The following is a 54,591-nucleotide window of genomic DNA, read 5'->3' on the forward strand; positions in this document are numbered from 1 at the left end:
CTATGAATCACGCATCAGACCGCGCGTGAATCCCCTGAATGTCGATTGGACCTAGGCCTGACGCGGACCATCCGTCGGGTCAGGCCACCATGACGGTGCCGATGAGCAGATGGGCTCCGGATCGGCCGAGTGTGGAGTCGGTGACGGCCTGAAGCCGTGTGACCAGGCGTTCGACGTCGGGCGGCGCACCGGGCAGCATGACGCTGGCGATCTGCTGGACCACCGTATTGTAGGCGGCGCGCAGCCGGGGCGCAGACTGTTCCGCCCGCGCGCGCAGTCCGGCGTCGGGAACGTCGACACCGGTCTCGACCGTCAGGACACCGCGCTGACCGTTCGATCGCAGGATGGTGGCGGTCACGATGGGAAAGCGAATGAAGCTCGACGTCGAGCCGCCACCGCCACCGCCACCGCCGGCACCGCCACCGGCGATGGCCGGGGCGGCTGCCGTTGAGGCAGCGGTTACGGTCAGGGCTGCGAGGCCGAGAAGTGCGCGACGATCCATCCCGCAAGGGTAGGGCCGGCCACTTAAGGTCCGGTTACGCTCGCTCAGGCCGTCGCCGTGACGCCACCCGCGTCCATGGCCCGCAGGTCCAGCACCGCGAACAGGGCCGCGTCCTCGTCCTGTTCCGGGTTCGGCGTGGTCAGAAGTTTGCCGCCGACGAAGATGGAATTGGCCCCGGCCAGGAAGCACAGGGCCTGCATTTCCACGCTCATGGTTTCGCGACCGGCCGACAGTCGCACCATGGCCCGGGGACAGACCAGGCGGGCGACGGCGACGGTGCGGACGAATTCGATCGGGTCGATCTGCCCCTCCTCCAGCATCCGCTCGCCCAGCGGCGTGCCGGTGACCGGCACCAGCGCATTGACCGGCAGGCTGTCGGGGTGTTCGGGCAGGGTGGCGAGGGCGTGCAGCAGGCTGGCCCGGTCGCGCCGGGCCTCGCCCATGCCGACGATGCCGCCGCAGCAGGTGCTCATGCCGGCGTCACGAACGTGACGCAGTGTGTCGAGTCGGTCCTGATAGGTCCGGGTGGTGACCACCTGGGCGTAGTATTCCGGCCCGGTGTCGAGGTTGTGATTGTAGTAGTCGAGCCCGGCGGCCTTCAGCTGGTGCGCCTGATCCGCGTTCAGCATGCCCAGGGTGGCGCAGGTCTCGAGACCCAGCGCCTTCACACCGGCGATCATGGTGGCGAGTTTCGGCGTGTCGCGATCCTTCAGTTCGCGCCAGGCCGCCCCCATGCAGAATCGACTGGCCCCACCCGCCTTGGCGGCCATGGCCTCGGCGATCACCGCGGTGGCGTCCATGAGCTTGTCGGCCTTGAGCCCGGTGTCGAAGCTGGCCGACTGGCTGCAGTAGCCGCAGTTCTCGGCGCAGCCGCCGGTCTTGATCGACAGCAGCTGGCTCTTCTGGACTTCCGATGGGTCGAAGGCGCGCCGGTGCACGGCGGCGGCTTCGAACACCAGCTCCATGAAGGGCTTGGCAAACAGGGCCTCGACCTCATCGAGGGTCCAGTCGTGGCGGGGAATCGAGAGGTCAGGAGTCATGGACGCCTGCTTAGCTCGGCCACCGCCGCCCGCCAAGCCGCCTCACCTGTCGTCGCGATAGACCCGGCCGTCACGCATCACGAAACCCATCGTTGTCAGCACGCCGACATGGGTCAGCGGGTCCCCGTCGACGGCGATGATGTCCGCCCGCTTGCCCGGCTCCAGCGTGCCGATCTCGTTCGATAATCCCAGCAATTCCGCCGCATTGACCGTCGCGGCATGGATAGCGGACATCGGCGTCATGCCGTTCTGGACCATCAGGGCAAACTCATCCGCGTTGCGGCCGTGCTTGGAGACGCCCGCGTCGGTGCCGAAGGCGATGCGGACTCCCGCAGGCACGGCCCGGCGCAAGGATTCGCCGGTGGTCGCGATGCGCCAGCGAATCTTGGGCAGGACCTCGGGCGGATAGGCGTTCGGGTCGGCGGCCAGCCGCTCGATATAGCCGTTCACCGTCGACAGGGTCGGGACATAGAAGGCCCCCGACTGGCGGAACAGACGCAGTGTCTCAGCGTCAAAAACAGTGCCGTGCTCGATGGAATCGGCACCCAGCCGGAGGGCCATGTTGATCCCGTCGGTGCCATGGGCGTGGACCGCGACCTTGAGGCCGTACAGATGGGCCGTCTCGATCAGGGCGCGCGCCTCGTCCTCGAACATCTGGGCCCCGATGCCCGCGCCGATGCGGCTGTTGACCCCGCCGGTGGTGGCGATCTTGATGACATCGACGCCGCGACCGACCTGGAGGCGCACGGCCTCGCGACAGCTTTCCGGGCCGTTGCAGACGTTGTCGTGCGGGACGGCCTCGCGGAAGTCGTCGTTGAAGCCCAGTCGGCCGTCCATGTGACCGGAGGTGGTCGAGATGCTGGTACCGGCGTCGATGATGCGCGGTCCCGGCAGCCGGTGTGCTGCGGTGGCGTCCGACAGGGCCAGGGTTACCCCGCCCCGGTCGCCGAGGTTCCGCACCGTGGTGAAGCCGGCCATCAGCGTCTTCTCGGCGTTGCCGGCCGCGCGATAGGCTTGCACCGGAAGCGTGTCTGTAATGCCTGACAAGAAGCTGGCCTGACCGCCGAGGTCCGAGACCAGATGCACATGGCTGTCGATCAGGCCCGGCAGGACGAATCTCCGGCGCTGGTCGATGACGGTCGCGCCGGGAAAGGCCGAGGCGTCGGTGAAGCCGTCGCGGATTTCGACGATCAGGCCCTCACGCACCACGACGGTCGAGGGGCCGCGCGGGGCCTGGCCCGGCCGGTCCAGCAGACGCCCGGCCTGGATCAGGGTGACCGGACCGGCCGCAGCCGGGGCTGCCGTCTGCGCCCTTGCCGGAGCGACGACGGCCACTGCCGCCGCCATCGCCATACCCGCCATCAGTCTGTGCATTGTCACCCTCCCGGACCGTTGGCCCATGTTGAGCGCACCTGTTGGCGTGACGCCAGTGCCCGGGCCGCCAAATCACATAAAGACATCCTTATGGGATTCTTGCCCCGGAGCCGGGAGCAGTCTATAGCCCGCCCGAACACCATTCCCCGGAAAGCCTGACTCATGACTGACTATATCGTCCGCGACATTTCCCTGGCTGGCTACGGCAACAAGGAAATCTCCATCGCCGAAACCGAAATGCCCGGGCTGATGGCCCTGCGTGACGAGTTCGGTGCCAGCAAGCCGCTCAAGGGTGCCCGCATCGCCGGCAGCCTGCACATGACGATCCAGACCGCGGTGCTGATCCAGACGCTGGAAGCCCTCGGGGCGGAAGTGCGCTGGGCCTCGTGCAACATCTATTCGACCCAGGACCACGCCGCGGCCGCGATCGCCGCCGCCGGCACGCCGGTGTTCGCCACCAAGGGCGAGACCCTGGTCGAGTACTGGGACTATGCCCACAAGATCTTCGAATGGGCCGACGGCGGCTATCCCAACCTGATCCTCGACGACGGCGGCGACGCCACCCTGCTGTGCGTGCTCGGTCCCAAGGCCGAGAAGGACATCTCGGTGCTCGATAATCCGGAGAACGAGGAGGAAGAAGCCCTCTATGCCGTGATGAAGCGCTACATCAAGGAGAAGCCGGGCTTCTATTCGGCCATCCGCGACGCCATCGGCGGCGTGTCGGAAGAGACCACCACCGGCGTCCACCGCCTCTACCAGATGGCCGAAAAGGGCGAGCTGCCCTTCCCCGCCATCAACGTCAACGACAGCGTCACCAAGTCCAAGTTCGACAATCTCTACGGCTGCCGTGAGAGCCTGGTCGACGCCATCCGTCGTGGCACCGACGTGATGCTGTCCGGCAAGGTCGCCGTGGTCTGCGGCTATGGCGATGTCGGCAAGGGTTCGGCCGCCTCGCTGCGCAACGGCGGGGCCCGGGTCATCGTCACCGAGATCGATCCGATCTGCGCCCTGCAGGCGGCGATGGAAGGCTATGACGTCCAGACCCTCGACGATGTCTGCGACAAGGCCGACATCTTCGTCACCGCCACCGGCAACAAGGATGTGATCACCGTCGATCACATGCGCCGGATGCGCAACAACGCCATCGTCTGCAACATCGGTCACTTCGACAGCGAAATTCAGGTCGCCGGCCTGAAGAATTTCAAATGGGACGAGATCAAGCCCCAGGTCGACCACATCGAATTCCCGGGCGGCAACAAGATCATCCTGCTGTCGCAGGGGCGTCTGGTGAACCTGGGCAATGCGACCGGCCACCCGTCGTTCGTGATGTCGGCCTCCTTCACCAACCAGACCCTGGCGCAGATCGAGCTGTGGACCAACAAGGCCAAGTACGAGAACCAGGTCTATGTTCTGCCCAAACATCTCGACGAGAAGGTCGCCATGCTGCACCTGGCCAAGCTGGGCGCGAAGCTGACGACCCTGTCCAAGGAACAGGCGGCCTATATCTCGGTCCCGACCGAAGGCCCGTTCAAGCCGGACCACTACCGCTACTAGAACCTGGCCCGCCCGGTCGGGGTGGGCGGCGATATGGCAGGGGCCGTCGGGAAACCGCCGGCCCTTTTCCATGCCGGGCTGTGTCTGACCGGCCGGTGCGGCAGGGAGTCAGGCGGCGACGTAGCCGCCGTCGATGTCCTCGCCATAGCCCACCAGGCTCGACTCGAAATCCATCAGGATGTCGATCAGTTCGCCGGCCCCGACCGGTGCCCGTCCCGGCGCGAACCGGTAGCGCCAGAAGCTGACGATGTGCTGGAGGGCCCCCAGTTGTTCGCCGAGCCGGCTGAACATGGACGGGGCCACGAGCAGGAAGTCCCGGAAGGCCCCTGAATGGCCCTCCTGGGACAGGCCGGCGAAGGCCTTGTCATAGACCTGGAGGGTGGTCCTGACGTCCTCGCGCGTGCGCAGGATACGGTGGCGCAGCAGCAGGCGGGTGCGTCGCAGATACTCCATCAGGCCCGGTTCGATACAACCGGGCGGCAGCAGGTTGGCGACCTCGTCCGATACGGCGTTTATCTCTGTCGCCAGGGTTGTCAGCACCCACTTGTAATAGAGAAACCCCTTCCAGCAGAAGATCCCCTCCTGGTAGTCGTCCGCGGCCAGGCGGAGGGTGACGCGCAGGGCCTCCATGTGCTCGCCGGGCTCCCCGGACAGGATCTTGCCGGCCAGGGTCTGGACAGACCCCGGCATGAATTCAATATCGCCGACGCTGAGGGCGACGAGGGGCTGGATCTCGTGTTCGACGAAGCTGGACATCTGTTCCAGATCGGACTCACTGATCGCGAAATAGCAGGGGGCCGGCTCGATGCCGTTGCGGTGCAACCGTTCCCGCAACAGGAAGGGATCCAGCGACGGCAGTTGATCGATGACGGTCAGGGTCTCGATGTCCGGGTGGTCCGGCGTCAGACCGAAACCTTCCTTCATGATGCGATCGAAACCGACCTGGTTGACGAAGGTGAATCGCCCGCCGGCCTTCAGCTCTTCCGCGTCGATCGGCAGGATGATCTTGGTGGCCACGTGCCGGCGACCGATGAAACAGTCCAGCTCGTCCCGGCGCAGCCGGTGCTTGAGGATCATCGCGCGGTTCAGGGTAATGGTCTCGAACAGGGGCTGCTCGGCCCAGGCGCGCGTATGGCCGTGATCGCTCGCCACCCGAAGCAGGTTGAGCAAACGCGCCGTCGAAGCCGATCGGCGCAGGTTGTCCAGGTTGCGGATCGTTCTGTCGGTCATGGCCGTCCTCACGGTCATTCATGCCCGAAAATAGTGACCAATCGCTTAGCCGGACGAAATTTTCGCAATGCAGGGTTGCGGCCACCGGCCGCTGGCGACACCGACTGGTTTCCCGCGGCACACCGGACTAGAACGGAGCGATGCAAAACGTCTTCACCGTTCTGATCCTGCTGGCCGTGGCGGCCGTTACGGTCACCCTGGGCTTCGGGATCTATTCGCTCTTCCGGGGCGGCGACTATGCCCGTTCCCATTCGAACAAATTGATGCGGCTGCGCATCGTGCTCCAGGCCGTCGCCATCATCCTGTTGCTGGCCGGCCTGTGGTGGAAAACGTCACACGGCGGCTGACGCCCCCGGGAGAAGCGCCAATGGTCGTTCTGAACAAGATCTACACTCGCACCGGTGACGACGGATCCACGCGGCTGGCCTCGGGCGAGCCCGTGTCCAAATCCTGCGCCCGGGTTTCAGCCTATGGGGCGGTCGACGAACTGAATGCCGTGATCGGGGTCGCCCGGCTGCATTCCGGCCAGAATGACCGGATCGACGCCATGCTCGGCCGGATCCAGAACGAACTGTTCGATCTCGGCGCGGACCTGTCCACGCCGCATGATCCGCCGCCGAAATGGGAGGCGCTGCGGATCATCGACAGCCAGGTCGAGCGGATCGAGGCCGAGATCGACTGGATGAACGACTGTCTGAAGCCGCTGGACAGTTTCATCCTCTCGGGTGGCGCGCCCCTGTCGGCGCACCTGCATCTGGCCCGCACCGTGTGCCGGCGCGCCGAACGCGAGACGGTGCGTCTGGTCGAATCCGGCGCGACGGTCACCCCGGCGGCGGTGCGCTACCTGAACCGCCTGTCGGACCATCTGTTCGTCGCGGCCCGGCGAGCCAATGCCAACGGCGGCGGTGACGTCCTGTGGAAGCCCGGCGCGACCCGCTGAACGCCTAGCGCCCCTGTGAGGCGGCGAGCCGGGCGCGCTGGACCTCGGCATCCGCGTCGCGCGCGCGTTTGCGGGCACTGATCTCATCCTCGATCCGCACCAGTTCACGGTTTTTTTCAGCGGAGGCCGCGGCCCGCTCGCCGGGGTTGGGCCGGCCGGTGATCTCGGCGATCGAGATCGGCTGGGCGCAGATGCGACCTTCGTCGGCCCACCACTGTCCGCGAGCCTCACAGCGTTCACCGGGCTCGGCCCAGAGCGACTGGTAGGCGAAGGCACCGGCCACCAGGACGCCGAACAGGCCCAGAAACAGGGCGCTCAACCGTTTCATCGTCAGCAGGCGTTTCATGGCGTTATCCGGCGTGTTTCGGGACCGGCCGCCCCAGCGACTTGACCCGACGTTACATTGACAGGCTCTTCTGGCCGTTCCATTCCGTGCCGCAACATTCCGGCGCTTGTATGGGTAGGCTCATGAAGGTTCTCGTCCCTGTCAAAAGGGTGATCGACTATAACGTCAAGGCTCGAGTGAAGTCGGACCAGACCGGCGTCGATCTCGCCAACGTCAAGATGAGCATGAACCCGTTCGACGAGATCGCCGTCGAGGAGGCCGTGCGTCTGCGCGACGGCAAGGAGCATCACGCCGCCGGTACCGCCACCGAGATCGTCGTGGTCTCGATCGGCGTGACCCAGGCCCAGGAGACCATCCGCACCGCCCTGGCCATGGGCGCCGATCGCGGCATCCTGATCCAGTCCGATGCGGACCTCGAGCCCCTGGCCGTTGCCAGGCTGCTGAAGGCGGTCGTCGACGAGGAGAAGCCGGACCTGGTCCTGCTGGGCAAGCAGTCGATCGACGGCGACAACAATGCTGTCGGCCAGATGCTGGCGGCCCTGCTGGACTGGCCCCAGGCCACCTTCGCCGGCAAGATTGTGATCGCTGACGGCAAGGCGACCGTGACCCGTGAGGTCGACGGCGGCCTGCAGACCCTGGCCGCCCCGCTGCCGGCCGTGGTGACGGTGGACCTGCGGCTGAACACGCCGCGCTATGCCTCCCTGCCCAACATCATGAAGGCCAAGAAGAAGGAGATCGCCATCAAGGCGGTCGCCGACTACGGCGTCGACACCGCCCCGCGCCTCAAGGTGCTGAAGGTTACCGAACCGGCCAAGCGGTCGGCCGGCATCATCGTGGCGGACGCCGCCGAACTGGTTTCCAAGCTCAAGACCGCGGGGGTCCTCTAATGGCTGTTCTCGTCATTGCCGACCGCGACGGAGACACCGTCCGCGACACCACCCACAAGACCGTGACCGCGGCCCTGGCCCTGTCCGGCGACGTCGACGTGCTTGTCCTCGGTGACGGCGCGAAGGCCGCGGCCGATGCGGCGGCGAAGATCAAGGGCGTGCGCAAGGTCCTGACGGCGGAAAGTCCCGCCCTGGGCCATCAGCTGGCCGAGGCGGTCGCCGCCACCGTGGTGCCCCTGGCCGCCGGCTACGACGCCGTCCTGTCGCCGGCCACCACCGACGGCAAGAATTTCATGCCGCGCATCGCCGCCGCGCTGGACGTCGCGCCCATCTCGGACATCGTCGAGGTCGTCTCGGCCGATACCTTTGTGCGTCCGATCTATGCCGGCAACGCGCTGGAGACGATCCAGTCCTCGGACGGCAAGAAGGTCATCACGGTGCGTCCGACCGCGTTCAACGCGGCGGAAGAGGGCGGTTCCGCCGCCGTCGAGGCCGTGAAGGTCGTCGATGCCGGTCGCAGCGCCAGTTTCGTCTCGGAAGAGATGGTCAAGTCCGACCGTCCCGAACTGGGGGCCGCCAAGATCGTCGTCTCGGGCGGACGGGCCCTGGGCTCGGCCGAGGAGTTTCACGCCGTCATGGATCCGCTGGCCGACAAGCTGGGCGCGGCCGTCGGGGCCTCGCGCGCCGCCGTCGACGCCGGCTATGCGCCGAACGACTATCAGGTCGGCCAGACCGGCAAGGTCGTGGCCCCCGGCCTGTACATCGCCATTGGTATCTCCGGCGCGATCCAGCATCTGGCCGGGATGAAGGACTCCAAGATCATCGTCGCCATCAACAAGGATCCCGACGCGCCGATCTTCCAGGTCGCCGACTTCGGCATCGTCGCCGACTACAAGGTGGCCATCCCCGAGCTGATGACGGCCCTGGGTTAGGCTCAACCCCGATGACGTGAAACGGGCGCGGCACCTTCGGGTCCCGCGCCTTTTTCATGGGCAGGCGGCGGATGCCGCGTTGAAATCCTGCGGCCGGTCTGGTCTTCCATCGCCATGGCCCATCTCGCTGTCCGACTGACCCCCGGTGCCGCCGCTGATCGCATCGACGGCTGGGATGTCGATGCCGAGGGCCGTCCCGTGCTCAAGGTCCGCGTGCGCGCCCGTCCGGTCGAGGGTGAGGCCAATGCCGCCCTGCTGACATTGCTTGCCCGGGCCCTCGGCGTGTCGAAGTCCGCGGTGTCGCTGCAGCGTGGCGGCCAGTCGCGACTCAAGATGATTCAGGTCGACGGCCTCGACGACGCGCGCATGCGGGCCAACCTTACGCGATTGTAATGAATCCCGCTTTGACGGCGGGGTGCCGAGGGGGTCCAATCCGTCCCGTACACATCGCCGGGGCGGCGATGGCTGGGTCTCTGGGGAGTATTTGATGACGGTCAATCGCCTGCGGGGCACCAGCCTCGCCGTCCTCGCCTGCGTTCTGGCGGGCGGGTTGTCGCTGGGGGCCTGCGCCACCACCGGACCCACGGATTCCAAGCCGAGCTCCAGCGCGTCCGGTGCCGGCAATGGCCGGACCCTGGCCCCCGGTCTTGATCCGGCCGCCAATGCCGATCCCTTCCCCTCCACCTATGCGCCGATGCCGCGCGAGAACATGGCCATCGTCGGTGGCACAGTCCTGACGGGGGCCGGCACGAAGTTCGACAACGGCGTGGTCATCGTCACCGACGGCCGCGTCACGGCGGTCGGCGACGCCTCGACTCCCGTGCCCCAGGGTTTCCGCGTCGTCGACGCCCGCGGTCGCTATGTGACCCCCGGGGTGATCGACACCCACAGCCACCTCGGCGTCTATCCCTCGCCCGGCGTGCAGGGCATGAGCGACGGCAATGAGGCGACCAGCCCCAACACCGCCCAGGTCTGGGCCGAACATTCGATCTGGCCGCAGGACCCCGGCTTCAACACGGCCCGGGCCGGCGGCGTGACCACGCTGCAGATCCTGCCCGGATCGGCCAATCTGTTCGGCGGTCGCGGTGTCACCGTCCGCAACGTACCGTCGATCACCATGCAGGGCATGAAGATGCCCGGTGCCCCCTACGGACTGAAGGTGGCCTGTGGCGAGAACCCGTCGCGGGTCTACGGCGGCCGCAACCAGTCGCCGGCCACCGGCATGGGCAATGTCGCGGGCTATCGCGCCGCCTTTATCGCCGCCCAGGAATACCGGTCCAAATGGGACAAATGGCGCGAGACCGGCGAGGGCTCGCCGCCCACGCGCAATCTCCAGCTCGACACCCTGGTCGGGGTTCTGGACGGCACCATCCTGATCCAGAACCACTGCTACCGGGCCGACGAGATGGCGGTGATGATCGATATCTCCAGGGAGTTCGGCTACAAGATCACCGCCTTCCACCACGCGATCGAAGCCTACAAGATCGCGCCGATGCTGGCCCGCGAAGGCATCTGCGCCGACATGTGGACCGGCTGGTGGGGCTTCAAGATGGAGGCCCTCGACGCGGTCGAGGCCAATGCCGCCCTGGTGGACGCGCCCGAGGGCTCCTGCGCCGTCATCCACTCCGATGACGCCGAACTGACCCAGCGCCTGAATCAGGAGGCCGCGGCCGCCCTGGCCGCCGGTCGCCGTCTCGGCATGACCATCTCCGAGGAGCGGGCGATCAGCTGGATCACCCTGAACCCGGCCCGCTCGCTGGGTATCGCCGACCAGACCGGATCGCTCGAGGCCGGCAAGCGCGCCGACGTCGTGATCTGGAGCGCCGATCCCTTCAGCATCTACGCCCGCGCCGACCAGGTCTTCATCGACGGGGCCCTGACCTTCGACCGCATGAACCCGGCCTACCAGCCGGTGTCCGACTTCGAACTGGGCCAGCCCGGCTCCGAACGCGAAGCCGTCAACGTCCGCGCAGGAGCCCGCTGATGCGTCTCACCAGCCTCATTCTCGGCGCGGCTGCGGCCCTCGCCCTGACCACGCCCACGCTGGCCCAGGAGCTGACCGCCATCACCGGCGGCCGCGTCCTGACCGGTACCTCGGTGATCGAGAACGGGACCGTCGTCCTGCGGGACGGCCGCGTCGTCTCGGTCGGCACCGGGGCCGCGCCGTCCGGGGCCCGGATCGTCGACGCCCGCGGCAAGGTCGTCACGCCCGGTTTCGTCGCCGTCGACAGCGGCCTGGGCGGGTCCGAAGTGTCCTCGGTCCGGTCCTCGAACGACCTGTCCAGCAGCGCCAACAGCGTCAGCGCCGCCTTCGATGTCTCCTACGGCCTCGATCCCTGGTCCTTCACCCTGCCGGTCGCCCGCCTCGGCGGCGTGACCCGCGCCATCGTCACCCCCAATCATGCGGGCGGTGGCGGCGGCGGGCACGCCCATGACGACAGCGACTTCGCCGGCGTCGGTTCGGCCGGGCTGCAGTCGCCCAGCCTGTTCGCCGGCCAGGCGGCCGTCATCCATCTGGCCGAAGGCACCGACATCCTGGTCAAGCCGCGCGTGGCCATGGTCGCCCCGTTCGGCGAGGCCGGAGCCGGCATCGCCGGCGGGGCCCGCGGGGCCCAATTCACCCAGTTCAAGGAAACCCTGGCCGAGGTCCGGTTGTTCGCCCGCAACCGGTCGGCCTACGACCGCGCCGGCCTGCGCGATCTCAGCCTGTCGCGGGCCGATCTCGAGGCCCTGATCCCGGTCGCCAACGGCTCCATGCCGCTGATCGTCACCGTGCATCGCGCCGCCGACATCCAGCAGGTTCTGCGTCTCGGCCGCGAAGAGGGGGTCAAGCTGATCCTCGACGGGGCCGAGGAGGGCTGGCTGGTCGCCGACCAGATCGCCGCCGCCGGCGTGCCGGTGCTGCTCAACCCGATCGCCAACCTGCCGGGCAGTTTCGAAATGCGCGCGGCCCGGATGGAAAATGCCGCGGCGCTTCAGGCCGCCGGCGTGGTCATCGCCATCAAGGGCAATGAGGGCTCGACCCACCGCGCCCGCGACATCCGCTACAATGCCGGCAACGCCGTCTCGCACGGCCTGTCCTACGCGGCCGCCATCGCCGCCATCACCGTCAACCCGGCCCGCATCTTCGGCATGGGCGGCCAGTTCGGCGAGCTGAAGGCCGGGGCCGCAGCCGATGTGGTGATCTGGTCCGGCGATCCGCTGGAACCCCTCAGCCAGGCCGACGCCGTCTATGTCGGCGGCGCGGCCCAGGCGATGACCAGCCGCCAGTTCCTGCTGCGCGACCGTTATCGCACCGGCGGGGTCCAGGCCAACGGGATGCCCCCGGCCTACGGACAGTGATACAGGGCGGGGCATGACCCCGCCCGCTCCACCCGTTCCCCGCCTGTTCATCGACGCCGACGCCTGCCCGGTGAAGGACGAGGTCTATCGCGTGGCCGAACGCTACGGCCTGCCGGTCTTCGTCGTCTCCAACGGCTGGATCAACACCCGCCGCGCGCCGTGGATCGAACAGGTGGTGGTCGACGCCGGGCCGGACATCGCCGACGACTGGATCGCCGAACGCGCCGTGACCGGCGACATCGTCATCACCTCGGACATCCCGCTGGCGGATCGTTGTCTGAAGGCCGGGGCCCAGGCGCTGAAGCCCAATGGCCAGTCCTTCACCCCCGACTCGATCGGCTCGGCCCTGGCCGGGCGGCTGGTCGGCGAGCATATGCGCTCCATGGGCCTGCCGACCTCGGGCCCGCCGCCGTTCGGCCCCAGGGACCGCTCGGCCTTCCTTCAGGCCCTGGACACGGCGGTGGTCCGGGCCCGGCGGAGCCTGTCGTGAGCCTCGTAATTCCCGAGGACGAGCTGGAGTTCCGCTTCTATCGCGCCGGTGGGCCGGGCGGCCAGAACGTCAACAAGGTCTCGACCTCGGTGCAGATGCGGTTCGACGCGCGCAATTCGCCGTCCCTGACCGAACCGGTGCGTGCCCGGCTGATGAAACTGGCCGGCAGCCGGCTGACCCTGGACGGCGTCATCCTGATCAATGCGGTGCGCTTCCGCTCGCAGGAGCGCAACCGCGCCGATGCCATCGCCCGCCTGCAGGCGTTGGTCGACGCGGCCGCCGTGGCTCCGGTCTATCGCGTGCCGACGCGGCCGACGCGGGCCTCGAAGGAACGGCGACTGGTGGGCAAGGCCAAGCGCTCGGGGATCAAATCGGCCCGGGGTCGGCCCGACACCTCGGACTGAAGGCGGGGCCTATTGAGCCGGGGCGGGCCGGAACAGCAGGGCCCCGATCTTGCCGTCGTCGTTGAAGCCGATCATCCATTGTGTGTCCGCATTGGCGAACAGCACGCTGAACAGGTCGGCCCCGTCGCGCTTGCCGACGAAGGTCACGGCCTGGATCGCACCGAAGCTCTGGATCAATGGCGTGACCTGGCCGGCCTGGGCGCTGATCGCGGTGATCAGGTCGTCAGACAGGTTGGAGGTGTCGATCTCGCCGGCGGCGGCCCCGGCGATGAAGTCACGCAGGGCGTCCTCGGAGCGCGCGTCGGCCATCGCCTCGGCGATCACCGGTGCCGCGGGCGCGGCGGGCGGGGTGGCGATCCGGTCGAAGCTGTTCGGCAGGGTGGCGGCCGCGGGCCCGGTCTGGGCCAGGGCGGCGGCGGGGCTGGCCAGCAAGGCCAGGCCGGCGAGCAGGGCGGTCTTCATGGACGAAACTCCGGAGTGAGGCTCAGAGCATGGCCTGCCAAAGCGACAGAACAAGGGCACCGGTGCCGGTGACCACGGCCAGGGTCACCCCGGCCACGATCCACGGTGAGGTCACGGGCTGAACCACCACCTGGGCCGGTTCGGGCGGCCTCTGCGCCCATTGGGACAGGGCTTTCAACGCAGCCACCACCTCGTCCACGGCCTCGCGGACCTGGGCCTGCGGCCCCAGTTCGCGGCGGATCCAGCGCTCGACCACCGGCTGGGCCGCGGCCCACAGGTCGTGGTCGGGGTTCAGTCGCCGGGCCACGCCCTCGACCGAGACCATCGTCTTCTGCAGCAGGATCAGCTCCGGCCGCAGGTGCATGTCGAACAGGGCGGTGATCTCGAACAGCTGGCCCAGCAGCCGGCCCATCGACACCTGGCTGGCCTGTTTGCCGATGACCGGCTCGCCGACCGCGCGCAGGGCCTGGGCGAAGGCCTCGACCGAATGGTGCGGCGGCACATAGCCGGCCTCGAAATGGACCCGGGCGATCCGGTCGTAGTCGCGGCTCAGGAAGCCCCACAGGATCTCGGCCAGATAACGCCGCTCGGATGGACCGAGGCGGCCGATGATGCCGAAATCGACAGCCACCACCTCGGCCGGGGCGCGGGCGAACAGATTGCCCTCGTGCAGGTCGGCGTGGAAGGTGCCGTGGTCCAGCGCCTGGCTCAGGAAGGCGCGCACGATGTTGTCGGCCAGGGCGTCGCGGTCCAGCCCCGGCTGATCGGCGGCGGCCGGATCGGTCATGGCCATGCCGACGGCCCACTCCAGCGTCAGCACCCGTTTGCCGACCCCCTCCCAGACCACGGCCGGGGCCGACATGTGGCCGCTGCCCCCGGCCAGGTCGGCGTCCATGATGTCTTTCAGCTCCGAGGCGGCGGCCGCCTCCAGCCGCATGTCCAGTTCCAGCTGCAGGGCGCGGGCGATGGTCTCGACGAAGGCGCGCGGCTCGAGCCGGCGCGACAGGGGCACGAACCGGTCGGCCAGCCGCGCCGCCAGTCGCATGGAGTCCAGCCCCTTGGCGACCCGCCGCTCGACGCCGGGGCGCAGCACCTTGACCGCGACCTTGCGCCCGTCGGCCAGCCATGCCGGATGGGCCTGGGCGAGGGAGGCGGCCCCGATCGGATCGCCGAAATCGGTGAACAGGCTGTCCAGCGGTCGCCCCAGGGAGCGCGCGACCTCGGCCCGGGCCTCGGCCGTCGGGAAGGGCTCCAGCCGGTCCTTGAGCCGCCCCAGGTCGGTGGCGAACTCGGCCCCGAAGATGTCGGCCCGGGTGGCCATGACCTGACCCAGTTTGATCGCCACCGGACCGAGGTGTTCAAACGCGTGGGCCAGACGCTGGCCGGGGCGGCCGACGCGGCCCTCACGGCGGGCGAACAGATGGAGGACCCAGGCGAGCGGCCGGGCCCAGCCCGGCAACTGACCGGTGATCTCGCGCGGGCTCAGCGCGTCGTAGCGGGCCAGCACGCCCAGCCAGCCGATCAGCCGCCAGCTCGCGCCCAGCGGGTCACGCACCGGCAGGGCGGCAGGCGGCGTCGGGGCCGTCCGGTAGCGGGCCGTGCCGGTCAGATCGCCCACCCGTGATGGATGGCCGCGATGCCGCCGGACAGGTTGGTCACCGTCACCCGGCTGAAGCCCGCGGCCTCGATCATGGCCTTGAAGGTCGTCTGGTCGGGGAAGCGACGGATGCTCTCGACCAGATACTGGTAGCTGTCGCGATCCCCGGCGATCCAGCCGCCGATGCGGGGAATGGCCTTGAACGACCAGGCGTCATAGACCGAGCGCACCGGGGCCGTGGTCGGGCGCGAGAACTCCAGGCACAGGAAGCGTCCGCCCGGCTTCAGCACCCGCCGGGCCTCGGCCAGGGCCTGGGGGATGTCGGCCACGTTGCGGATGCCGAAACTGATCGAATAGGCGTCGACCGAGGCGTCCGGCAGCGGCAGGGCCATGGCGTCGCCGACGGTCCACGACATCTCGGGCTCGCCGCCCTTGTCGACCCCGGCCAGGATCATTTCGGCATTGTAGTCCAGCACGATGACCGAGGCGTCCGCGCCGCCGCGCCGCTGCTGGGCCGCGCGCGCCATTTTCGCATAGCGCCGCGCCATGTCGCCGGTACCGCCGGCCACGTCGAGAATGGTCTCGCCCGGACGCGGGTTCAGCCTGGCCGCGGCCGCGTCCTTCCACAGCCGGTGGACGCCGACGCTCATCACGTCGTTCATCAGGTCGTAGCTGGAGGCGACGCTGTCGAACACACCGCGCACCATGCGCACCTTCTCGGTCGCGTCGACGTCGCGGAATCCGAAGGATGAGGTCTTGCCGGATGAAGGGGCGGGGTCGGTCATGAGCGCGGTTTAGCCGTTTGCGAGGGCGCCGTCACCGGGCCGCGTGGTCGCGGTCACGCCGGGACCGGGCCGGCCCGGCAAACGCTTGTGGCGACCGGTCGGGCGGGATACGGCAGGAGGGCAAAGAGGAGACGGCAAATGGCGCTTCAGGCCCTTGACCCTACGGAAGTTGTGACCGGCCTGTCGGGCTGGAGCGCGGCTGCGGGCGACCGCCCGGCCATCGAACGGGCCCTGAAGTTCGCCGACTTCAACACGGCCTTCGCCTTCATGACCGCCGTCGCCCTGCTGGCCGAGAAGATGGACCACCATCCGGAATGGTCCAATGTCTACAACCGGGTCGAGATCCTGCTGACCACCCATGACGCCGGCGGCGTCACCGACAACGACATCCGCATGGCCCGGTTCATCGACGCGACCGCCGCCCGCCTGGGAGGGCAATGAGATGAGCGTGACGGGGCGGGGCCGGGTCGCCGGCAAACGGGCGTTGATCACCGGCGCGGCCGGGGGGCTGGGCGCGGCCATGGGCTGGATGCTGGCGCGGGAGGGGGCCAAGGTCGCCCTGACTGACGTCAATCTGTCCGGGGTCGAGGCCCTGGCCGCGGCCATCAATGCCGAGGTGCCCGGTTCGGCCTTCGCCTTCGCCCATGACGTGACCCGCGAGGCCGACTGGATCGCCGTGGTCGAATCCGCCGTCGCCGCCATGGGCGGCCTGTCGATCCTGGTCAACAACGCCGGCATCGGTGGTGAACTGCTCTATGCCGAGAACGACACCCTGGAGAACTGGCATCGGGTCCAGGCGGTCAATGTCGACAGCGTCATGCTGGGCTGCAAGCATGCCATGGCCCATCTGCGCGCCTCGGGGGCGGCGTCGATCATCAATATCTCCTCGGTCGCCGGCCTCGCCGCCGCCCCGGGCATGGGGGCCTATAACGCCACCAAGGCGGCGGTGTGGATGTACACCAAGACCGTGGCCCTCGAGGGGGCCAAACAGAATTGGAACGTGCGCTGCAACTCGGTGCATCCGGTCTTCATCAAGACCCCGATCCTCGACCCCTTCATCGCCATGGCCGGCGGCGACGAGACCACGGCCCACCAGAAGCTGGCGCGCGGCATTCCGCTGAAGCGGATCGGCGAACCCGACGACGTGGCCTGGTGCGTCCTCTACCTGGCCTCCGACGAGAGCAAATTCGTCACCGGGGCCGAGTTCAAGATCGACGGCGGCATGCTGGCGCAGTGAAGGGTAGTGAGTAGGGCTTAGGGCTTGGGGACGAGCATCGATGGCGCGGGGATCGGCCGGCCCCAAGCCCCAAGCCCTACGCCCTAATTCCTCACTTCAAATCCACCGGCAGGATCTGGCTCGACAGCAGCGTCTCCATCGCGGCCCAGTGATCCGGGCCCTGGCGTTCGACCCAGGCCTGGACCGTGTCGCGGCCGAGTCCGTAGTTGATGATGTAGCTGCGGTAGGTCTCGATGAAGCGCAATCGCTGGGCCGCCTTGTCCGGGGTCGTCAGCGAATAGGTCGCCAGCCGGGTGATGGTTTCGTCGCGGGGCACGCGGCCGGACAGGAAGTCGTCGGCGATCGTGTATTCGGCCCGCGCCAGCCGCCGCATCAACGCGCCGAGCCGGGCCTTCCTTGCAAAGTCAGCATCCGTGATCCCGGCCAGCGGGGCGAGGACGGCGGCCTCGTACCGGGCGCTTTCATCGCCCGGAAAGGCCAGGTCGATGCCGTAGTTGGCGCTGCCCTCGGCGACGAAGGACATCGGCGAGAACAGCGGATAGACGCTCATCTCGACCCAGCCGCGGTCGCGCACGAAGGTCTGCTCCAGCAGGGCGTTGTAGACGTGATGGCCGGGGTAGCCCTCGTGGCAGCCCAGATCGACGGCCCGCTCGGTATGGATGGGAAAGTCGGCATTGATCTCGATGCGACTGGCGGCGTCGCCGAGATAGTAGTTGTACCCCGACCATGCCTTGTCGCCGACCAGGCTCAGGGTGAAGCGTTCATTGGCCGGCAGGGTGATGTGGCGCGCGGTACGGGTCCGGCATTCGGCGATGGCCGTGGCGATCACCGGCTCGAGCCGGTCCCCCGGGATGACGAAGGCCGCCTTGAAGGCGGTGACCCGGTCGGCCAGCGGGCCCGGGCCGGGCACCAGGGCGTCGATCTCGGCCAGCACCGGATCATAGGCCGTCAGGGGGCGCAGTTCCGGACGGATGCCGAACAGGGCCTCGGCCTCGTCGGCGAAGCTCATCGTCTCGCCCGACAGCATGCGCAGCCGCGCCGCCGCCGCCGCGACATGGGCCAGCAGATAGTGGCGGCGCTGCACCGTGGCCGCTTCGGCTCCGACGACGGAAACCGCCTTCAGCCGGGTCGTCAGGGTCGCGGCCCCGGCGGTGAGGGCCGGAAGGTCACGCGGGTTGGCCGTCGCCGCCGCCTGCCATTCCGGCGGGCCGTAATAGGCGTCGACATAGCCCGGCTCGTGTTCGCCGATCTCGAGGATCAGGGCCACATAGTCGGCGGCGATCCGGTCAAGGCCGTCAGACGGGATCGCCGCCGGGGTGGTGGCGCAGGCCCCCAGCAACATCAGGAACGACAGGGCCAGGACACGCATCGGCAGAACTCCGCAACAGGACGGGGCCACGCTACGGCCTGGCCGCCATCGCGCCAAGCCCGGCGGCTTCACACGCATGGGGGATTGAGGCCGCCCCCGTCCTGCGCTAAGCACCGCCCTCCGCCGCCGTGCGGCCGGATGCACCCGTAGCTCAGCTGGATAGAGTACTGCCCTCCGAAGGCAGGGGTCACAGGTTCGAATCCTGTCGGGTGCGCCATTTCTTTCCTGATTGTCGACCTTGACCGCGACGGGCCTCAGCGCGCCTGCATGTCGAGAAACGCCACGAATTTCCCATTCGGGTGCAGCAGGGCGACGACGTCCCGGATCACCTTCATGCCGTTGGCACCATTGGTGAAGACCACGATGCCCGTGCGCGTCTCCGGCACATAGAACCCCAGGGTTCGCTCGCCCCAGTCTGCGCCGCCGTGCTGGACGATGGTCTCGTCGGGATAGCGCGACACGACCCAGCCCAGACCGAACCCGAGGCCGTCGGGGCAGACGTCCGGTCCCAGGCGTTCGGGGCCACAGGCCTGACCGGTCTGGTCGTCGACCACGGTCCCGCGCCGCACGGCCAGTTCCGGTGTCAGGCCCTGCCGGTCCATCGCGCTGATCAGAAACCGGGCATAGTCGGCGGCCGTCGTGCGGACGTTGTCGGCGGCAGACCACACGCTGTCATCTTCGGGGGACCGCCAGCTGCCATCCGGTCCTCGGGCGCTGGCCGCACGGTCGGTGAGCGCGCCGCCGCCCGTAAACCGCGTATCGACCATCCCGGCCGGGCCAAACACCATCTCGTTCGCCAAACTCTCCCACTCCTGGCCGGTGCGGCGTTCGGCGAAGCGAGCCACATAGTCGTAGCCCTCTCCCGAATAGGATGTGCGCGTTCCGGGGTCGGCCTGGAACACCAGGCGGTCCTCGGTCTGATAGCGCCAGTTCGGGAAACCGGACTGATGACGCAGCGCCATCGCTGCGGTCAGCGAGAGTCGTCGCGGGTCATCGGCGATGTCCGGGTCCGTCCAGTAGGGGGCCATGGGTTCGTCGAGCGACAGACGCCCTGTGGCGGCCAGCCGAAGCACCGTTTCAGCGACGATCGGCTTGGTCATTGAGGCGATGTTGTACAGGGTGTCCGGGGCTGCGGGCTGACCCGGTGCCCGATCACCATAGACGGCGGTCCAGGCGAGTTGCCCGTCCACGATATAGGCCACCGCCACGCTGGGAACGTCATGACGGCGGAGCCATTCGGGTGCCTGCGCGTCCAGCTGGCGTTTGAGCGATTGAGACGCGGCAGGCTCAACGGGTGCCGGCTCTGGCTCCGCCGCCGTCGCGCAGCCCGCTGTCAGAATGGCCGCAAGCATGAGGCCGAAGATCGAAGCTGGACGCACCATTGGGGATCCTCCGTGTTCGGGGGTGAGGCGGGTCACGTGCCGTCTGGATGCAATGTTGCCGAAATTTAACCGTCGAAACCGAGGGCCTGGGCCGGGGCAGGTTGATCGTTTTTGAACCTTGTCTTGCGCCGACCGGCGGCGGGATGGCCGCGCGGGGCCCGCGCATTGCCCCTTGTACTGTGGGCCGGACTGCCGAAAACTCGCCGGATGACGATGTTCGCCAACCTGCCTGGCCGCGACCTGTGGAGTCGACGGGGGATCGGGCTCTGCCTGGCGCTCGCGGCGCTGGTTCTGGCCCTGTCCCTCCGCCTGGTGCCCGGAGCCGGCGACCGGGTCTGGCTGCTGCCGCTGGTCGGCCTGGCCCTGATCCCGGCTGCCCTGCCGGGGCGTGGCCGCGTGCTGGCCGGCATGGGACTGTCGATCCTGACCGCCCTGTTGATCCTGCCCGGCCTCGGCCCGGTCGAGGCAACGGTCGACGGCCTGCTTCTGGTCGCCGCCGCCCTGCTGTTGGGCGGGATCGCGGAGGCGGTGCGACGCGCGGCGACTGCCCGGCTCGCGGCCCGGCTGGACCGACGCTGGAACGCCAACGTCATCGGGGAAATGACCGTGATCCTCGCCCACGAACTGACCCAGCCCCTGACGGCGGCCACGGCCTACCTCCAGGCGGGTCAGACCGAGTTGAAGCGCTCCGGTGGTGCCGGCCCGGGCCCGACGCTGGAGCTGGCGCGGAGCCAGTTGCTGCGGACCGGGCAGGTGATCAGCGAGCTGCGCGGACGGCTGATCCCGCCGCCCGGCGCGTGTCGGCCGGAGCGGGTGTCGCATCTGATCGGGGCACTCGAACCGATCGTGGCGGCGATGGGGGCGGCGGCCGGCGTGACGGTGATCGTGCGGGTCGACGCGCGCGAGGACCGGGTCCTGGCCGACGGTATCCAGATTCAGCAGGCGATGCTAAACCTTGTTCGCAACGCCATCACATCGGTCGCCGGACAGAGCGAGCGTGTGGTGATCATCAGGGGGCGATCCATTTCCACCGAGCAGTATGAGGTCGCCGTTGAGGATTCGGGCCCCGGGATGACGCCGGAGGCATGGAACCTGTCCCAGCAGCCTTCGAAGACAGCGGCCCTGGACGGCCGCGGGCTCGGGCTGTCGGTAACCCGGACCATTCTCAGGAACCACGACAGCATCCTGTCGGTACGCCCATCCGGGGCAGGATTTCATTTCAGCCTGGCGCGTGTCGCCGAAACCGGAGCGTCGGCATGATGCCGTCTGTCTTTGTCATCGACGATGACGCCGCGGTCCGCGATGCCCTGATCGTTCTGTTTCGCGGCGAGGGCCTGAAGGCGCGGGGTTTCGAGAGCGGTGCCGACTTCTTTGATCGCCTGCCCGACGACGCCATGGCCTGCGTCGTCACCGACCTGCGCATGCCCGGGATCGACGGCAGTGAATTGATCCGCCGCGTCATGACCTTGCGCGGCGCGGCCTGGCCGGTCGTTGTTGTCACCGGCCATGCCGACGTCCCGGTCGCCGTGCGGCTGATGAAGGCCGGGGTGGTCGATTTCATCGAGAAGCCGGTCGATCCGGTCCAGCTGGTCGACTCCGTCAAGACCTGCCTGCGACGCCTGCTGGATGTCGATGCCGAACGGCAGTCCCGCGCCGCGACCGTGGAGCGGCTGGGGCGGCTGACCCGGCGCGAAAGCCAGGTGTTCGACGGCCTGATCCGCGGTCAGTCGAACAAGGAGATCGCCCAGGACCTGGAGATCAGTCCACGCACCGTCGAGGTGTTCCGGGCCAAGATCATGGTCAAGACCGAGGCCGACAGCCTGTCCGCCCTCGTGCGGATGGGTCTGCAGGTTGAGGCCGATGCGGGCGCGCGCGACGTTCAGGTCTGACGCCCGCCGCGAGGATCAGCCGCGCATCGATCCGCTGTCGATGAAGCGCTGGTGCCACGACAGGGCCTCGTTCAGCAACATCGGCGTCTGCTGGCCGTATGCGCCGTCCCGGGCCCGGCGGTAGTAGTCCTCCAGCTGCGGCCGGAAGTCCGGATGGGCGCAGTTTTCGATGATCACCGCCGCCCGCTGTTTCGGCGACAGACCGCGCAGATCCGCCAGCCCCTGTTCGGTGACGATCACCTGGACGTCCTGGTTGATGTGATCGACGTGCGAGGCGTGCGGCACGATGGTCGAGATGCGCCCGCCCTTGGCCGTCGAGGCGGCCATGAAGATCGACAGATAGGCGTTGCGGGCGAAGTCGCCGGAGCCGCCGATGCCGTTCTGGATGCGCGAGCCCATGATGTGGGTCGAGTTCACATTGCCGTAGATATCGGCCTCGATCATGCCGTTCATGGCGATACAGCCCAGTCGCCGGATCAGCTCGGGGTGGTTGCTGATCTCCTGCGGCCGCAGGATGATCCGGTCGTGGAACAGGTCCATGCGCGTGTTCAGGTCTTCGGCCGCCGCCGGACTGAGCGAGAAGGCGGTGGCCGAGGCCACCCGTAGCCGGCCGCCGGCGATCAGGGCCAGCATCCCGTCCTGGATCACCTCCGTGAAGGCGGTCAGGTTCTCGAACGGGGCGTCCAGCAGTCCGGCCAGCACGGCATTGGCCGTATTGCCCACTCCGGACTGCAGCGGCAGCAGCCCGGGCGGCAGTCGTCCCCTGGCCACCTCATGAACGAGGAATTCGATCAGGTGTGCGGCCATGGCCAGGTCGTCGGCCTGGGGGGCCGGGAAGGCGGCGTTGCGATCGGGCGCGTCGGTTTCGACAATGGCCACGATCTTCGACGGATCGCAGCGGAACGCCGTCTCGCCGATGCGGTCATCGGGCCGGATCAGCGGGATCGGCCGCCGGTGCGGCGGCAGGGCGGTGCCGTAGTAGATGTCGTGCATGCCCTGCAGGGCCGGGTTCTGCCAGCGGTTGACCTCGAGGATCACCTGACCGGCCTGGTCCAGCCAGGTCTTGTTGTTGCCGACCGAGGTCGACGGCATCAGGGCTCCGTCGGCGCGGATGCCGGCGACCTCGATCACCGCCGTGTCCAGCGGCCCCAGAAATCCCTGCCAGGCGACCGGGGCCACCTGGCTCAGATGCATGTCGAAATACTCCATTGCGCCGCGGTTGATGTGCTCACGGGCGACGGGGTCGGAATTATAGGGCAGGCGGAATTCCATGCCGTCGGCCCGGGCCAGGGCTCCGTCCAGTTCGGGTCCGGTCGAGGCCCCGGTCCAGACGCGCAGTCTGAACGGTCGACCGGCCGCGTGTTCGGCCTCGATCCGTGCGGCCAGGGCCAGGGGCACGGCCTTGGGATAGCCCGCCCCGGTAAAGCCGCTCATGCCGACGGTGGTGCCGGGCGCGATCAGGGCCGCCGCCGCCCCGGCGGACATGACCCTGGCCTGGAGGGCGGTGCTGCCCGTGCGGCGACCCGTCATCCGGTCATCTGCCCCGCGCGCCGAGCCGGTGTATTCGGTCCAGCCAGTCGCGCCGCCCGTCCGGGCCGATGCCCTCGATATTGCCGATCAGCGTCTCCCGGGTCGGGCCGATGCCGACGAAGGCGAGGATGTTGCGCTTCAGGCTCTTCAGCGAATGCGACAGGTAGACGGTGCGATAGACGAAGGCCGGCATGCCCATGGTGACGATGATCCGCGCCGTTCGCCCCTTCAGCAGCCCGCCCTGCAACGTCGGCTCCCCCACGGGGAAGGCGAAACCGGGCCGGAACACCTGTTCCAGCAAGGCCTTCAGCAGGGCCGGCTCCGCGCCCAGCCACAGCGGATGAACGATCACCAGGTGCCGCGCCCACTGCAGGTCGGCCTGGACCGCCGCCACGGTCGGTGGCGGCGCGTCCTGTTCCCAGTCGTGGCGGCTGCGCAGAACCGGAAACGCCAGGTCGGCCAGACGGATCAGCCGGACCTCGTGTCCACCCTGCCCGGCTCCGGCCGCATAGGCACCGGCGACCGCATGACCGAAGCGGGCCACATCCGGGTCGGGGTGACCGTCGATGAGGGCGATGCGCAGGGACACGGTAGCCTCCGGGGCGATCAGACCGGCCGCAACCGTTTGACGGCGTAGGTGTGCTGGGTCCCGCGGGCGGTCAGCAGCGAGACATATTCCCCCAGCACGAACTTCTCCTCACCCAGGCGGAAGCCGGTGACGTCCTCGGCGTCGCCCGGATCAAGGTCGAGGATCCAGCGTCCGTCGTCTGCGTGGCGCAGGCGGCCGGTCGCCACCGTGGCGTCATCGACAAACCGGCGCACGTGGCTGCGCTCGGGCGCGGCCTTCAGTGCCGCCGGATCCAGCCGGCCCTCGGCGTCCAGCGGGGCGACCAGGTCATAGCCGGTGCTGGCGCTGCCGCGGGGATGGTCGGGTTCGCGGGCGAGTTCGAGACGGATGTGCTGGAAGGTGGACATGGGCGGTTCCTTTTCGGGCGTCAGTGACTGAGCAGAAGGCAGACGGGACTATCGTCGAGCAGCGTCCGGGTCACCCCGCCCATCGCCCACTCCCGCAACCGGGCGTGGCCATAGCCGCCGGCGACAATCAGGCCCGCCGACGTTTCCGCGGCGAAACCCAGGATGGCGTCGCCGTGACTCTGCCCGCCCCGCGGCCGCACCGCGCAGTCGGCGGCGACGCCGTGCCGCTTCAGCCAGGCGACCACATCGTCAAGCCGGGTCCGGACCTCGTCCGTGGGCTCGTCGTCGCAGACCTCCAGTATGTGGACGGTGCCGGTCTGGCGCAGCATCGGCACCGCCGCGGCCACGGCGCGCCGGGCCTCGCGACTGTCCGACCAGGCGATCACCGCCGGCCAGCCCACCGGCGTGCGCGGGGCCGCCGGCGGCACCACCAGAACCGGCCGGCCGGCCGCCATCAGCACGTCTGCCGGGTCGGGGCCGTAGAACGGCGCGCGGTCATCGCGTCGCCCCAGGATCAGCAGGTCGGCGGCCCGCGCCTGCTCGATCACCAATTCCGCGGGGAAGCCGATGCGACCGCGCCATTCGCTTCCGGCGATCCGGTCATCGCTGAGCTCGCGAAACCGGGCCTCGGCGCGGGTTACATTGCCCTCGGCCAGATCACGATACAGGGTCAGGGCCTCGCCCATCATGGCGCCGCCCAGATAGGGATCACCGACCGGCGGCGGCACCGGCGCGCTGCCCGAGACACCGATCAGATGCGCCTCGAAGACCCTGGCGAGGTCGCAGGCCAGGGTGATGCGCGTGTCGCTGTCCAGGCCTTCGTCGGCATAGACCATCAGGCTCTTGTAGCTCATGGTGGGCCTCCCGTTCGCCGCCATCAGACGGGGTTGCCGCCGCCGCCGCATTGATCGGGATCAATGTCCCTGGCGGTCCGGCATGGGACAAGGGCGGCTGTGAGGGAGTTGATCATGTCACCACTGAAATTCATCGGCCTGGTCCTGGTGGCCGGCTGCACCACCGCCCCGGTGCCGGTCGCGGGGTCTGCGGATGCGGCCCCGACCGCCTCGGTCGCCTTGACGGACGCCCCGATGGGGGGCTCTGTCGCCCGGGGCGCGGCCCTGGTCCGGTCGCGCTGCGTCGCCTGCCATGCTGTCGGTCCGGCCGGAGACAGTCCTTCGGCCATGGCCCCGCCCTTTCGCGAACTGAGCCGCCGCTATCCGGTCAGCAGCCTGCAGGAATCCCTCGCCGAAGGTCTGGTCACGGCCCATCCGGAGATGCCCGAATTCACCTTCGAGCCCCAGCAGATCCGCGATCTGATCGCCTATCTGGAAAGCCTTGAGGATACCGGGGTGCGCGTCCGCTAGGCCGGCCCCGGCGTCTTCTTTCAGGAGGGATCGTCGTGGCGGCGGGGCAGGGCGGTCCTGAGCGCCGCCCAGCCGACGGCGAGAATGAAGGCGGCGAAGACGGCGACGGTGCCGATGATGACGGGGACGACCTGGGCGGGCATGGCAACTCTCCTGTTCCGCGTTGAAAAAACCGCCCGGCGACGCCGTCCGCATTGATCGAGGTCAAAGGCGTCAGAACACCTGGTGCAGAACCGCCGCGCCCGAGGCCAGCACCAGGGCGGCGGTGTCCGGGGGGGCATCCAGGGGGCGTACCAGACTCAGGCTGTCGCAGTCGCGGACCTCGGCCACCCGCAGCACCTCGGCGATCAGGGCATCGGCGACGACCGCCGGATCCAGCAGGTCGAAACTGATCAGGCGGTCGATCTGAAGACTGGGCCGGCCGGCGAATTTCGGGGCGATGGCAAAGAGCAGCAGGCCGCGCAGACGGCGCACGCGGTCGCGGGCGATCAGGATGCCGCCGGTCGTCTCGTCGGCCTCGATCCGCTGGCGGGCCATGATCCGCCAGTCTTCCTGCGACAAATCAGCATAGCCCAGCCGAACCAGCACATAGGCATCGTCGATGTCTTCAGCGGCAAGATGTCGAACGGTTACAACAGCCATTCGGCCTATTCGGCGGATTTGCGTCCGCTCCGCCTTGATCTCGGTCAAAGGGGATCGATTGCCGTTCCACCGGATCGCGCCTAGATTGAGCGTCAAGGCCAAGAGGGACCCATGCTGGAACTCAAGACCCTTCCGACCGACTGCGCCAAACGTCGCAACAGCAATGCCTGCGACACCTGCGGCGCGCGCGCGCTCAGCGTCTGTGGCAGTGTAGCGGAAGGGGACCTTGGCCGGCTCGATGCCATGGCCGAACACCTGACCTTCGCCGCCGGTGCCGTCATGATCCGGGAGGGCGACCCGGCCGGTCACGTCTTCAACATCACCTCGGGTTCGGTGCGGGTCTACAAGCTGCTGGCCGACGGCCGGCGGCAGATCATCGGCTTCCTGTTCACCGGCGACTTTCTCGGCCTGGCGACCCCTGACACCTATGTGTTTTCCGCCGAAGCGGTCGAGCCGGCCAGCGTCTGCCGCTTCCGCAAGACCGAATACCGTGCCCTGATCCGCGACTGTCCAGCGCTGGAGGCCACCCTGTTCGACCGGGCCAATCACGAACTGGCGGCGGCCCAGAACCAGATGTTGCTGCTGGGCCGCAAGACGGCGCTGGAACGGATCGCCACCTTCCTGCTCGACCTGCCGTCACACGATCCGGCCCGGACCATCCCGCCGGGCCATGTGCATCTGCCGATGACCCGGGCCGAGATCGCCGACTATCTGGGGCTGACCATCGAGACGGTCAGCCGGGTGCTGACCCGGCTCAAGACCCAGGGCGTGATCCGTCTGGTCTCCCTGTCCGAATTGCGCGTCGAACAACCGGAGGTCCTGCGCGACCTCGCTGACGGCGTCGGCTGAACCGGTCAGGCGGCGACGCGCGCCGGGTTCCGGTTCATGGTCAGTCGCCCGTCCGCGTCCCGACCTGTGACCGCCAGAACCTGATCACACAGGGCCACCGGGGCGGGACGGTGGCTGACCAGAATCAGCCCCTGGCCCGTTGTGGCCAGCCATTGATCCAGCCGTTCCAGCACCCGGGCCTCGGTCGCCGCGTCCAGTCCCTCGGTCGGCTCGTCCAGCACCAGCCAGGCGGCCGGCCGCAGACAGGCCCGCGCCAGCCCCAGCCGCCGTCGTTCCCCGCCGGACAGGCGCTCGCCGTTGTCGCCCAGTGGCGTATCCAGACCGGCGGGCATGGCCCGGACACGGTCGGCCAGGTCGGCCGTCTCCAGCGCCGCCCACAGGTCCGATTCCGCCGCGTCGACCCGGGCCAGCGCCAGGTTGTCGCGCACGCTCCCCGCCAGCAGGCGCACGTCCTGGGCCGCATAGGCGAAGCGCGTGCGCACGGCCCGGACCTCCGCCCCGGCCAGATCGACCCCGCCCAGGGCCAGTTCGCCGGCGACGGGCGCGCGCAACGCCATCAGTCGCTCGATCAGGGTGGTCTTGCCCGCCCCGGACGGCCCTGTGACCGCCAGTCTGGCCCCGGCAGCCAGGGTCAGGTCCAGTTCGCTCAGGGTGATGGCGTCCCCGCTCGGCACGGTCCCGGTGTCCGGCACCGGATTGTCCAGCAGGTCGCCGAGCCGCCCCACGGCCTCGGCCGCGGCGCCGCTCTGGCGGAAACTGGCCACCACCGCCCCCGCCGCCTCGATCCCGGTGACCGCGGCCAGGGCCGCCAGCACCACCAGGGGCAACGGCACCGTCCGCGACAGCAACACCACCCCGACGACGGTGGCCCCGGTCACCGCGCCCTGCCAGGTGTTCATCCAGCCGGCGGCCGCCGCCGCGTCGATGGTGCGGCGGTCCAGGGTCCGGGCCTCGGCCGCGATCTGTTCCACCGCCCAGGACTCCAGCCCGTAGGCCCTCAGTTCCGGGGCGGCCGCCTGCAGGGCCGAGAACCGGTCCTTGAACCGGCCGGTGGCGACCTGCACGCGGCGTCCGGCCGGGTCGGCGGCCCGGCGGCCGATCACCAGCGCGCCCAGCACCGCCAGCCCGGTCCCGGCCGCGACCGTGGCCGCAGCCGCCGGTCCGGCCAGCCCGGCCAGCGCGATGGCGATGATGCCTCCGGCCCCGGCGGCCCACGGCGTGCTCAACCGCACGAACAGGGTCTGGACCGCATCGACGTCCTGGATCATCCGGGCCGAGGCCTCGCCGCTGGACAGGGCCTGCGCGCGTGCCGGCGGGGCCGCGGCCAGGCCGTCGAACAGGGCCGGTCGCAGCCGGGCCAGGGCCTTCAGTGCCGCCGCATGGCCGCTGACCCGCTCGATGTAGCGGGCCCCGGTCCGGGCGATGGCGAGGAAACGGATGGCGGCGCTGGGCAGCAGATAGTTGAACGCCCCGATGGCGGTGCCGCCGGCCACTCCGGCCAGGGCCGCGCCGGTGATGAACCAGCCGGACAGGCCCAGCAGCAGCACCGCGGCGGCGCTGACCGTGGCCCCCGCCGCGGCCGCCAGCGCCAGGCGGCCACCCTGCCGTCGGCGCTGTTCGCGGATCATCTGGCGGAAGCGGGCGGCACCGTTCACAGACGCACCACCACGTCAGCCAGGGCCTCGACCGCCGCCGAATGGGTGGCGATCAGGGTCGTGCGACCGCGCGCCGCGGCGCGAATGACCGGCAGCAGGGCGGTCGCGGACGCCGCGTCCAGATTGGCGGTCGGCTCGTCCAGCAACAGGATCGGCGCGGGCTTCAGCAGGGCCCGGGCCAGGCCCAGCCGCCGCCGTTCGCCGCCCGACAGGCCGCCGCCGCGCTCGTCGAGCATCCGGTCCAGGTCGCCGTCCAGACCGGCCAGGGTCGCGACGGCCTGGAGGCTGTCGCGTGAGGCCCCGCGCGCCGCCAGGGCGATGTTGTCGCCGAGGGTGCCCGGCACCACGACCGGCGCCTGGCTGGCCCAGCCGACCCGGTCGGTGAAACTGCCGGCCGCCGACAGGGCCAGGCCGTCGGCCTCGACCTCGCCCCCGGTCAGCGGAGCCAGGCCCAGCAACAGGTGCAGCAGGCTGCTCTTGCCCGAGCCGCTCGGCCCGACCAGGGCGACGATCGATCCGGCCGGCACGTCCAGGTCGAAGTCGCGCACCGGGCTGACGCCGTCGTCATAGGTGATGGTCACGTTCCGGAAACGCAGGGCGGGGGCCGGGGCGGTCGCCGGGACGGGGACGCGGGCGACGCGGGCGACCGCCGGGGGGACGGCCCCGACCAGTGACGCCGCCGCGGCCTCGGCCGCCTGGCGTTCGTGATAGGCGGCGGCCAGCCGCCGCATCGGGGCATAGACCTCCGGTGCCATGGCCAGGACGAAGAAGGCCTGCGGCAGGGTCAGGCGTTCCGGCACCGGAAACGGCAACAGGTGCAGCAGGTTGAAGCCGCAGTAGACGGCCACCAGCGCCACCGACAGGGCCGAGAAGAACTCCAGAACCCCTGACGACACGAAGGCGATCTTCAGCACCCGGCCCGTGCGGGCCTCCAGTTCGTCAGCGGCGCGCGCGATCTCGTCGCGGGTGCGGGATTCGGCCTGGAAGCTCAGCAGGGTGGGCAGGGCCCGCACCCGGTCGAGAAACAGGCCCGACAGCCGCTCCAGCGCCAGGAACTGGCGTCGGCTTTCCGCCGCCGCGGCGGACCCCGCCAGGACCATGCCGAAGGCGAACGGAATCAGCGTCAGGGTCAGGATGCCCGCCGCCACCGGACTGGCGACCGCGCACAGGGCGATGATCAGCACCGGGCTCACCGCGGCGGCCAGCCGGGCCGGGGCGAAGCGGGCATAGTAGCCGTCCAGGGCCTCGACCCCGTCGACCACGGCGGTCATCGAATCCCCCGACGGGCGACGACCGGCGAACAGCTGGGTCAGCAGGTCGCCGCGGACCCGGCGCTTGACCATGGCCGCCCCCTGACCCGCCGTCAGGACCGCGACCTGTGCGACCAGTCCGCGCAGGGCCAAGCTCGCTCCGGCCAGGGCCAGGCCCGGCAGGGCGGCTCCGGCCGACTGTTGCAGGGCACCGAAGGCCATGGCCAGACCCAGCGCGAAGCCCGTCGCCGGCAGGACATCAGCGATCACGAGACCCGCTGCCAGTCCGTTCAGGCGTCGCCACGGCCGGGCGATTTCCGCCAGCCATCGCTTGGGCTCGGCGGACGGGGTGACTTCAGCGGTACTCATCGACTGTCGTTAAGGGCCTGTGTCAGGGTAAGCCTTGATCAAGATCAAGGCCGGGACCTAAGGCGCCCTCTAGACGGGGCGTCAACCGGTCGGCCGACTCGGTGCCCAGGAGACCTGCCCATGATTGACCTCGCGGTCGTCGATCTGTCCCGTCTGCAATTTGCCCTGACGGCCCTGTACCATTTCCTGTTCGTACCCCTGACGCTCGGCCTGTCCTTCATGCTGGTCATCATGGAGAGCATCTATGTGATGACCCGGCGGCCGATCTGGCGAACCATCACCCGCTTCTGGGGCGTGCTGTTCGGCATCAATTTCGCCCTCGGCGTGGCCACCGGCATCACCATGGAATTCCAGTTCGGCATGAACTGGGCGTACTACAGCCACTACGTCGGTGACATCTTCGGGGCCCCGCTGGCGATCGAGGGCCTGATGGCCTTCTTCCTCGAGGCCACCTTCGTCGGGCTGATGTTCTTCGGCTGGGACAAGCTGAGCCGGGTCGGCCACCTGTTCGTCACCTTTCTGGTCGCCCTCGGCACCAATCTTTCGGCCCTGTGGATCCTGATCGCCAACGGCTGGATGCAGAACCCGGTCGGCTCGACCTTCAATCCGGACACGATGCGGATGGAGGTCACGGATTTCATGACCGTGCTGTTCAACCCGGTAGCCCAGGCCAAATTCGTCCATACGGTCAGCGCCGGCTACGTGATCGCCGCGGTCTTCGTGCTCGGCGTCTCGGCCTTCTACATGCTCAAGGGCCGCCATATCGGCTTCGCCAAACGCTCGATGACGGTGGCCGCCGCCTTCGGCCTGGCCGCCTCGCTGTCGGTCGTCGTGCTCGGTGACGAGAGTGGCTACGCCCTGACCGACAACCAGAAAATGAAGCTGGCGGCGCTCGAGGCCATGTGGGAGACCGAGCCCGCCCCGGCCGGCCTGACGGCCTTCGGCATTCCCAGCCTCAGGGATCACAAGACCCATTACGAGGTCAAGATTCCCTATGTGCTGGGCCTGATCTCGACCCGCAGCATCAGCAAGCCGGTCGAGGGTATTCTCGAACTGGTGGCCACGGCCGAGACCCGGATCGAGCGGGGCGTCCTCGCCTATGACGCCGTCGAGCGGATCAAGGCCGATCCGTCCGACATGACCGCCCGCGCCGATTTCGAAATCCACCGCAACGACCTCGGCTATGCGCTGCTGCTGAAACGGTATGTCGCCGATCCGCGCCAGGCCACGCCCGAACAGGTGGTCCAGGCCGCCTGGAGCACCGTGCCCAATGTGCCGCTGATGTTCTGGGCCTTCCGCATCATGGCCGGCATCGGCTTCCTGATGATCGGTCTGTTTGCCACCGCCTTCGTGCTCTGCACCCTGCGCAAGCACGACACCCGCTGGTTCCTGTGGATGGCCGTTCTGGCCCTGCCGCTGCCGTGGATTTCGACGGAACTGGGCTGGATCCTGGCCGAGGTCGGCCGTCAGCCCTGGGCCGTTGAGGGGGTCCTGCCGACCTTCCTGGGAGCCTCCAGTCTCACCGTCTCGCAGTTGTGGGGCACGATCATCGGCTTCACCGTCCTCTACGGGGCGCTGGCGGTGGTCGAGGTCGGCCTGATCCTGCACGCGATCAGGAAGGGGCCCTACGCCGAACAGGAAGCCTTTCCCGGGACTGACAACCCCACGCCCCCCGCCGCGCCCGCCGTCGCCTGACCGTCGATTTCCAGGATACCGAACATGGAACTTCCCATCGACTACGCCACCCTCCGCCTGATCTGGTGGGGCCTGCTGGGTGTGCTGCTGATTGCCTTCGCCCTGACCGACGGCTTCGACCTCGGCGTCGGGGCCCTGCTGCCCTTCATCGCCAGGACGGACGAGGAGCGCCGCATGGTCATCAACACCGTGGGGGCCACCTGGGAAGGCAACCAGGTCTGGTTCGTGCTCGGCGGCGGGGCCATCTTCGCGGCCTGGCCCTTCGTCTATGCGGTCAGTTTTTCGAGCTTCTACATGGCCATGTTTCTGGTGCTGGGGGCCCTGATCCTGCGACCGGTGGCTTTCAAATACCGCTCCAAGCGACCCGCCAGGGCCTGGCGCAGCTTCTGGGACTGGGCCCTGTTCGTCGGCGGCTTCGTGCCGGCCCTGGTGTTTGGCGTCGCCGTCGGCAACGTCCTGATCGGTGCCGAATTCCGCCTCGACAGTGATCTGCGCAGTTTCTACGAGGGCTCACTGCTGGGGCTGTTCACGCCGTTCAGCCTGCTGTGCGGCCTGCTGTCGGTGGCCATGCTGGTGCTGCACGGGGCCGGCTGGCTGGGCCTCAAGGCCGAGCGCGGTCCGGTCGCGGCCCGGGCCCGGGCCCTCGGCACCGTCGCCGGCCTGCTCAGCATCGTCCTGTTCGTCGCCGGCGGCCTGTTCGTGGCCTATGGCGACCTGGGCTTCCGCATCGTCGGGGTTGCCGATCCGTCGGGTGTCTCCAACCCGCTGCGTACCGCCGTGGTCGCCGCGCCCGGGGCCTGGCTCGACAACTACGGCCGCTATCCCTGGATGATCGCCGCGCCGGTGATGGGCCTGGTCGGGGTCGTCGCGGCCCTGTTCGGCCTGTGGCGTCGATCCGAACCCCTGACCTTCGCGGGGTCGGCCGTCTCGGTGATCGGCATCATCTCCACCGTCGGCCTGTCGATGTTCCCCTTCATCCTGCCGAGCACGATCGACCCGGTGTCCAGCCTGACGGTGTGGAATTCGTCGTCCACCCATCTCACCCTGTTCATCATGCTGGGGGTGACGGCGGTCTTCCTGCCGTTGATCCTGGTCTACACCGCCTGGGTCTACCGGGTGCTGTGGGGACGGAGCAGCACCACCGACTTCAAGACCAATCCCGACCTGTACTGACTGCGCCGAGGAGCTGAACTGATGTGGTATTTTGCCTGGATTCTCGGCCTCGGCCTGGCCGTCGCCTTCGGCGTTCTGAACGGCGTCTGGCACGAGTTCCGCCTGTTCGACGAGGGCGATCTTGGACAGTCAGAACCCGATCCGGTGATCCCCGATGCGCCGGACACGCCCCGCCCCTGACGGGGCCCGTACCGCAGATGGAGGACGAACCGATGACGACCGAAATCACGCCGATCCATGGCGGTGCCGTGGCCGCAATCGTGGCCCTGATGGACTCGCAGCGGTTGCTGACGCTCGGGGTCAACCGTCCCGACGGCTGGCCCCAGGTCACCACGGTCGGCTACGTCAATGACGGTCTCAACATCTATATGAGCGTCGCCCGGGACAGCCAGAAGCTGGCTAATATCCGGGTCGATCCGCGCGTCTCCATCGCGATCCGCAGCGAGGCGGATCGCGGCGACGCCGTCGGCCTGTCGCTGGCCGGTCGCGCCAGCGAGGTGCGGGACCCCCACCTGATCGCCGGCATCAACAGGCTGGTCGCGGCCCGCTATCCCGATGTGAACGTCTATTGCCCCAGCGGTGAATCGGTCGCTGTCATCCATGTGGCCCCGTTGATCATCGCCCCGGTCGCGGTGGCCGACGGCCGCAGCCGCCCGCAGACCTTCGCGATCGGCGAGGGGATCGGCGATGTCGCCGGCCCGGACGGGGTGTCGCGGCTGTTCTAGCGGGCCCGTTGCGGACGCGCCGGGACCGGCGCTGATCTGGATCAAAGCCCCTTCCGGCTCCCCGGGCCAGTCTACGGCGACGGGTGCCCGAACCTCGGCCCCGAACCCGGGAGCGATTGTCGTGAGCTACAAACTCATCATGGCCCTGGCCGGTGGCGGTCCCGAGGACGCCGAGACCCTGGCCTTCGCCGCCGCCCTGGCCGTGCAGCATGGTGCGGTGGCCAATGTCGTGCCGATCCACCCCGATGCCGCCGTCGACCTGCTGGCCCTGGGCATGACCCTGGGGACCTCGCTGTCGCCGGAGATGAAACAGACCCTGTCTGACGCCCAGCGCGACTGCCAGACGCGGATCGAAACGTCGGCCCGCGCCGCCGCCGCCGCCGTCGACCTGGTGTTCGGCGACGGCGAGGGTGGGCCGCGCATGGTTGTTCATCCGCACAGCGTCATGCCGGCCGAGAACCTGGCGCGGGCCCTGGTGCTGGCCGATCTGGTGGTCATCGGCCAGGGGTACCTGCGCGGGCCGGGGCGGGACGGCCGGGTACTGGGTCAGGTACTGCTGGACCAGCGCGCGCCCCTGCTGATCGCCCGCGGCCAGCCGGACCGGCTGGCCGGTCGCATCGCCGTCGCCTGGGACGGCAGTGTCGAGGCCGGCCGCGCCGTACACGGGGCCCTGCCGCTGATCGCCATGGGGTCGGATCTGATCCTGCTGCAGTGCCCCCGGGGGCTGGACCCGACCGACCCGGCACCCGAGATGGCCCCGCTCAACGCCTGGCTGCGCCTGCACGGGGTCGGCACGGGGCGGCCCGTCCCGGTCACCGGTCCGTCGGCGGCGGAGGCCCTGGTCAAGGGGGCCCACGATCATGACGTCGGCCTGCTCGTGGCCGGGGCCTGGGGCCATTCGCGGCTCAGGGAGGCGATCTTTGGCGGCGCGACCCGGGCCTTCCTCGATGACGTCGACGGTCCCAGCCTGCTGCTCGCCCACTGATGTCCGATCCGTCGGTCTGGCCCGTCGATCCGCTGATCCTGCCGGCCTTCCTGCTGGCGATGGTGCTGATCGAGCTCACCCCGGGCCCCAATATGGGCTACCTCGCCCTGGTCTCGACGGCGCGGGGTCGCAAGGCCGGCGTGCTGACCGTGGTCGGGATCACCATCGGTCTCAGCCTCTATCTGGCGGTGTCGATCTATGGCCTGACCGGCACCCCCCTGGCCTCGCCGACCGTGCTGTGGGGCCTGAAATGGGCCGGCGTCGGCTATATGCTGTGGCTGGCGCTCGAGGCGATCCTGCCGCAACGCCCGGCCGGTCCGGCGGTGCCGATCATCCCGTTCGCCGGCGGCCGCCAGGTGCTGCGCGGGATCATCGCCAACGTCCTCAACCCCAAGGCGGCCCTGTTCTATGTGGTGCTCCTGCCGGGGTTCATCCATTCCGGCTTCGCCTCCACCCGGACCCAGATGATGGTTCTGGGGGGTGCCCACATCCTGATCAGCGTGGTCGTGCACCTGTCGATCGTGTTCGGCACCGATGGAACCGCCGCGCGCCTGTCGGCCCCGGGCCGGCAGCGGCTGCGCCTGGGTCTGGCGTTCGGCCTTGCCGCCGCGGCCGTCTGGGTGGCCCTGTCCAACGGCAGCCCTGCGGGAGTGTCGGCCGCATGACCCTGTCCCTGACCTTCCACGGCGCGGCCGGCTGCGTCACCGGCTTCTGTGCCCTGCTGCAGACCGACCACGGCCGTTTCCTCGTCGACTGCGGCCTGTTCCAGGGGCCCAAGACCCTGAAGGCCCTGAACCACGGCGAGTTTCCGTTCGAGGCCCGCGACATCGACGGGGTCTTCCTGACCCATGCGCATATCGACCATTCCGGCCTGCTGCCGAAGCTGGTCCGGGCCGGCTATCGCGGACCCATCTTCGCCACCCGGCCGACGCGGGACCTGTGCGCGGTCATGCTCGAGGACGCGGCCGGAATCCAGGAGGGGGATGTGGCGCACCTGAACCGCCGTAACGAGCGTCGTGGTCTGCCCCGGGTCGAGCCGATCTATTCCACCGCCGACGTCGAGCCGACCCTGCGCCTGTTCGAGACGGTCAAATTCAACGAGGAGGTCGAGGTCGTTCCCGGGGTCACGGTCCACTACTGGCCGGCCGGGCACCTGCTGGGCGCCGCCTCGGTCGAACTGGTCATCGAGGACGACGGGGCCCCGGTGAAGCTGCTGTTCTCCGGCGACCTCGGTTCCGGCCATCAGCCCTTCCTGCCGGCCCCCGACGGCCCTGTCGGGGTCGATCACCTGGTGATGGAATCGACCTATGGCGACCGCGACCGCAATGACCTCGATCTCCCTGAACGCCGCGCCGCCCTGGCCGGGGAACTGCGTCTGGCCAAGGCGGCCGGGGGGCCGCTGCTGATGCCGACCTTCGCCGTCGGCCGGGCCCAGGAGCTGATCCTCGATCTGCTGGCCGTGATGGAGGCCGAGCCCGAACTGGCCGGTGAGGTCTTCCTCGACTCACCCCTGGCCATCGAGGCCACCGACGTCTTCCTGCAGCGTGGCTGGAATATCGACGCCTCGGAGAACCCCTATACCGCGCTGCGTCATGCGCCGCGGCTGCACTATCTCCGGCGATACCAGGAGAGCGACCGGCTGGACCGGTTGCGGGACTGGCACGTCATTCTGGCCGGCAGCGGCATGTGCGACGCCGGCCGGATCCGCAAACATCTGAAGCGGCTGCTGTGGCGGCGCGAGACGACCCTGCTGATCACCGGCTTCCAGGCCGCCGGGACCCTGGGACGTCTGTTGATGTCGTCGCCCAGCCAGGTCCGCATCCAGGGCGATGACATCCGCGTTCACGCCCGGATCCGCACCCTGGACCTCTACTCCGGTCATGCCGACGCCTCGACCCTGGTGCGCTGGTTCGAGGCTCGCAGCCCGGTCGCCGGCAAGGTCTTCCTCGCCCATGGCGAGCCGGACTCGGTGGCGGCCCTGTCCGACCGGCTGGTCGCGGCCGGGGTTGCGGCCGACGCGGTGATCGCGCCCGAACTCGACCAGACCTTCGTCCTGACCCACGACACGGCGCAGCTGGTCGAGGGGCGGGCGGCCCGGATGCTGCCCGGGGCGGCGACCCGGCCCGACTGGTACAATGCCCGGGCCGATCTGCTCAGCATGATGAACGAGGCCCTGCAGGCCCTGCCCGATGACGAGCGGCGTCTGGCCGTGATCGCGGCGATGAAGGCGGTCCTGCTGAAGCCGTCCCCCCCTGCCGCCGCCGAGGAGCCGGCCCATGACGAATGACCCGTCCAACACCGCCCAGCAGGCCTCGCCCTCTTACCGGCTTCCGGCCCTGGATACGGACTTCCTGCTCAGCGATTCCATGCGGGCGTTGCGGTTCCAGCTGGAGTTCGCCAAGGCCGACCAGGCGCTGCGGGCCTGGGGCGTGCGCTCGACCATCGTGGTGTTCGGCAGTGCCCGGGTGGAGGAGGATGGTTCGCCGGACCATGCCCGCTGGTACGCCGAGGCGCGTCGCTTCGGAGCCCTGGCCTCGCGGCGTGGCGGGGCCATGCGCGACATCGGCCAGGTGCGCGACAATGTCATCGCCACCGGCGGCGGTCCGGGCATCATGGAGGCCGCCAATCGCGGTGCGTCCGAGGTCGGGGCCCCGTCGATCGGCTTCAACATCACCCTGCCGCATGAACAGGAACCCAACGCCTGGTCGACGCCGGACCTGACCTTCCGCTTCCACTATTTCGCGATGCGCAAGATGCATCTGGCCATGCGCGCCAATGCCCTGGTCATCTTCCCCGGCGGCTTCGGCACCTTCGACGAATTGTTCGAGATCCTGACCCTGCGCCAGACGGACAAGGCGCCACCGATTCCGGTGGTGCTGGTCGACGAGGCCCACTGGCGCGCCGTCGTCGGCTTTGACACCCTGGTCGAGGCGGGATTGATCGCCGCGTCCGACCTTGACCTGTTCCGGTTCGCCGAAACGGCCGAGACGGTCTGGCAGGCGCTGGTGGACGGCGGGCTCAAGGCGTTTCCGCTGTCGGACTATGCCCCGGTGCCCTGAAGCTCCGGGGAGGTCGTGGTCTAGAGATTCAGCAGGGCCGGATCGCCGCCCTGGGCGGCGATATTGACGCTGATCGCCTGTTCCGAGGCGTAGCGGATCAGGCTGTTGGGTCCGCCGGCCTTGGGCCCGGTGCCCGACAGGCCCTCGCCGCCGAACGGCTGGACCCCGACCACGGCCCCGGTGATGCTGCGGTTCACATAGACATTGCCCGCCGGCACAAGCCGGATCACATCCTCGGCGAAGGCCTCGATGCGGCTGTGCACGCCCAGCGTCAGGCCGAAGCCGCGCCCGGCCAGCTTGCCGGCCACCGTCATCAGATCCTCCGGATCATAGCGATAGATGTGCAGGATCGGGCCGAACACCTCGGATTCGAGGAAGTCGGGCGTCGGAATCTCGGCGATGGTCGGGGCGAAATAGTCGCCGGTGCCGTGCCCGGTGTTGGCGGTCTCGGCGATCTCGGCCCGGGCCAGGACCTTGGCCTCTTTCTCGAGCCGCTCCAGATGGGCCTCGAGAATGCCGCGCGACTCGGCGTCGATGACCGGCCCGATGTCGGTGGCCGGATCGGCCGGATCGCCGACCACCAGGGTCGCCAGCGCCCCCTTCAGCCCCTCGATCAGGCCCTTGGCCGAGTCCTTGGGCACATAGAGGATACGCAGGGCCGAGCAGCGCTGGCCGGCGCTGCCGAAGGCCGAGTTGATCACATCGTCCAGCACCTGTTCGCGCAGGGCGGTGGTGTCGACGAACATGGCGTTCAGACCGCCGGTCTCGGCGATGAAGGGGATGATGGCTCCGGGTCGGTTGGCCAGGGCGATGTTGATGGCCCGGGCTGTGTTGGTGCCGCCGGTGAAGGCGATACCGTCGATGCCCGGATGGTTGACCAGGGCCGCGCCCACGGTCTCGCCACGGCCGGGGACCAGGGCGATCAGCTCGGGTTGCAGTCCGGCCTTGAGGAACAGGCGCACAGCCTCGGCCGCGACCAGCGGGGTCTGTTCGGCCGGCTTGGCCAGCACGGCATTGCCGGCGGCCAGGGCCGCGGCGATCTGGCCGGTGAAGATGGCCAGCGGGAAGTTCCACGGACTGATGCAGGCGAACACGCCGCGACCGTGCAGCATCAGCTGGTTGGTCTCGCCGACCGGCCCGGTCAGGACCTCGGGTCCGGCGAACTGGGTCTCGGCCAGCATGGCGTAGTAGCGGCAGAAGTCGGCGGCCTCGCGCACCTCGGCGACGCCGTCGTTCAGCGTCTTGCCCGCCTCGCGCGCCAGCAGGGCGACGAACCGGTCCATGTCGGCCTCAAGGGCGTCGGCCATGTTGCGCAGCACGACGGCCCGCGCCGCCCCGCCGGCCCGGTCCCAGACGATATGGGCGCGCGCGCCCAGCTCGATCGCCTGGTGGATCTCGGTGGCGGTGGCCTCTGACACATAGCCGAGCACGCTGTTGCGATCCGACGGGCTGATCACATCGGTCGGGTTCTCGCCGGCGCGCAGCACCCCGCTGATGATCGGGCCGGAGTTGAGCTTCTCGCGGTCGATCAGTTCCAGGGCCACGGCGTGGCGTTCACGTTCCTCGACCTGGGAATAGTCGCGACCGAGGGAGTTCAGACGATTTCCGTACATATGCTGGGGGACCGGAATTTTGGGGTGAGGGCCGGGCTGGGCTTCCAGCACGGTGACGGGATCAAAGGCGACGGTGGTGGCGGGAACCCGCTCGTCGAGCAGGGCGTGGACGAACGAGGAATTGGCCCCGTTCTCGAGCAGGCGGCGGACCAGATACGGCAACAGTTCCTCATGGCCGCCGACCGGGGCATAGGCGCGGATCGACATCTCCTCGTCGTTCCAGATCGCCTCGGCGGCGTCGTACAGGGGCTCGCCCATGCCGTGCAGCCGCTGGAACTCGATCTTGACGTCGGCGGCCCGGGCCATCCGGTGGATGGCGGCCAGGGATACGGCGTTGTGGGTGGCGAACTGGCCGTACAGATGCGGCGCGGCGTCGATGATGGCGCGGGCGCAGACCAGATAGTTGACGTCGGTGGCGACCTTGGTGGTGAACACCGGATAGTCCGGACGGCCGGCGATCTGGGCCCGTTTGATCTCGGTGTCCCAATAGGCACCCTTGACCAGCCGCACCATGAGCCGGCGGCCCGACCGCTCGGCCAGGGCGGCGACGCGGGCGATGACCTCGGGGGCGCGCTTCTGATAGGCCTGGACCGCCAGGCCCAGCCCCTTCCACTCGCCCAGGTCGGGGTCGTTGGCCAGCCGGTCCAGCAGTTTCAGCGACAGGGCCAGCCGGTCGGCCTCCTCGGCGTCCATGCAGAAATTGATGTCGTATTTGGCGGCGATCAGGGCCAGCCGCTTCACCCGCGGGTACAGTTCGTCCCACACCCGGGGAGCCTGGGTCGCCTCATAACGCGGGCACAGGGCCGACAGCTTGACCGACACGCCGTGACCGGTCTGCGGCCCGCGCATGCCCTCGGTGTCGCGCCGCACCTGACCGACCGCCTCGATGGCCCCGGCATAGATCTTCTCGTAGCGGACGGCGTCCTCGCTGGTGCGGGCCCCTTCGCCCAGCATGTCGAAACTGCACAGCCAGCCTTCGCGGGCCGAGCGCTTCAGCGCCCCCTTGATGGTGCGCCCGACGACGAACTGCTCGCCCATCATCCGCACGGCCGCGGCCACGGCCTGACGGATCACCGGCTCACCGATCCTGCCGGCGACGCGGCGCAGGAAGCTGGGCAGGTCGCGTTTGGCGTCCTCGTCGACCTCGACCAGCTTGCCGGTCAGCATCAGGCCCCAGGTCGAGGCGTTGACGAACAGGCTTTCGGACTGGCCCAGATGCTTGGCCCAGTCGGCCGAGCGGATCTTCTCCGAGATCAGGCGGTCGCGCGTCTCCTCGTCGGGAATGCGCAGCAGGGCCTCGGCCATACACATCAGGGCCAGACCCTCGCGGGTCCCCAGCGAGAACTCCTGCAGGAAGCTCTCGACCACGCCTTGGCGCTGGTTGTCCTTGCGGGCCCGTTCGACCAGCTCAACGGCCTCGGCCGCCACCGACTCGCGCTCGGCCGGGGTCAGCGGCACCTGGGCCAGCAGCTCGGCCACGACCTCATGTTCGTCACGAAACTTGCCGCGATCAATCTCGTCCCAGTGGGCGAGACTCGAGGGTGAAAACGCGTCAGCCGTCATGCAAGCAGAATCCAGAATTGTGCGGCAGGAATGGAGGAGTTTGCCAAAAGGTGGCGCATTAGTGAACCCTTATGGCAAAAAACGTTCGTTTCGGGGTTCCATTTTTCGTCCGGTGACCCTCACTTGCCGTTTCACCGGCGGCCGCTTCCGGCCGCTCGCTGACCGGACCTCCGCCGTGACCGATTCCACCGTCGCCCACTCCTGTCCCGAAGGCCAGCCCGTCGGTCGCGTCATCGCCATGCCGGCCGATACCAATCCCGAGGGCGACATCTTCGGCGGCTGGCTGCTGGCCCATATGGACCTGTGCGGAGCGACCCCGGCGTTCGAGCGCGCCCAGGGCCGCTGCGCCACCATCGCCGTCGACGGCATGGTCTTCCTGCAGCCGGTCTCGGTCGGGGACGAGGTCAGCATCTATGCCCGGATCATCCAGACCGGCCGCACCTCGGTCCGGGTCAAGGTCGAGGCCTGGAAGCGCGCCCGGGGTCAGCCCCTGGCCGGGTCGGTCCGCGTCACCGACGGCGTCTTCACCTATGTGGCCATCGGCGCGGACCGCAAACCCCGTCCCCTGCCGACCGAGACCGGACCCGCCGGCGTCGCCGGTGTGGTGTGAAATCTTGACCTTTGGCCCCGGTCCACCTACCTGCAGACCATGGCCATTCGTCGCATCCTGACCGTCGATAACGCTGCCGATACGGCGGTGCTCAAGCAGATTTCCGTCCCCGTGGCCGAGGTCGACGACGGCGTGCGCGCGCTGATGGACGACATGCTCGAGACCATGTACGCCGCGCCGGGCATCGGTCTGGCCGCCGTGCAGGTGGGTGACCCCCGCCGTGTCATCGTCATGGACCTGAACGACCGGGTGCTGGAGGGCGAGGACGTCGCCCCCGAGCCGGTCGAGGGCGAGGCCGAGGACCGGTCGCGTCGCAACCCGCGCCATTTCGTCAATCCCGAGATCCTCTGGGCCTCGGACGAGATCTACGCCTACGAGGAGGGCTGCCTGTCGGTGCCCGAATATTTCGACGAGGTCGAACGCCCCGGCAAGGTTCGGCTCCGCTACCTCGACTACAACGGCAAGTCCGTCGAGGAAGAGGTCGAGGGGCTGTTTGCCGTCTGCATCCAGCACGAGATGGATCACCTCGAGGGCGTCCTCTTTATCGACCACCTCTCGCGCCTGAAGCGCGAGCGGGCCGTCGCCAAGGTCAAGAAACTGGCCCGGATGGCCGCCTGATGGTCCGTCCCGGAGGCAAGTCCCGCATCATTGATCCCGCCGGACGGCGGCGTCTGACCCGGTCTGAAAAGGTCGGCATCGGCAGTGTCGTGACCCTGGTCGGGGTCGGGGTGCTGGGTCTGGTCGCCGGCCTTCTGCTGGACCGGATGCTCAATTTCGACTCCGCCCTCGACGTCGGTGGCGAGTGGGATGAGGGCGGCGGCGTCGACACACGCTGGCAGTAGGCCGCAACCCCGGCTAAAGGCGGGTCATGCGCCTCGCCTTCATGGGTACCCCCGAATTCGCCGTGCCGTCCCTGGCCGAGATCATCGCCTCCGGCCATGAGGTCGTGGGCGTCTGGTCACAGCCGCCCCGTCCGCGGGGGCGCGGCCAGAAATTGACCCCGTCGCCGGTCCAGGCCTTTGCCGAAATCATGGGCCTGCCGGTGTTCACGCCGGAGTCGATGAAGTCGCCCGAGGCCATCGCCCAGTTCCAGGCCCTGGACCTCGATGCCGCCTGCGTCGTCGCCTATGGCCAGATCCTCAGGCCCGACGTGCTCGAGGCTCCGCGGCTGGGCTGTTTCAACCTGCACGGCTCCCTGCTGCCGCGCTGGCGCGGGGCCGCCCCGATCCAGCGCGCCATCATGGCCGGTGACACCGAGACCGGTGTCCAGATCATGCGCATGTCCGAGGGGCTGGACGAGGGCGACATCCTGCTGTCCGAGACCCTGGCCATCCGCCCCGACGATACCGCCGCCACCCTGTCCGAGCGGATGGCCACGGTCGGGGCCGGCCTGTGGCCGCGCGCCCTGGGGGCCATCGACCGGGGTGGCGTCACCACGCCCCAGACCGGCGAGCCCATCTATGCGAAGAAGATCACCCCGGCCGAGGCCCGGATCGACTGGGCCCGTCCGGCCGCCACGGTCGATGCCCACATTCGCGGCCTGTCGCCCTTCCCCGGAGCCTGGTGCCTCGCCCCCGGGCCCGACGGCCCGGTGCGGGTCAAGGTTCTGATGTCGGCCCCGGTCGCGGGCGAGGGCGTGCCCGGCACCGTCCTTGACGACGGCCTGACCGTGGCCTGTGGCGACGGGGCGGTGCGGTTGCTGCGGGTCCAGCGCGAGGGCAGGGCAGCCCAGGCCCCGGATGAGTTCCTGCGCGGCTTCGCCCTGCCGGCCGGCACGCTGCTGTCTCCCTCAGATAGCGAGCCCGTCATCCCCGCGAAGGCGGGGACGCGCGGCGAGCGATAGGGAAACCGGCATGCCTCGCTACCGGCTGACCCTCGAATATGACGGCCGCGCCTATCACGGCTTCCAGGCCCAGGACGGCCTGCCGACGGTGCAGGGGGCGGTCGAGACCGCGATCACCGGCTTCAGCGGCCAGACGGTGCGTATCGCCGCCGCCGGCCGCACCGACACCGGGGTCCACGCCACCGGCCAGACCATCCATCTGGACCTCGACAAGGCCTGGCCGACAGCCACGGTGATGAATGCCCTCAACGCCTGGCTGGTGCGTGAGGCCGTGGCGGTGCTGGACTGCGTCATCGTCGCCGACGACTGGCATGCGCGGTTTTCGGCCACCGGGCGTCGCTATCTGTTCCGCCTGCTCAACCGCCCGGCCCCGCCGGTGCTCGACGCGGGCCGGGTCTGGCATGTGAAGAAGCCGCTGGACGCCGACCGCATGCAGGCCGCGGCCCTGACCCTGGTCGGGCTGCACGACTTCACCACCTTTCGCGACATCGGCTGTCAGGCCAAATCCCCGCTGCGCACCCTGGACGTCGCCCGGGTGACCCGGGTCGCGGACGAGGTGCGGCTGGAATTCGCGGCGCGCAGCTTCCTGCACAGCCAGGTCCGCTCGATGACCGGGACCCTGGTCCAGGTCGGCCTCGGCCGCTGGAGCGTCGCGGACGTCGCCGCCGCCCTGGCCGCCCGCGACCGCGCCGCCTGCGGCCCGGTGGCCCCGCCGGACGGCCTGTATCTGACCGGGGTCGCCTATGATCCGCCGGTCCCGACTTCCGCCGCATAGCCAGGCACGGGGTCGATCTGCTAGCAGCGGCCCATGACCCAAGCGCCCAACACCGCCGCCCGCCGTCTGGTCGAGACCCTCGTGATGAACGGGATCGACCGCGTCTTCTGTGTGCCCGGCGAAAGCTATCTGGCCGTGCTCGACGCGCTGGCCGATGTCCGCGACCAGATCCAGGTCATCGCCTGCCGCCATGAGGCCGGGGCCGCCAACATGGCCGAGGCCTGGGGCAAGCTGACCGGCAAGCCCGGCGTCTGCATGGTCACCCGCGGGCCCGGCGCGACCCACGCCGCGATCGGGGTGCATACGGCGCACCAGGACTCGACCCCGATGATCCTGTTCGTCGGCCAGATTGCCCTGACCGATCGCGGGCGCGGGGCCTTCCAGGAGGTCGACTATCGCGAGGTGTTCGGTGGCCTGGCCAAATGGGCCACCGAGATCGAAAGTCCGCAGCGTACGGTCGAGATCGTCGAGCGCGCCTTCGCCACCGCCCTGCAGGGCCGGATGGGGCCGGTGGTCATCGCCCTGCCCGAGGACCTGCTGCACGCGGACGGCGGCCCGGCCCCGATCCGGCCGGTGAGCCCGGCCCGGGCCGGCCTCGATCCGGCCTTCGCCGACCAGGTCCGTGCCCGACTGGCCGCGGCCGAACGGCCGCTGCTGGTGCTGGGCGGATCGGGCTGGAGCGACGCCGCCACCGACGCCATCGGCGACTGGGCCGAACGGCTGGGTCTGCCCGTCGCCCTGTCGTTCCGGCGCAAGGACCTGATCTCCAACGACCGCGCCAACTATGCCGGCGACCTCGGCCTCGGCTGCAATCCGGCCCTGACGGCCCGGGTGAAAGCGGCTGACCTGATCCTCGCCATCGGTGCGCGCCTGGGCGAAAATCCGACCCAGGGCTATACCCTGTTCACCCGCGAACAGACCGCCGAGCGGCTGGTCCACATCCATCCGGGGGCCGAGGAGCTGGGCCGCGTCTGGACCCCGTCGCTCAGCGCCACCGCTGACAACTCGCTGGCCGCCCTGGCCCTGTCGTCGATCGACCCGGGCCGCCGCTGGACCGACCAGGCCATGCAGGCCCACGCCGATTACGAGACCTTCTCGAACCCGGTCACCGTCACCGGGGCGGTCAATATGTCGGACTGCATGAGCCATCTGCGCGCGGTCCTGCCCGACGACGCCATCCTGACCAATGGCGCGGGAAATTTCGCCGCCTGGCTGCACCGCTTCCACCGCCACCGGGCGCGGCGCACCCAGCTGGCCCCGACCTCGGGGGCCATGGGCTACGGCTTCCCCGCCGCTGTCGCCGCCAAGAGCGCCCATCCGGACCGCGACGTGATCTGCATCGCCGGCGACGGCGACTACATGATGACGGGCCAGGAACTGGCCACGGCGGTCCAGTACGGCATCAATGTCGTCACCGTCGTCGTCGACAACGGCACCTACGGCACCATCCGCATGCACCAGGAAGGCCACTATCCGGGGGCCGAACGGGTCATCGCCACCGACCTGAAGAACCCCGATTTCGTCAAATACGCCGAGGCCTTCGGGGCCTTCGGTATCCGCTGCGAATCCACCGAAGCCTTCCCCGCGGCCCTGGCGGCAGCACGGAACGCCGGCCGCCCGGCGATCGTTCATCTGCTGACCTCGGCCGAGGACATCGCGCCCGGTCGCACCATCACGGATCTCAGACGCCAGTAGGGCCTGCCATGTGCCGTTTGTCCGCCGCCCTGATGCCCCTGGTGCTGGCCGGCTGCGCCGCCACCGCGCCGGTGCCGGGCCCGGCCGGGCCGGTGACGGCGGGCGGCGACGACTGCGCCGTCATCGCCGCCGTCGCCCGTGACCACTATAATTTCAACACCACGGACAATCGGCCCCCGCCGCTGTGGCTGGACGGTGCCGGCAGCGGCTGGGCCCCGCGCTGCGACTGGGACCGCTACGGTCTGCGTCTCCCCGAAATCCACGACCCTGCCCGCACCCCGCCGTCGAGCCAGCCGCTGCGCTGGGTCCAGTTCAAACAGCCGCGCTATGACGGGCAGGGGGCGCTGATCGACAGCGCAATCATGCACGGCCCGCTGGCCGGCAGCGGCATCCAGTGCCGCGTCCGCTCGGGTTTTGCCGGCTGGACCGTCAGCGACTGCCGCCTCACCTGGGTCAACTAGTCCCCGTCGGGGGGTTGCGCCGATCCCGATCAGCACGGAAGGTCCCCCTCTGTTTTTCCGGGGGTCCCCATGCGCCGTATCCTGATTTCATCCGCTTCCGCCCTGCTGCTGACGGCCTGTGCCGGCGTCGCCGCGCCGGTCGCCCCGATCGGCACCATGGCCGCAGCGGTCCCGGCGCAGAGCGAGGACGCCCGGCTGGACGCCTTTTTCGACGCCGCCTTCATGGAGCTGGTCGCCCTCAGCCCCCAGGCGATGACGAGCCTGGGCCTCAAGACCGACTACGACCGCCTGAACGACTACACACCCGCCGCCGAGGCCCGGTCCCTGGCCCAGGCCCAGGCCCAGCTGGCGCGGATGAAGGCCGGGTTCCGGTACGAGGCGCTCAGCCCCCGCAGCCAGCTGTCGTGGCGGCTGTTCGAGGAAGGCGTGGCCCGTCAGGTGTCCGGCGCGCGCTGGCGCGACCATAATTATGTCTTCGCCGCCAACGGCAATCCGGCGACCAGCCTGCCGGTCTTCCTGATCAACAGCCACCGCGTCGACAGCCCGGATGACGCCCGCGCCTATGTCGCGCGTCTGGTCGAGGTCGAACGGGTGCTGAACGAGATTTCGGCCGATGTGCAGCGCCGCGCCGCCGCCGGCTTCGTGTCGCCGGCCTTCGTGTTTCCGATCACCCTGGCCGATACCCGCAATGTCATCGCCGGAGCCCCGTTCGACGGCGGCCCCGACAATCCGGTCTGGGCCGATTTCCAGAAGAAGGTCGCCGCCCTCGACACCAGCGACGCGGAAAAGGCCACGCTGCTGGCCGCCGGGCGTGACGCCCTGACCGGCCCGTTCAAACGCGGCTATGACACCGTCCTGGCCACGATCGAACGGGTCCAGCCGCTGGCCACCTCCAACGACGGCGTGTGGCGGCTGCCGGACGGCGACGCCTACTATGCCGAGCGGGTGCGGCAATCGACGACCACCGACCTGACCCCGGACCAGATCCACCAGATCGGCCTGTCCGAGGTGGCGCGCATCCAGGCCGAGATGGAGGCCATCAAGACCCGCGTCGGCTTCACCGGCTCGCTCCAGGACTTCTTCGCCCACATCAAGCGCGATCCGCGCTTCCAGTATCCGAACACGGCCGAGGGTCGCGAGGCCTATCTGGTCGACGCCCGTGCCGCCGTCGCCGACGCCATGGCGGTCGCGCCGCAGTGGTTCCACACCCTGCCGCGCGCCGCCCTCGAGGTCCGCGCTGTCGAAGCCTGGCGCCAGGAGACCGCCTCGGTCGCCTTCTACAACCGGCCGGCTCCGGACGGTTCGCGCCCCGGCATCTACTACGTCAACCTGGCCGACATGACCCAGGTGCTGAAGCCCCAGGTCGAGGCCATCAGCTATCACGAGGGCGCGCCCGGTCACCATTTCCAGATCGCCTATGCCCAGGAGATCGAGGGTCTGCCGCGCTTCCGCCGCTTCGGCGGCTACGGGGCCTTTTCCGAGGGCTGGGGCCTGTATTCCGAGCTGCTCGGCAAGGAGATGGGCTTCTACCAGGACCCCTATGCCGACTTCGGCCGCCTGTCGCTGGAGATCTGGCGGGCGGCGCGTCTGGTCACCGACACCGGCCTGCACGCCAAACGCTGGAGCCGCGAACAGGCGATCGCCTATTTCCAGCAGAACACGCTCGTGTCCGAACGCGACATCGTCAAGGAGGTCGAGCGCTACATCACCAACCCGGGCCAGGCGACCAGCTACAAGATCGGCCAGCTGAAGATCCTCGAACTGCGCGCCCGGGCCCGTCAGGCGCTGGGCGACCGCTTCGACATCCGCGACTTCCACGCGGTGGTGCTGGGCGGCGGCGGGGTGCCGCTGGACGTGCTCGAAACCCAGGTCGACGCCTGGATCGCGGCCGGCGGCGGCCGGCCGGCGCGCTGATCCCTCTCGCCTCGAGGTCCCATCGGCGGTAAAGGGCGCGCGCCATGCCCTTTACCGCCACTGTCCTGACCATGTTCCCCGAGGCCTTTCCCGGCCCGCTCGGCGTGTCGCTGATCGGCACCGCCTGGCGCGAGCGGAACCTGTGGTCCCTCGAGACAGTGGACATTCGCGCCTTTTCCGAAGATAAGCGCGGCTTCCTGGACGACACCCCCGCGGGTGGCGGCCCCGGAGCCGTACTCAAGGCGGACGTGGTGGCCCGGGCACTCGACAGTGTCTCCGGACCGGAACGGCCGCTTTTGTACATGAGTGCCCGGGGTCGGCCCCTGACCCAGGCACGCGTCAGGGACTGGGCGAAAGCGGACGGGATTACCGTCCTCTGCGGCCGGTTCGAGGGGGTGGACCAGCGCGTGCTCGACGCGCGCGGGTTCGAGGAGGTCGCCGTCGGCGACGCGGTTCTCGCCGGTGGCGAGGCGGCGGCGATGGTGGTGATCGAGGCGTGCGTACGACTGATCCCCGGTGTTCTGGGCCAGGCCGAAAGCCTGTCATCCGAGAGCTTCGAGGACGGCCTTCTGGAACATCCGCAGTACACGCGACCGCGGACGTTCGAGGGGCTGGAGATTCCCGAGGTGCTGCTGTCAGGTGACCACAAAAAGGTCGCGGCCTGGCGTCAGAGGCAACGGGAAGAGACCACGCGGGCGCGTCGGCCGGACCTCTGGGCGGCGCATCCGGGCGGAAAGACTGCGGGACATGAGCCCGCCAAATCACAGGTAAAGAGCGCAAAGCTCGAGGAGAAATAGCTATGAATATCGTCCAGCAGATCGCGGCTGAAGAAAAAGCCCGCCTGACCGACATCCGTCCGATCCCGGCCTTCCAGCCCGGCGACACCCTGCGCGTCAACGTCAAGATCAAGGAAGGCGAGCGCGAGCGCGTCCAAGCCTTCGAAGGCGTCTGCATCGCCCGCGCCGGCGGCGGCATCAACGAGAATTTCACCGTCCGCAAGATCAGCTTCGGTGAGGGCGTCGAGCGCGTCTTCCCGCTGGTCTCGCCGATGATCGAGTCCATCGAGGTCAAGCGTCGCGGCGTCGTCCGGCGCGCCAAGCTCTATTACCTGCGTGACCGTCGCGGCAAGTCGGCCCGGATCGCCGAGAAGCAGACCGTGCGCCCGGACAAGAAGGCCGTCGTGCCGGAAACCGGCAAGGCCGAGACGCCCGCCGTCGAAAGCTGATCCCTCCGGATCACCCGAATTGATCAAGGCCCCGGCGGGATCCGCCGGGGCCTTTTTCATGGTCGGTCAGAGGGGGGCGGGAGCTTCCGCCCGGCGCGCCTCATAGACCTCGAAGTCGTCACCGACGTCCGGCGCGAGGCGACGTGCAGCCTCCTTGTCCGTCCGTCCGGCGTCCGCCTGTCCCAGGGCCTCCCGGACCAGCCCGCGGCCGTAGAGGGAGGCCGCCTGGTCGGGCTCCATCGCCAAGGCGCGGTCGTAGAGGGCGAGGGCCTCGGGCAGACGACCGAGCTGCATCAGCACCATCGCGCGACTGTCGAAGGTGCTGGCGAAATCCGGCCTCAGAACCAGCGCCGCGTCGCAATCCGCCAGGGCCTGTTCGAGCTCGACTCCGGCGACCGCCCGGGTCCAGCAGAGATTGTTGAGCAGGCTCGCGCTTTGATCGGCAATCGGGCGGGCGGCCGCCATATCGTCCTGGGCACCGGCGGGGTTGTTGAGCCTGAACCGGTAACCCGCCCGGGCGATCAGGACGACGGGGTGGTCGGGTTCGAGCTCCAGCGCCTGCGTCAGCGAGGCTTCGGCCCCCGCAAGGTCACCGCGTTTTTCGCGCACAGCGGCCTGCATCTGCCACAGCGGCACCGAGGGCGGTTCCCGCGCGATCACGGCGTCCATCGCCACGCTCGCCTCTTCGAGGCGTCCGGCCGAGACGAGGACGGACACTTCCCTCAGATCCATTTCGAGCGGCTCGGAGCCCAGGTCCCGGGTGCGCCGGATATCGATCAGGGCCTTGTCCCATTCCTTCATGCCCGCATAGGCGTGAGCGCGGTACTCGAGCGCGAAATAGTCATCCGGCCATGACCGGAGCAACATCGAAAACTCGACCACCGCGTCGAGATAGCGTTCTTCCTGCAGCGCGATAAGCCCGCGCCCGTTCAAGGCCACCCGTTCGGACGAGTCCAGTTCGAGAGCCTTGTCGAAATCGGCGGCAGCCGCGTCAAACTCACCGGACCAGAACCGGATAATGCCCCGGTTGGCCCAGGCGTTGGCGTTGACGGGGTCAAGGGCGATGGCACGCGCGAACGCGGCAATCGCTTCGTCGGCCCGGTTGTTATCGTTCAGCGCCAGCCCCCGCTTGACCCAGGCGGTCGCCGTCTGCGGCTCGTCCGTTTCCAGGGCATTGAGGTCGTCGAACGTCGCCTCATAGGATGCCGGTGCCGCGATTTCGGCCCTCAGACCTGAAATCCGCCGCAGTGCCCCGGCGGCCTCGCTTCGCTCTGCCTCCGTTACCTCCGGCCGCAATGCCAGCGTGTCGCGCTCCATGACGATGCGCGCACCGTCCTTCGTCGTCCGCCGCCGGTGACGATAGGCCGCGACCTGTTCATCGACATCGACCGCATCGACGATGAAGCCCTCGCCCTCGCCGGGGAGGATAATCGTCGTTCTGAAGCGCGAGTAGGTGGGATAGCTCGTCGTTGTGGGCAGGTCCCGGAACGGACCGTCTTCCCGGCGGTCCCGCACGCCCCAATTAATTCTCGAGATCGGGATTTCCGTGCGGCGTGCGCCTCGCGAGGTCCAATCCAGCTTGACCGTGCCGGTCATCGTCAGGCGGAGCTGGTTTTGCTCGACGTCATAGGCTGATTGCACCTCACCGATCTCGGCCGATCGCAGCAGACCCTGCCAGACCACGCGCATGAAGCTCTCGCGTTGCGCCGGCGGCGCGACCGAAAATTGCAGCTGCAGCAAGGCCGCCTCGTCACCCCGGTAGATCATCTCGCCGGTGACCGGGGCCGCTGAATAGAGGCCGTCGGTCAGGTCGATCTCGAGACTCGACTCCCGCAGCGCCTCCGCCGGCGGGTGGGCCGGCATGTGAACGAGCGCCGCCCCGGCCGCCGTGACCGGAAGCACCCAGCCGTAGTCGAGTGGAACCGGGCCGGCCAGGGCGCGGTCGCCGGTCCGGGTGCCGTCGAGCCACACGGTCTGGCCATCCACGACGGCCTGCACGAAGACATGATTGAACGCCGATACGGCGGGCAGTTGCTGGTCCAATTCACGATCGAGCACATGAGCCAGCACCGGGCGCGCGTCCACGCCCAGTTCCCTGAGCAGGGCGAGCAGCAGCGCGGTCTTGCCCTTGCAGTCGCCGAGGCGCTGTTCCCAGGTCTGGTCGGCCGTGGCCGGAACCAGCCCACCCTCGCCCATCGCCAGCGCCAGATACCGCACGTCATCCTGCACCAGACGCAGGGCCGCCAGAACCTGACCCGCGGTGGTCGGATGGGAGTCACGAATGCGCACGGCCTGCGCGCGGAGGGGGGAGTCCGGCGCGAGGACTGAAGCGTCGGCATACAAGGGGGCGAATACGGCCGCGAGGTCGGCCCACGACCGGTAGTCGGATCCCTCGATCTGGCGAAGGCGATGGAACCGCAACGGTGCGTCATCGGGGACCTTGAGCGGTTCCAGCCGTGCCGACGCGATCTCGATTTCGGACCTGTTGCCCTGTCGACGGATTTGCGGCGTCGCCCAGTCATCAGAGGCGCGGATGCGGACGCCGCTCGCCGTCGGCCAGGATCCCCTGAGGAAATACTGGTCGATCATGGCCGGGAAGTTGCCCGATGCGACGAACTCGATATGCGATCCCAACACCGGCGTCTGCGACGTCACCGAATAGGCGAACTCCAGTCGATCGCCGACCCGAAGGCCGTCCAGTTGCAGCGTGGCTGTCAGAACGCCGTCAAGAATTGCCGTCTCGAGATTCGCTTCGCGCCGAAGCACGGTGAAGTCCTTGCCGGCGAGCGCATCGATGCGCTCGTCACCGCGCAGGATATCGAGATGGTGCACCGTCACGTCCTGAAAGGCCGGGTTCCAGGGCACGGCGACCGTGCCGAACCCGCTCAGGGCCTGCGGCACCAGCAGCGCCGTTCGGGACCGCACCCAGGTGTGCGAGCCCGCGTCGTCAAAATAGAACTGCTGGTCGAGGAGTTCGATGCGAAAAGCATCGCCAGGGGTAACCGGCATGGCGGACGCCGGGGCCGCCGGGGTCGCCCTGACCCAACCGGGTACCGGCCCGCGCCCGATCTGGTCTCCGGCCTGGGCCGTTGATGCGGTGAACACCGCAGCAAGCAGGATTAGGAATATACGCATGGGCCCCCCGACCACAACTTTGGTTTGCAGCAATCCGATTTCTAGCACGATGCTCTAAAACGAGAAGCGCTGCGATCACCGCGGGGCGTTGACCTTTGGGGCGGCGAAAGCCGCCTCTCTCCCCGGCGGGGAAAAAGGCGGCAGGTCGGACGTCAGGAGTGGGACGCTAGTGCGCGTCCTACTGCCGTTCCAGGCTGTGTTTCAGGTCGCGCATCTGGTCGTGGCCGTCCTTCACCGTGACATAGGCGCGGCGGATGGTCTCGCGGGTCGACGCCGAGACGTCGGAATCCTCGAGCGCCTTCTCGAACTTGGCCTTGATGAAGTCCTCGCCGTTCTCGACCGAATTGACCACGGCCTGTTCGTCGCGGAGCAGGGCATGTTTGACGTCGAGGAAGGCGCGGTGGGCCTTGGCCAGGACCGAGCCGTCATCCTCGGGCTCGCCGCCCAGGGTCAGGACCGCGCCCTTCAGGTCGCCGGCGACGCCCTGGCGTTCGAAGCTGCGCTTCTCGAACAGGCTCTGGAAATTCGGATTCTCGGTCTCGCTGGCGGCCTCGCGATAGCCGTCGGCGCTGTCCAGAGTGGTCTCGATCAGACTGTTGAGGACGTGGATGTCGTGGGACTGGGGCGTACTCATGATTGTGCCTTTCGCTGTGGGAGGAACAGCTTGAAAAGCGCGGAGACCCCGGTTTGGTTTCAGCTTGGCCGTTCAGAGTTTGCTGCGCAGCGACCACAATTCGGGGAAGCAGCGCCGCTCCAGGGTCGAGGCCAGATAGGCGACCCCCTCGGTGCCGCCGGTGCCGCGACGGCGGCCGATGATGCGCTCGACCGTCACCACATGCTTGTGCCGCCAGGTCAGCAGGGCGTCGTCCAGATCGACCAGTTTCTCGGCCAGCTGGTACAGCGGCCACCAGCGGGTGGTGTCGCGATACACCTCCAGCCACGCGGCCTCGACCCCTTCCGAGGCCACATAGGGCTGGCGCACGTCGCGGTTCAGCACCGCGTCCGGCACCGGCAGGCCGGCGGCCGCCAGCTGGGACAGGGCGTCGTCATACAGGCTGGGCGCGTCCAGGGCCGCGGTCAGGGCGGCATGGGCCTCGGGCCGGTCGACGTGGAATTTGAGGAAGCTGTCGTCCTTCAGCCCCAGCATCGTCTCGACCCGGCGGAACTGGTCGCTCTGGAAGCCCGACGACGTCCCCAGCGATCCGCGGAAGCGCAGATAGTCGGCCGGGGTCATGGTGGCCAGGATGTCCCAGCTGTGGGTCATCACCGCCTGGATACGGCTGACGCGGGCCAGGCTCTTGTAGGCCGGCACCAGATCGCCGGCCCGCACCAGCCGCTTGGCCAGGGCCAGCTCGTGCAGGATCTGCTTGAGCCACAGTTCCTTGGTCTGGTGGATGATGACAAACAGCATCTCGTCGTGCTCGTCCGAGCGCGGGTTCTGGCTGTTCAGCAGGACGTCGAGGTCCAGGTAGCTGGCGTAGGTGATCGCGGGAGGCGCGTCGGAGGTTGGGTCGGTCATGACCGATCCATAGCGCTGTCCGCCGGTCGGGAGCCAGTCCCGGACCGCGGATTCCCGGTCAGGGCTGGCCGGCGGCCCCGGTCTCGCGCGGGCCGTTGAAGGCGTCGCGGGCATTCTTGTAGATGAATCCGTAGGTCGGATAGACGGTCGAGCCGAGGTCGCTGATCGGATTGTACCAGACCTTGACCCGGCTCCAGTCGCCCTC

57 protein-coding genes and 1 tRNA gene (1 of these 58 only partly in view) are annotated in these 54,591 nt (G+C 68.9%); 35 read left to right on the forward strand and 23 right to left on the reverse strand.

Annotation, left to right across the window (positions count from 1 at the left end; genetic code table 11):
• Positions 1-79: 79 nt before the first annotated feature.
• The 3 genes from AACZ75_RS12365 to AACZ75_RS12375 are packed head-to-tail and all read right to left on the reverse strand — an operon-like array spanning position 80 to position 2,916.
• On the reverse strand, positions 80-502 hold the full coding sequence (locus AACZ75_RS12365; RefSeq protein ID WP_339873195.1) for a Tat pathway signal protein: 423 nt from the start codon (positions 500-502) through the stop codon (positions 80-82).
• A gap of 44 nt (positions 503-546) precedes the next feature.
• Entirely contained in the window at positions 547-1,542 is a 996-nt protein-coding gene (bioB, locus tag AACZ75_RS12370; RefSeq protein WP_339873197.1) for a biotin synthase BioB, read from the reverse strand.
• A 42-nt stretch (positions 1,543-1,584) separates the two neighbouring features.
• Positions 1,585-2,916 carry an amidohydrolase family protein gene (locus AACZ75_RS12375; RefSeq protein WP_339873198.1) on the reverse strand — a complete coding sequence of 444 codons (1,332 nt, stop codon included), beginning with the start codon at positions 2,914-2,916 and terminating at the stop codon, positions 1,585-1,587.
• Between the two features lie 162 nt (positions 2,917-3,078).
• Here AACZ75_RS12375 and ahcY point away from each other — a divergent pair, with 162 nt between their 5' ends.
• The gene (gene ahcY / locus AACZ75_RS12380; RefSeq protein ID WP_339873200.1) at positions 3,079-4,470 is read left to right on the forward strand and encodes an adenosylhomocysteinase; all 1,392 of its coding nucleotides are present in this window, start codon (positions 3,079-3,081) and stop codon (positions 4,468-4,470) included.
• A gap of 108 nt (positions 4,471-4,578) precedes the next feature.
• On the opposite strand, the gene AACZ75_RS12385 is transcribed toward ahcY, so the two are convergent.
• Complete coding sequence (locus tag AACZ75_RS12385) at positions 4,579-5,700, reverse strand: hypothetical protein (protein ID WP_339873202.1); 1,122 nt, start codon at positions 5,698-5,700, stop codon at positions 4,579-4,581.
• Between the two features lie 140 nt (positions 5,701-5,840).
• Between AACZ75_RS12385 and AACZ75_RS12390 the strand changes: the two genes are divergently transcribed.
• Together AACZ75_RS12390 and AACZ75_RS12395 are read left to right on the forward strand one after the other, a co-directional pair.
• Positions 5,841-6,047: a twin transmembrane helix small protein gene (locus AACZ75_RS12390; protein ID WP_339873204.1), complete on the forward strand. Its 207-nt coding sequence runs from the start codon at positions 5,841-5,843 to the stop codon at positions 6,045-6,047.
• A 20-nt stretch (positions 6,048-6,067) separates the two neighbouring features.
• On the forward strand, positions 6,068-6,640 hold the full coding sequence (locus AACZ75_RS12395; protein WP_339873206.1) for a cob(I)yrinic acid a,c-diamide adenosyltransferase: 573 nt from the start codon (positions 6,068-6,070) through the stop codon (positions 6,638-6,640).
• A gap of 4 nt (positions 6,641-6,644) precedes the next feature.
• Here the strand turns inward: AACZ75_RS12395 and AACZ75_RS12400 are convergent, their stop codons facing one another.
• Positions 6,645-6,986, reverse strand: coding sequence for a hypothetical protein (locus AACZ75_RS12400; RefSeq protein WP_339873208.1), 342 nt, complete (start codon positions 6,984-6,986; stop codon positions 6,645-6,647).
• Between the two features lie 122 nt (positions 6,987-7,108).
• Here AACZ75_RS12400 and AACZ75_RS12405 point away from each other — a divergent pair, with 122 nt between their 5' ends.
• From AACZ75_RS12405 to arfB, 7 genes are all read left to right on the forward strand, one after another.
• Positions 7,109-7,873 (forward strand): electron transfer flavoprotein subunit beta/FixA family protein, encoded by a 765-nt coding sequence (locus tag AACZ75_RS12405; protein ID WP_339873209.1) that lies wholly within the window; start codon positions 7,109-7,111, stop codon positions 7,871-7,873.
• On the forward strand, positions 7,873-8,805 hold the full coding sequence (locus AACZ75_RS12410) for an electron transfer flavoprotein subunit alpha/FixB family protein (protein ID WP_339873210.1): 933 nt from the start codon (positions 7,873-7,875) through the stop codon (positions 8,803-8,805). The genes AACZ75_RS12405 and AACZ75_RS12410 overlap by 1 nt, the downstream gene beginning before the upstream one ends.
• A gap of 114 nt (positions 8,806-8,919) precedes the next feature.
• Positions 8,920-9,198: a DUF167 family protein gene (locus tag AACZ75_RS12415; RefSeq protein WP_339873212.1), complete on the forward strand. Its 279-nt coding sequence runs from the start codon at positions 8,920-8,922 to the stop codon at positions 9,196-9,198.
• Positions 9,199-9,292: 94 nt separating this feature from the next.
• The gene (locus AACZ75_RS12420; RefSeq protein ID WP_339873214.1) at positions 9,293-10,789 is read left to right on the forward strand and encodes an amidohydrolase; all 1,497 of its coding nucleotides are present in this window, start codon (positions 9,293-9,295) and stop codon (positions 10,787-10,789) included.
• A complete protein-coding gene (locus AACZ75_RS12425; protein ID WP_339873216.1) occupies positions 10,789-12,147 on the forward strand; it encodes an amidohydrolase family protein in 1,359 nt (452 codons plus the stop codon). The genes AACZ75_RS12420 and AACZ75_RS12425 overlap by 1 nt, the downstream gene beginning before the upstream one ends.
• 13 nt (positions 12,148-12,160) lie before the next feature.
• Positions 12,161-12,637, forward strand: a complete 477-nt coding sequence (locus tag AACZ75_RS12430) for a YaiI/YqxD family protein (RefSeq protein ID WP_339873218.1) — start codon at positions 12,161-12,163, stop codon at positions 12,635-12,637.
• Positions 12,634-13,041 carry an alternative ribosome rescue aminoacyl-tRNA hydrolase ArfB gene (gene arfB, locus AACZ75_RS12435; RefSeq protein ID WP_339873220.1) on the forward strand — a complete coding sequence of 136 codons (408 nt, stop codon included), beginning with the start codon at positions 12,634-12,636 and terminating at the stop codon, positions 13,039-13,041. The genes AACZ75_RS12430 and arfB overlap by 4 nt, the downstream gene beginning before the upstream one ends.
• A gap of 9 nt (positions 13,042-13,050) precedes the next feature.
• Here the strand turns inward: arfB and AACZ75_RS12440 are convergent, their stop codons facing one another.
• The 3 genes from AACZ75_RS12440 to AACZ75_RS12450 are packed head-to-tail and all read right to left on the reverse strand — an operon-like array spanning position 13,051 to position 15,885.
• Positions 13,051-13,503, reverse strand: coding sequence for a hypothetical protein (locus tag AACZ75_RS12440; protein WP_339873222.1), 453 nt, complete (start codon positions 13,501-13,503; stop codon positions 13,051-13,053).
• 22 nt (positions 13,504-13,525) lie between these two features.
• Positions 13,526-15,121: a 2-polyprenylphenol 6-hydroxylase gene (ubiB, locus tag AACZ75_RS12445; RefSeq protein ID WP_339873224.1), complete on the reverse strand. Its 1,596-nt coding sequence runs from the start codon at positions 15,119-15,121 to the stop codon at positions 13,526-13,528.
• Complete coding sequence (locus tag AACZ75_RS12450; RefSeq protein ID WP_339873226.1) at positions 15,109-15,885, reverse strand: class I SAM-dependent methyltransferase; 777 nt, start codon at positions 15,883-15,885, stop codon at positions 15,109-15,111. The genes ubiB and AACZ75_RS12450 overlap by 13 nt, the downstream gene beginning before the upstream one ends.
• Positions 15,886-16,023: 138 nt before the next feature.
• Here AACZ75_RS12450 and AACZ75_RS12455 point away from each other — a divergent pair, with 138 nt between their 5' ends.
• Positions 16,024-16,326: a 4a-hydroxytetrahydrobiopterin dehydratase gene (locus tag AACZ75_RS12455; protein WP_339873228.1), complete on the forward strand. Its 303-nt coding sequence runs from the start codon at positions 16,024-16,026 to the stop codon at positions 16,324-16,326.
• Between the two features lies 1 nt (position 16,327).
• Entirely contained in the window at positions 16,328-17,122 is a 795-nt protein-coding gene (locus AACZ75_RS12460; RefSeq protein WP_339873229.1) for an SDR family oxidoreductase, read from the forward strand.
• A 91-nt stretch (positions 17,123-17,213) separates the two neighbouring features.
• Here the strand turns inward: AACZ75_RS12460 and AACZ75_RS12465 are convergent, their stop codons facing one another.
• Positions 17,214-18,491, reverse strand: a complete 1,278-nt coding sequence (locus AACZ75_RS12465; RefSeq protein WP_339873231.1) for a hypothetical protein — start codon at positions 18,489-18,491, stop codon at positions 17,214-17,216.
• Positions 18,492-18,631: 140 nt separating this feature from the next.
• Here AACZ75_RS12465 and AACZ75_RS12470 point away from each other — a divergent pair.
• Positions 18,632-18,708, forward strand: a tRNA-Arg gene (locus AACZ75_RS12470).
• A 37-nt stretch (positions 18,709-18,745) separates the two neighbouring features.
• Here AACZ75_RS12470 and AACZ75_RS12475 read toward each other — a convergent pair.
• The gene (locus AACZ75_RS12475; protein ID WP_339873233.1) at positions 18,746-19,873 is read right to left on the reverse strand and encodes a serine hydrolase domain-containing protein; all 1,128 of its coding nucleotides are present in this window, start codon (positions 19,871-19,873) and stop codon (positions 18,746-18,748) included.
• Between the two features lie 207 nt (positions 19,874-20,080).
• Between AACZ75_RS12475 and AACZ75_RS12480 the strand changes: the two genes are divergently transcribed.
• Together AACZ75_RS12480 and AACZ75_RS12485 are read left to right on the forward strand one after the other, a co-directional pair.
• Positions 20,081-21,133: an ATP-binding protein gene (locus AACZ75_RS12480; RefSeq protein WP_339873235.1), complete on the forward strand. Its 1,053-nt coding sequence runs from the start codon at positions 20,081-20,083 to the stop codon at positions 21,131-21,133.
• On the forward strand, positions 21,130-21,762 hold the full coding sequence (locus tag AACZ75_RS12485; RefSeq protein ID WP_339873237.1) for a response regulator: 633 nt from the start codon (positions 21,130-21,132) through the stop codon (positions 21,760-21,762). Before AACZ75_RS12480 ends, AACZ75_RS12485 begins: the two co-directional genes overlap by 4 nt.
• Before the next feature lie 15 nt (positions 21,763-21,777).
• Here the strand turns inward: AACZ75_RS12485 and AACZ75_RS12490 are convergent, their stop codons facing one another.
• The 4 genes from AACZ75_RS12490 to AACZ75_RS12505 are packed head-to-tail and all read right to left on the reverse strand — an operon-like array spanning position 21,778 to position 25,121.
• Entirely contained in the window at positions 21,778-23,292 is a 1,515-nt protein-coding gene (locus tag AACZ75_RS12490; RefSeq protein ID WP_339873239.1) for an acetyl-CoA hydrolase/transferase family protein, read from the reverse strand.
• 4 nt (positions 23,293-23,296) lie between these two features.
• Entirely contained in the window at positions 23,297-23,881 is a 585-nt protein-coding gene (locus AACZ75_RS12495) for an NAD(P)H-dependent oxidoreductase (protein ID WP_339873240.1), read from the reverse strand.
• Positions 23,882-23,898: 17 nt separating this feature from the next.
• Complete coding sequence (locus AACZ75_RS12500) at positions 23,899-24,267, reverse strand: hypothetical protein (RefSeq protein ID WP_339873241.1); 369 nt, start codon at positions 24,265-24,267, stop codon at positions 23,899-23,901.
• Positions 24,268-24,287: 20 nt separating this feature from the next.
• Complete coding sequence (locus tag AACZ75_RS12505) at positions 24,288-25,121, reverse strand: universal stress protein (protein ID WP_339873242.1); 834 nt, start codon at positions 25,119-25,121, stop codon at positions 24,288-24,290.
• 114 nt (positions 25,122-25,235) lie between these two features.
• Between AACZ75_RS12505 and AACZ75_RS12510 the strand changes: the two genes are divergently transcribed.
• Positions 25,236-25,631, forward strand: coding sequence for a cytochrome c (locus AACZ75_RS12510; protein WP_339873243.1), 396 nt, complete (start codon positions 25,236-25,238; stop codon positions 25,629-25,631).
• 20 nt (positions 25,632-25,651) lie between these two features.
• On the opposite strand, the gene AACZ75_RS12515 is transcribed toward AACZ75_RS12510, so the two are convergent.
• Together AACZ75_RS12515 and AACZ75_RS12520 are read right to left on the reverse strand one after the other, a co-directional pair.
• The gene (locus AACZ75_RS12515) at positions 25,652-25,774 is read right to left on the reverse strand and encodes a hypothetical protein (protein ID WP_339873244.1); all 123 of its coding nucleotides are present in this window, start codon (positions 25,772-25,774) and stop codon (positions 25,652-25,654) included.
• A 70-nt stretch (positions 25,775-25,844) separates the two neighbouring features.
• The gene (locus AACZ75_RS12520; protein ID WP_339873245.1) at positions 25,845-26,273 is read right to left on the reverse strand and encodes a hypothetical protein; all 429 of its coding nucleotides are present in this window, start codon (positions 26,271-26,273) and stop codon (positions 25,845-25,847) included.
• Positions 26,274-26,384: 111 nt separating this feature from the next.
• Between AACZ75_RS12520 and AACZ75_RS12525 the strand changes: the two genes are divergently transcribed.
• Entirely contained in the window at positions 26,385-27,122 is a 738-nt protein-coding gene (locus tag AACZ75_RS12525; RefSeq protein WP_339873246.1) for a helix-turn-helix domain-containing protein, read from the forward strand.
• A gap of 5 nt (positions 27,123-27,127) precedes the next feature.
• On the opposite strand, the gene AACZ75_RS12530 is transcribed toward AACZ75_RS12525, so the two are convergent.
• Both AACZ75_RS12530 and cydD read right to left on the reverse strand, forming a co-directional pair.
• Positions 27,128-28,777, reverse strand: a complete 1,650-nt coding sequence (locus AACZ75_RS12530; protein WP_339873248.1) for an ATP-binding cassette domain-containing protein — start codon at positions 28,775-28,777, stop codon at positions 27,128-27,130.
• Positions 28,774-30,396, reverse strand: a complete 1,623-nt coding sequence (gene cydD / locus AACZ75_RS12535; protein WP_339873249.1) for a thiol reductant ABC exporter subunit CydD — start codon at positions 30,394-30,396, stop codon at positions 28,774-28,776. Before cydD ends, AACZ75_RS12530 begins: the two co-directional genes overlap by 4 nt.
• Positions 30,397-30,519: 123 nt before the next feature.
• Here cydD and AACZ75_RS12540 point away from each other — a divergent pair, with 123 nt between their 5' ends.
• The 8 genes from AACZ75_RS12540 (at position 30,520) to AACZ75_RS12575 (ending at position 38,033) form a co-directional block, all read left to right on the forward strand.
• Entirely contained in the window at positions 30,520-32,091 is a 1,572-nt protein-coding gene (locus AACZ75_RS12540; RefSeq protein ID WP_339873377.1) for a cytochrome ubiquinol oxidase subunit I, read from the forward strand.
• 24 nt (positions 32,092-32,115) lie between these two features.
• A complete protein-coding gene (cydB, locus tag AACZ75_RS12545) occupies positions 32,116-33,264 on the forward strand; it encodes a cytochrome d ubiquinol oxidase subunit II (protein ID WP_339873250.1) in 1,149 nt (382 codons plus the stop codon).
• Between the two features lie 21 nt (positions 33,265-33,285).
• A complete protein-coding gene (gene cydX, locus AACZ75_RS12550) occupies positions 33,286-33,444 on the forward strand; it encodes a cytochrome bd-I oxidase subunit CydX (RefSeq protein WP_339873252.1) in 159 nt (52 codons plus the stop codon).
• Between the two features lie 32 nt (positions 33,445-33,476).
• Positions 33,477-33,989 carry a pyridoxamine 5'-phosphate oxidase family protein gene (locus tag AACZ75_RS12555; protein WP_339873254.1) on the forward strand — a complete coding sequence of 171 codons (513 nt, stop codon included), beginning with the start codon at positions 33,477-33,479 and terminating at the stop codon, positions 33,987-33,989.
• A 121-nt stretch (positions 33,990-34,110) separates the two neighbouring features.
• Positions 34,111-34,974 (forward strand): universal stress protein, encoded by an 864-nt coding sequence (locus AACZ75_RS12560; RefSeq protein WP_339873256.1) that lies wholly within the window; start codon positions 34,111-34,113, stop codon positions 34,972-34,974.
• Positions 34,974-35,639: a LysE family translocator gene (locus AACZ75_RS12565; RefSeq protein WP_339873258.1), complete on the forward strand. Its 666-nt coding sequence runs from the start codon at positions 34,974-34,976 to the stop codon at positions 35,637-35,639. The genes AACZ75_RS12560 and AACZ75_RS12565 overlap by 1 nt, the downstream gene beginning before the upstream one ends.
• On the forward strand, positions 35,636-37,261 hold the full coding sequence (locus tag AACZ75_RS12570; RefSeq protein ID WP_339873260.1) for an MBL fold metallo-hydrolase: 1,626 nt from the start codon (positions 35,636-35,638) through the stop codon (positions 37,259-37,261). The genes AACZ75_RS12565 and AACZ75_RS12570 overlap by 4 nt, the downstream gene beginning before the upstream one ends.
• Entirely contained in the window at positions 37,251-38,033 is a 783-nt protein-coding gene (locus tag AACZ75_RS12575; protein ID WP_339873262.1) for an LOG family protein, read from the forward strand. Before AACZ75_RS12570 ends, AACZ75_RS12575 begins: the two co-directional genes overlap by 11 nt.
• A gap of 20 nt (positions 38,034-38,053) precedes the next feature.
• Here the strand turns inward: AACZ75_RS12575 and putA are convergent, their stop codons facing one another.
• Entirely contained in the window at positions 38,054-41,209 is a 3,156-nt protein-coding gene (putA, locus tag AACZ75_RS12580; protein WP_339873263.1) for a bifunctional proline dehydrogenase/L-glutamate gamma-semialdehyde dehydrogenase PutA, read from the reverse strand.
• A 238-nt stretch (positions 41,210-41,447) separates the two neighbouring features.
• Here putA and AACZ75_RS12585 point away from each other — a divergent pair, with 238 nt between their 5' ends.
• From AACZ75_RS12585 to rplS, 10 genes are all read left to right on the forward strand, one after another.
• Positions 41,448-41,819 carry an acyl-CoA thioesterase gene (locus AACZ75_RS12585; protein WP_339873378.1) on the forward strand — a complete coding sequence of 124 codons (372 nt, stop codon included), beginning with the start codon at positions 41,448-41,450 and terminating at the stop codon, positions 41,817-41,819.
• Between the two features lie 39 nt (positions 41,820-41,858).
• Complete coding sequence (gene def / locus AACZ75_RS12590) at positions 41,859-42,437, forward strand: peptide deformylase (RefSeq protein ID WP_339873264.1); 579 nt, start codon at positions 41,859-41,861, stop codon at positions 42,435-42,437.
• Positions 42,437-42,661 carry a hypothetical protein gene (locus AACZ75_RS12595; protein WP_339873265.1) on the forward strand — a complete coding sequence of 75 codons (225 nt, stop codon included), beginning with the start codon at positions 42,437-42,439 and terminating at the stop codon, positions 42,659-42,661. The genes def and AACZ75_RS12595 overlap by 1 nt, the downstream gene beginning before the upstream one ends.
• A 26-nt stretch (positions 42,662-42,687) precedes the next feature.
• Entirely contained in the window at positions 42,688-43,662 is a 975-nt protein-coding gene (gene fmt, locus AACZ75_RS12600) for a methionyl-tRNA formyltransferase (protein ID WP_339873266.1), read from the forward strand.
• A gap of 10 nt (positions 43,663-43,672) precedes the next feature.
• Complete coding sequence (gene truA, locus AACZ75_RS12605) at positions 43,673-44,437, forward strand: tRNA pseudouridine(38-40) synthase TruA (protein ID WP_339873268.1); 765 nt, start codon at positions 43,673-43,675, stop codon at positions 44,435-44,437.
• A gap of 33 nt (positions 44,438-44,470) precedes the next feature.
• Positions 44,471-46,132, forward strand: a complete 1,662-nt coding sequence (locus tag AACZ75_RS12610) for a thiamine pyrophosphate-binding protein (RefSeq protein WP_339873270.1) — start codon at positions 44,471-44,473, stop codon at positions 46,130-46,132.
• A gap of 8 nt (positions 46,133-46,140) precedes the next feature.
• On the forward strand, positions 46,141-46,593 hold the full coding sequence (locus AACZ75_RS12615) for a hypothetical protein (protein WP_339873271.1): 453 nt from the start codon (positions 46,141-46,143) through the stop codon (positions 46,591-46,593).
• A gap of 69 nt (positions 46,594-46,662) precedes the next feature.
• Complete coding sequence (locus AACZ75_RS12620; RefSeq protein ID WP_339873272.1) at positions 46,663-48,507, forward strand: DUF885 domain-containing protein; 1,845 nt, start codon at positions 46,663-46,665, stop codon at positions 48,505-48,507.
• Positions 48,508-48,551: 44 nt separating this feature from the next.
• Positions 48,552-49,304 (forward strand): tRNA (guanosine(37)-N1)-methyltransferase TrmD, encoded by a 753-nt coding sequence (trmD, locus tag AACZ75_RS12625; RefSeq protein WP_339873273.1) that lies wholly within the window; start codon positions 48,552-48,554, stop codon positions 49,302-49,304.
• A 2-nt stretch (positions 49,305-49,306) separates the two neighbouring features.
• The gene (gene rplS / locus AACZ75_RS12630; RefSeq protein ID WP_339873275.1) at positions 49,307-49,732 is read left to right on the forward strand and encodes a 50S ribosomal protein L19; all 426 of its coding nucleotides are present in this window, start codon (positions 49,307-49,309) and stop codon (positions 49,730-49,732) included.
• Between the two features lie 66 nt (positions 49,733-49,798).
• Here rplS and AACZ75_RS12635 read toward each other — a convergent pair whose 3' ends face one another.
• From AACZ75_RS12635 to AACZ75_RS12650, 4 genes are all read right to left on the reverse strand, one after another.
• Positions 49,799-52,867 carry a DUF3857 domain-containing protein gene (locus AACZ75_RS12635; protein WP_339873277.1) on the reverse strand — a complete coding sequence of 1,023 codons (3,069 nt, stop codon included), beginning with the start codon at positions 52,865-52,867 and terminating at the stop codon, positions 49,799-49,801.
• 178 nt (positions 52,868-53,045) lie between these two features.
• A complete protein-coding gene (locus tag AACZ75_RS12640) occupies positions 53,046-53,501 on the reverse strand; it encodes a PA2169 family four-helix-bundle protein (RefSeq protein ID WP_339873279.1) in 456 nt (151 codons plus the stop codon).
• 72 nt (positions 53,502-53,573) lie between these two features.
• Positions 53,574-54,386 (reverse strand): tryptophan 2,3-dioxygenase, encoded by an 813-nt coding sequence (locus tag AACZ75_RS12645; RefSeq protein WP_339873280.1) that lies wholly within the window; start codon positions 54,384-54,386, stop codon positions 53,574-53,576.
• 58 nt (positions 54,387-54,444) lie between these two features.
• Positions 54,445-54,591 carry the 3' portion of a CHAP domain-containing protein gene (locus tag AACZ75_RS12650; protein ID WP_339873282.1) on the reverse strand. 366 nt of this gene lie beyond the right edge of the window, so 147 of the gene's 513 nt are visible here — the last part of the coding sequence; its start codon lies off the right edge, out of view; the stop codon is at positions 54,445-54,447.

Origin of the sequence: uncultured Brevundimonas sp. (genome assembly GCF_963975535.1) — a bacterium.
Lineage (GTDB): Bacteria > Pseudomonadota > Alphaproteobacteria > Caulobacterales > Caulobacteraceae > Brevundimonas.

Coding starts and splice junctions, on each gene's coding strand:
- AACZ75_RS12365 (WP_339873195.1), bottom strand. CDS start 502: ATGGATCGTCGCGCACTTCTCGGCCTCGCAGCCCTGACCGTAACCGCT.
- bioB (WP_339873197.1), bottom strand. CDS start 1,542: ATGACTCCTGACCTCTCGATTCCCCGCCACGACTGGACCCTCGATGAG.
- AACZ75_RS12375 (WP_339873198.1), bottom strand. CDS start 2,916: ATGCACAGACTGATGGCGGGTATGGCGATGGCGGCGGCAGTGGCCGTC.
- ahcY (WP_339873200.1), top strand. CDS start 3,079: ATGACTGACTATATCGTCCGCGACATTTCCCTGGCTGGCTACGGCAAC.
- AACZ75_RS12385 (WP_339873202.1), bottom strand. CDS start 5,700: ATGACCGACAGAACGATCCGCAACCTGGACAACCTGCGCCGATCGGCT.
- AACZ75_RS12390 (WP_339873204.1), top strand. CDS start 5,841: ATGCAAAACGTCTTCACCGTTCTGATCCTGCTGGCCGTGGCGGCCGTT.
- AACZ75_RS12395 (WP_339873206.1), top strand. CDS start 6,068: ATGGTCGTTCTGAACAAGATCTACACTCGCACCGGTGACGACGGATCC.
- AACZ75_RS12400 (WP_339873208.1), bottom strand. CDS start 6,986: ATGAAACGCCTGCTGACGATGAAACGGTTGAGCGCCCTGTTTCTGGGC.
- AACZ75_RS12405 (WP_339873209.1), top strand. CDS start 7,109: ATGAAGGTTCTCGTCCCTGTCAAAAGGGTGATCGACTATAACGTCAAG.
- AACZ75_RS12410 (WP_339873210.1), top strand. CDS start 7,873: ATGGCTGTTCTCGTCATTGCCGACCGCGACGGAGACACCGTCCGCGAC.
- AACZ75_RS12415 (WP_339873212.1), top strand. CDS start 8,920: ATGGCCCATCTCGCTGTCCGACTGACCCCCGGTGCCGCCGCTGATCGC.
- AACZ75_RS12420 (WP_339873214.1), top strand. CDS start 9,293: ATGACGGTCAATCGCCTGCGGGGCACCAGCCTCGCCGTCCTCGCCTGC.
- AACZ75_RS12425 (WP_339873216.1), top strand. CDS start 10,789: ATGCGTCTCACCAGCCTCATTCTCGGCGCGGCTGCGGCCCTCGCCCTG.
- AACZ75_RS12430 (WP_339873218.1), top strand. CDS start 12,161: ATGACCCCGCCCGCTCCACCCGTTCCCCGCCTGTTCATCGACGCCGAC.
- AACZ75_RS12440 (WP_339873222.1), bottom strand. CDS start 13,503: ATGAAGACCGCCCTGCTCGCCGGCCTGGCCTTGCTGGCCAGCCCCGCC.
- AACZ75_RS12450 (WP_339873226.1), bottom strand. CDS start 15,885: ATGACCGACCCCGCCCCTTCATCCGGCAAGACCTCATCCTTCGGATTC.
- AACZ75_RS12455 (WP_339873228.1), top strand. CDS start 16,024: ATGGCGCTTCAGGCCCTTGACCCTACGGAAGTTGTGACCGGCCTGTCG.
- AACZ75_RS12460 (WP_339873229.1), top strand. CDS start 16,328: ATGAGCGTGACGGGGCGGGGCCGGGTCGCCGGCAAACGGGCGTTGATC.
- AACZ75_RS12465 (WP_339873231.1), bottom strand. CDS start 18,491: ATGCGTGTCCTGGCCCTGTCGTTCCTGATGTTGCTGGGGGCCTGCGCC.
- AACZ75_RS12475 (WP_339873233.1), bottom strand. CDS start 19,873: ATGGTGCGTCCAGCTTCGATCTTCGGCCTCATGCTTGCGGCCATTCTG.
- AACZ75_RS12480 (WP_339873235.1), top strand. CDS start 20,081: ATGACGATGTTCGCCAACCTGCCTGGCCGCGACCTGTGGAGTCGACGG.
- AACZ75_RS12485 (WP_339873237.1), top strand. CDS start 21,130: ATGATGCCGTCTGTCTTTGTCATCGACGATGACGCCGCGGTCCGCGAT.
- AACZ75_RS12490 (WP_339873239.1), bottom strand. CDS start 23,292: ATGACGGGTCGCCGCACGGGCAGCACCGCCCTCCAGGCCAGGGTCATG.
- AACZ75_RS12500 (WP_339873241.1), bottom strand. CDS start 24,267: ATGTCCACCTTCCAGCACATCCGTCTCGAACTCGCCCGCGAACCCGAC.
- AACZ75_RS12505 (WP_339873242.1), bottom strand. CDS start 25,121: ATGAGCTACAAGAGCCTGATGGTCTATGCCGACGAAGGCCTGGACAGC.
- AACZ75_RS12510 (WP_339873243.1), top strand. CDS start 25,236: ATGTCACCACTGAAATTCATCGGCCTGGTCCTGGTGGCCGGCTGCACC.
- AACZ75_RS12515 (WP_339873244.1), bottom strand. CDS start 25,774: ATGCCCGCCCAGGTCGTCCCCGTCATCATCGGCACCGTCGCCGTCTTC.
- AACZ75_RS12520 (WP_339873245.1), bottom strand. CDS start 26,273: ATGGCTGTTGTAACCGTTCGACATCTTGCCGCTGAAGACATCGACGAT.
- AACZ75_RS12525 (WP_339873246.1), top strand. CDS start 26,385: ATGCTGGAACTCAAGACCCTTCCGACCGACTGCGCCAAACGTCGCAAC.
- cydD (WP_339873249.1), bottom strand. CDS start 30,396: ATGAGTACCGCTGAAGTCACCCCGTCCGCCGAGCCCAAGCGATGGCTG.
- cydB (WP_339873250.1), top strand. CDS start 32,116: ATGGAACTTCCCATCGACTACGCCACCCTCCGCCTGATCTGGTGGGGC.
- cydX (WP_339873252.1), top strand. CDS start 33,286: ATGTGGTATTTTGCCTGGATTCTCGGCCTCGGCCTGGCCGTCGCCTTC.
- AACZ75_RS12555 (WP_339873254.1), top strand. CDS start 33,477: ATGACGACCGAAATCACGCCGATCCATGGCGGTGCCGTGGCCGCAATC.
- AACZ75_RS12565 (WP_339873258.1), top strand. CDS start 34,974: ATGTCCGATCCGTCGGTCTGGCCCGTCGATCCGCTGATCCTGCCGGCC.
- AACZ75_RS12570 (WP_339873260.1), top strand. CDS start 35,636: ATGACCCTGTCCCTGACCTTCCACGGCGCGGCCGGCTGCGTCACCGGC.
- AACZ75_RS12575 (WP_339873262.1), top strand. CDS start 37,251: ATGACGAATGACCCGTCCAACACCGCCCAGCAGGCCTCGCCCTCTTAC.
- putA (WP_339873263.1), bottom strand. CDS start 41,209: ATGACGGCTGACGCGTTTTCACCCTCGAGTCTCGCCCACTGGGACGAG.
- AACZ75_RS12585 (WP_339873378.1), top strand. CDS start 41,448: ATGCCGGCCGATACCAATCCCGAGGGCGACATCTTCGGCGGCTGGCTG.
- def (WP_339873264.1), top strand. CDS start 41,859: ATGGCCATTCGTCGCATCCTGACCGTCGATAACGCTGCCGATACGGCG.
- AACZ75_RS12595 (WP_339873265.1), top strand. CDS start 42,437: ATGGTCCGTCCCGGAGGCAAGTCCCGCATCATTGATCCCGCCGGACGG.
- fmt (WP_339873266.1), top strand. CDS start 42,688: ATGCGCCTCGCCTTCATGGGTACCCCCGAATTCGCCGTGCCGTCCCTG.
- truA (WP_339873268.1), top strand. CDS start 43,673: ATGCCTCGCTACCGGCTGACCCTCGAATATGACGGCCGCGCCTATCAC.
- AACZ75_RS12610 (WP_339873270.1), top strand. CDS start 44,471: ATGACCCAAGCGCCCAACACCGCCGCCCGCCGTCTGGTCGAGACCCTC.
- AACZ75_RS12615 (WP_339873271.1), top strand. CDS start 46,141: ATGTGCCGTTTGTCCGCCGCCCTGATGCCCCTGGTGCTGGCCGGCTGC.
- AACZ75_RS12620 (WP_339873272.1), top strand. CDS start 46,663: ATGCGCCGTATCCTGATTTCATCCGCTTCCGCCCTGCTGCTGACGGCC.
- trmD (WP_339873273.1), top strand. CDS start 48,552: ATGCCCTTTACCGCCACTGTCCTGACCATGTTCCCCGAGGCCTTTCCC.
- rplS (WP_339873275.1), top strand. CDS start 49,307: ATGAATATCGTCCAGCAGATCGCGGCTGAAGAAAAAGCCCGCCTGACC.
- AACZ75_RS12635 (WP_339873277.1), bottom strand. CDS start 52,867: ATGCGTATATTCCTAATCCTGCTTGCTGCGGTGTTCACCGCATCAACG.
- AACZ75_RS12640 (WP_339873279.1), bottom strand. CDS start 53,501: ATGAGTACGCCCCAGTCCCACGACATCCACGTCCTCAACAGTCTGATC.
- AACZ75_RS12645 (WP_339873280.1), bottom strand. CDS start 54,386: ATGACCGACCCAACCTCCGACGCGCCTCCCGCGATCACCTACGCCAGC.